Annotated in this window: 57 protein-coding genes and 7 tRNA genes (2 of these 64 only partly in view); 14 read left to right on the top strand and 50 right to left on the bottom strand. The window is 55.7% G+C overall.

Going from position 1 to position 57,671, the window contains the following annotated elements; genetic code table 11:
- The 11 genes from metK to pyrR form a co-directional block, all read right to left on the bottom strand.
- Positions 1–140: the start of a methionine adenosyltransferase gene (metK, locus tag KBX14_RS01660; protein WP_070477058.1), read on the bottom strand. Its footprint begins 1,087 nt before the window's first position; the window shows 140 of its 1,227 coding nt (coding positions 1–140); its start codon is at positions 138–140; its stop codon lies off the left edge, out of view.
- A 122-nt stretch (positions 141–262) separates the two neighbouring features.
- The gene (gene coaBC, locus KBX14_RS01655; RefSeq protein ID WP_256041725.1) at positions 263–1,480 is read right to left on the bottom strand and encodes a bifunctional phosphopantothenoylcysteine decarboxylase/phosphopantothenate--cysteine ligase CoaBC; all 1,218 of its coding nucleotides are present in this window, start codon (positions 1,478–1,480) and stop codon (positions 263–265) included.
- 85 nt (positions 1,481–1,565) lie between these two features.
- Entirely contained in the window at positions 1,566–1,868 is a 303-nt protein-coding gene (gene rpoZ / locus KBX14_RS01650; protein WP_240492815.1) for a DNA-directed RNA polymerase subunit omega, read from the bottom strand.
- 36 nt (positions 1,869–1,904) lie between these two features.
- Complete coding sequence (gmk, locus tag KBX14_RS01645) at positions 1,905–2,498, bottom strand: guanylate kinase (RefSeq protein ID WP_070362405.1); 594 nt, start codon at positions 2,496–2,498, stop codon at positions 1,905–1,907.
- Between the two features lie 4 nt (positions 2,499–2,502).
- Positions 2,503–2,826, bottom strand: a complete 324-nt coding sequence (mihF, locus tag KBX14_RS01640) for an integration host factor, actinobacterial type (protein ID WP_070363511.1) — start codon at positions 2,824–2,826, stop codon at positions 2,503–2,505.
- 217 nt (positions 2,827–3,043) lie between these two features.
- Positions 3,044–3,844 carry an orotidine-5'-phosphate decarboxylase gene (pyrF, locus tag KBX14_RS01635; RefSeq protein ID WP_256041724.1) on the bottom strand — a complete coding sequence of 267 codons (801 nt, stop codon included), beginning with the start codon at positions 3,842–3,844 and terminating at the stop codon, positions 3,044–3,046.
- A gap of 2 nt (positions 3,845–3,846) precedes the next feature.
- Positions 3,847–7,197, bottom strand: a complete 3,351-nt coding sequence (gene carB / locus KBX14_RS01630) for a carbamoyl-phosphate synthase large subunit (RefSeq protein WP_256041723.1) — start codon at positions 7,195–7,197, stop codon at positions 3,847–3,849.
- A gap of 24 nt (positions 7,198–7,221) precedes the next feature.
- Positions 7,222–8,367 (bottom strand): glutamine-hydrolyzing carbamoyl-phosphate synthase small subunit, encoded by a 1,146-nt coding sequence (gene carA, locus KBX14_RS01625; RefSeq protein WP_070477051.1) that lies wholly within the window; start codon positions 8,365–8,367, stop codon positions 7,222–7,224.
- 14 nt (positions 8,368–8,381) lie between these two features.
- On the bottom strand, positions 8,382–9,662 hold the full coding sequence (locus KBX14_RS01620) for a dihydroorotase (protein ID WP_256041722.1): 1,281 nt from the start codon (positions 9,660–9,662) through the stop codon (positions 8,382–8,384).
- A gap of 2 nt (positions 9,663–9,664) precedes the next feature.
- Complete coding sequence (locus tag KBX14_RS01615; RefSeq protein ID WP_070362400.1) at positions 9,665–10,585, bottom strand: aspartate carbamoyltransferase catalytic subunit; 921 nt, start codon at positions 10,583–10,585, stop codon at positions 9,665–9,667.
- Positions 10,582–11,151: a bifunctional pyr operon transcriptional regulator/uracil phosphoribosyltransferase PyrR gene (pyrR, locus tag KBX14_RS01610; protein ID WP_070362399.1), complete on the bottom strand. Its 570-nt coding sequence runs from the start codon at positions 11,149–11,151 to the stop codon at positions 10,582–10,584. The genes KBX14_RS01615 and pyrR overlap by 4 nt, the downstream gene beginning before the upstream one ends.
- 229 nt (positions 11,152–11,380) lie before the next feature.
- On the opposite strand from pyrR, the gene KBX14_RS01605 reads away from it, so the two are divergent.
- Positions 11,381–11,851, top strand: coding sequence for a hypothetical protein (locus KBX14_RS01605; RefSeq protein WP_070362398.1), 471 nt, complete (start codon positions 11,381–11,383; stop codon positions 11,849–11,851).
- Positions 11,841–12,290: a YbjN domain-containing protein gene (locus KBX14_RS01600; RefSeq protein WP_070362397.1), complete on the top strand. Its 450-nt coding sequence runs from the start codon at positions 11,841–11,843 to the stop codon at positions 12,288–12,290. The genes KBX14_RS01605 and KBX14_RS01600 overlap by 11 nt, the downstream gene beginning before the upstream one ends.
- A 58-nt stretch (positions 12,291–12,348) precedes the next feature.
- Here the strand turns inward: KBX14_RS01600 and nusB are convergent, their stop codons facing one another.
- From nusB to aspS, 14 genes are all read right to left on the bottom strand, one after another.
- Complete coding sequence (gene nusB, locus KBX14_RS01595) at positions 12,349–12,852, bottom strand: transcription antitermination factor NusB (protein WP_070362396.1); 504 nt, start codon at positions 12,850–12,852, stop codon at positions 12,349–12,351.
- The gene (gene efp / locus KBX14_RS01590) at positions 12,852–13,415 is read right to left on the bottom strand and encodes an elongation factor P (RefSeq protein WP_070362395.1); all 564 of its coding nucleotides are present in this window, start codon (positions 13,413–13,415) and stop codon (positions 12,852–12,854) included. The genes nusB and efp overlap by 1 nt, the downstream gene beginning before the upstream one ends.
- A gap of 53 nt (positions 13,416–13,468) precedes the next feature.
- Positions 13,469–14,560: an aminopeptidase P family protein gene (locus tag KBX14_RS01585; protein ID WP_256000217.1), complete on the bottom strand. Its 1,092-nt coding sequence runs from the start codon at positions 14,558–14,560 to the stop codon at positions 13,469–13,471.
- Positions 14,551–15,003: a type II 3-dehydroquinate dehydratase gene (gene aroQ / locus KBX14_RS01580; RefSeq protein ID WP_070976837.1), complete on the bottom strand. Its 453-nt coding sequence runs from the start codon at positions 15,001–15,003 to the stop codon at positions 14,551–14,553. The genes KBX14_RS01585 and aroQ overlap by 10 nt, the downstream gene beginning before the upstream one ends.
- A 4-nt stretch (positions 15,004–15,007) precedes the next feature.
- Positions 15,008–16,063, bottom strand: coding sequence for a 3-dehydroquinate synthase (gene aroB, locus KBX14_RS01575; protein ID WP_070976834.1), 1,056 nt, complete (start codon positions 16,061–16,063; stop codon positions 15,008–15,010).
- A gap of 30 nt (positions 16,064–16,093) precedes the next feature.
- On the bottom strand, positions 16,094–16,630 hold the full coding sequence (locus tag KBX14_RS01570; protein WP_070977196.1) for a shikimate kinase: 537 nt from the start codon (positions 16,628–16,630) through the stop codon (positions 16,094–16,096).
- Between the two features lie 50 nt (positions 16,631–16,680).
- The gene (aroC, locus tag KBX14_RS01565) at positions 16,681–17,892 is read right to left on the bottom strand and encodes a chorismate synthase (protein WP_256008146.1); all 1,212 of its coding nucleotides are present in this window, start codon (positions 17,890–17,892) and stop codon (positions 16,681–16,683) included.
- Between the two features lie 22 nt (positions 17,893–17,914).
- Positions 17,915–18,337, bottom strand: coding sequence for an A24 family peptidase (locus KBX14_RS01560; protein ID WP_083329543.1), 423 nt, complete (start codon positions 18,335–18,337; stop codon positions 17,915–17,917).
- Positions 18,338–18,340: 3 nt separating this feature from the next.
- On the bottom strand, positions 18,341–19,162 hold the full coding sequence (locus KBX14_RS01555) for a shikimate dehydrogenase (RefSeq protein ID WP_070976829.1): 822 nt from the start codon (positions 19,160–19,162) through the stop codon (positions 18,341–18,343).
- Positions 19,162–20,328: an endolytic transglycosylase MltG gene (mltG, locus tag KBX14_RS01550; RefSeq protein ID WP_070477037.1), complete on the bottom strand. Its 1,167-nt coding sequence runs from the start codon at positions 20,326–20,328 to the stop codon at positions 19,162–19,164. Before mltG ends, KBX14_RS01555 begins: the two co-directional genes overlap by 1 nt.
- The gene (gene ruvX / locus KBX14_RS01545; protein ID WP_070362388.1) at positions 20,325–20,819 is read right to left on the bottom strand and encodes a Holliday junction resolvase RuvX; all 495 of its coding nucleotides are present in this window, start codon (positions 20,817–20,819) and stop codon (positions 20,325–20,327) included. The genes mltG and ruvX overlap by 4 nt, the downstream gene beginning before the upstream one ends.
- A gap of 110 nt (positions 20,820–20,929) precedes the next feature.
- Complete coding sequence (alaS, locus tag KBX14_RS01540; RefSeq protein WP_070477035.1) at positions 20,930–23,596, bottom strand: alanine--tRNA ligase; 2,667 nt, start codon at positions 23,594–23,596, stop codon at positions 20,930–20,932.
- 48 nt (positions 23,597–23,644) lie between these two features.
- The gene (locus KBX14_RS01535) at positions 23,645–25,015 is read right to left on the bottom strand and encodes a replication-associated recombination protein A (protein WP_256041721.1); all 1,371 of its coding nucleotides are present in this window, start codon (positions 25,013–25,015) and stop codon (positions 23,645–23,647) included.
- 145 nt (positions 25,016–25,160) lie between these two features.
- The gene (aspS, locus tag KBX14_RS01530) at positions 25,161–26,936 is read right to left on the bottom strand and encodes an aspartate--tRNA ligase (RefSeq protein ID WP_070977190.1); all 1,776 of its coding nucleotides are present in this window, start codon (positions 26,934–26,936) and stop codon (positions 25,161–25,163) included.
- 114 nt (positions 26,937–27,050) lie between these two features.
- On the opposite strand from aspS, the gene KBX14_RS01525 reads away from it, so the two are divergent.
- Together KBX14_RS01525 and KBX14_RS01520 are read left to right on the top strand one after the other, a co-directional pair.
- On the top strand, positions 27,051–27,953 hold the full coding sequence (locus KBX14_RS01525) for a neutral zinc metallopeptidase (protein ID WP_256041766.1): 903 nt from the start codon (positions 27,051–27,053) through the stop codon (positions 27,951–27,953).
- Positions 27,954–27,981: 28 nt separating this feature from the next.
- Positions 27,982–29,376 carry an L-serine ammonia-lyase gene (locus KBX14_RS01520; RefSeq protein ID WP_070976820.1) on the top strand — a complete coding sequence of 465 codons (1,395 nt, stop codon included), beginning with the start codon at positions 27,982–27,984 and terminating at the stop codon, positions 29,374–29,376.
- A 6-nt stretch (positions 29,377–29,382) separates the two neighbouring features.
- On the opposite strand, the gene hisS is transcribed toward KBX14_RS01520, so the two are convergent.
- From hisS to tpx, 3 genes are read right to left on the bottom strand one after another with little or no spacing between them, the layout of a single operon-like run.
- The gene (gene hisS, locus KBX14_RS01515) at positions 29,383–30,672 is read right to left on the bottom strand and encodes a histidine--tRNA ligase (protein ID WP_256041720.1); all 1,290 of its coding nucleotides are present in this window, start codon (positions 30,670–30,672) and stop codon (positions 29,383–29,385) included.
- A gap of 43 nt (positions 30,673–30,715) precedes the next feature.
- On the bottom strand, positions 30,716–31,354 hold the full coding sequence (locus KBX14_RS01510; RefSeq protein ID WP_256041719.1) for an MBL fold metallo-hydrolase: 639 nt from the start codon (positions 31,352–31,354) through the stop codon (positions 30,716–30,718).
- A 33-nt stretch (positions 31,355–31,387) separates the two neighbouring features.
- Positions 31,388–31,885 (bottom strand): thiol peroxidase, encoded by a 498-nt coding sequence (tpx, locus tag KBX14_RS01505; protein ID WP_256041718.1) that lies wholly within the window; start codon positions 31,883–31,885, stop codon positions 31,388–31,390.
- 120 nt (positions 31,886–32,005) lie between these two features.
- Between tpx and KBX14_RS01500 the strand changes: the two genes are divergently transcribed.
- Together KBX14_RS01500 and KBX14_RS01495 are read left to right on the top strand one after the other, a co-directional pair.
- Positions 32,006–32,938 carry a peptidylprolyl isomerase gene (locus KBX14_RS01500; RefSeq protein WP_256041717.1) on the top strand — a complete coding sequence of 311 codons (933 nt, stop codon included), beginning with the start codon at positions 32,006–32,008 and terminating at the stop codon, positions 32,936–32,938.
- A 124-nt stretch (positions 32,939–33,062) separates the two neighbouring features.
- Positions 33,063–33,395, top strand: a complete 333-nt coding sequence (locus tag KBX14_RS01495; protein WP_070976807.1) for a hypothetical protein — start codon at positions 33,063–33,065, stop codon at positions 33,393–33,395.
- 81 nt (positions 33,396–33,476) lie between these two features.
- Here the strand turns inward: KBX14_RS01495 and KBX14_RS01490 are convergent, their stop codons facing one another.
- From KBX14_RS01490 to KBX14_RS01395, 20 genes are all read right to left on the bottom strand, one after another.
- Complete coding sequence (locus tag KBX14_RS01490; protein ID WP_256041716.1) at positions 33,477–35,756, bottom strand: bifunctional (p)ppGpp synthetase/guanosine-3',5'-bis(diphosphate) 3'-pyrophosphohydrolase; 2,280 nt, start codon at positions 35,754–35,756, stop codon at positions 33,477–33,479.
- A 19-nt stretch (positions 35,757–35,775) separates the two neighbouring features.
- Positions 35,776–36,324 (bottom strand): adenine phosphoribosyltransferase, encoded by a 549-nt coding sequence (locus tag KBX14_RS01485; protein ID WP_070363506.1) that lies wholly within the window; start codon positions 36,322–36,324, stop codon positions 35,776–35,778.
- Between the two features lie 28 nt (positions 36,325–36,352).
- Positions 36,353–37,942: an ABC transporter substrate-binding protein gene (locus KBX14_RS01480; RefSeq protein WP_256041715.1), complete on the bottom strand. Its 1,590-nt coding sequence runs from the start codon at positions 37,940–37,942 to the stop codon at positions 36,353–36,355.
- Between the two features lie 11 nt (positions 37,943–37,953).
- Positions 37,954–39,126, bottom strand: a complete 1,173-nt coding sequence (secF, locus tag KBX14_RS01475; protein ID WP_256041714.1) for a protein translocase subunit SecF — start codon at positions 39,124–39,126, stop codon at positions 37,954–37,956.
- 2 nt (positions 39,127–39,128) lie between these two features.
- On the bottom strand, positions 39,129–40,955 hold the full coding sequence (secD, locus tag KBX14_RS01470; protein ID WP_083290770.1) for a protein translocase subunit SecD: 1,827 nt from the start codon (positions 40,953–40,955) through the stop codon (positions 39,129–39,131).
- A gap of 160 nt (positions 40,956–41,115) precedes the next feature.
- Positions 41,116–41,424, bottom strand: a complete 309-nt coding sequence (yajC, locus tag KBX14_RS01465; protein WP_256020379.1) for a preprotein translocase subunit YajC — start codon at positions 41,422–41,424, stop codon at positions 41,116–41,118.
- A gap of 24 nt (positions 41,425–41,448) precedes the next feature.
- A complete protein-coding gene (gene ruvB, locus KBX14_RS01460; protein ID WP_256020377.1) occupies positions 41,449–42,528 on the bottom strand; it encodes a Holliday junction branch migration DNA helicase RuvB in 1,080 nt (359 codons plus the stop codon).
- A 9-nt stretch (positions 42,529–42,537) separates the two neighbouring features.
- Complete coding sequence (gene ruvA, locus KBX14_RS01455; RefSeq protein ID WP_256000234.1) at positions 42,538–43,149, bottom strand: Holliday junction branch migration protein RuvA; 612 nt, start codon at positions 43,147–43,149, stop codon at positions 42,538–42,540.
- A gap of 3 nt (positions 43,150–43,152) precedes the next feature.
- Entirely contained in the window at positions 43,153–43,683 is a 531-nt protein-coding gene (ruvC, locus tag KBX14_RS01450; protein ID WP_070362374.1) for a crossover junction endodeoxyribonuclease RuvC, read from the bottom strand.
- A gap of 106 nt (positions 43,684–43,789) precedes the next feature.
- Positions 43,790–44,542 (bottom strand): YebC/PmpR family DNA-binding transcriptional regulator, encoded by a 753-nt coding sequence (locus KBX14_RS01445; RefSeq protein ID WP_070362373.1) that lies wholly within the window; start codon positions 44,540–44,542, stop codon positions 43,790–43,792.
- A gap of 103 nt (positions 44,543–44,645) precedes the next feature.
- Positions 44,646–45,098, bottom strand: a complete 453-nt coding sequence (locus KBX14_RS01440) for a hypothetical protein (RefSeq protein WP_070976797.1) — start codon at positions 45,096–45,098, stop codon at positions 44,646–44,648.
- Positions 45,095–46,192: a glycosyltransferase family 4 protein gene (locus KBX14_RS01435; RefSeq protein WP_256041713.1), complete on the bottom strand. Its 1,098-nt coding sequence runs from the start codon at positions 46,190–46,192 to the stop codon at positions 45,095–45,097. Before KBX14_RS01435 ends, KBX14_RS01440 begins: the two co-directional genes overlap by 4 nt.
- Positions 46,189–47,091, bottom strand: a complete 903-nt coding sequence (locus tag KBX14_RS01430; protein WP_256020376.1) for a phosphatidylinositol mannoside acyltransferase — start codon at positions 47,089–47,091, stop codon at positions 46,189–46,191. Before KBX14_RS01430 ends, KBX14_RS01435 begins: the two co-directional genes overlap by 4 nt.
- A gap of 13 nt (positions 47,092–47,104) precedes the next feature.
- Entirely contained in the window at positions 47,105–47,758 is a 654-nt protein-coding gene (pgsA, locus tag KBX14_RS01425; protein WP_070362369.1) for a phosphatidylinositol phosphate synthase, read from the bottom strand.
- 4 nt (positions 47,759–47,762) lie between these two features.
- Entirely contained in the window at positions 47,763–48,314 is a 552-nt protein-coding gene (locus tag KBX14_RS01420; protein ID WP_070362368.1) for an HIT domain-containing protein, read from the bottom strand.
- Positions 48,315–48,334: 20 nt separating this feature from the next.
- Complete coding sequence (gene thrS / locus KBX14_RS01415; RefSeq protein ID WP_252930850.1) at positions 48,335–50,404, bottom strand: threonine--tRNA ligase; 2,070 nt, start codon at positions 50,402–50,404, stop codon at positions 48,335–48,337.
- Positions 50,405–50,532: 128 nt separating this feature from the next.
- Complete coding sequence (locus KBX14_RS01410; protein WP_070477010.1) at positions 50,533–51,747, bottom strand: Dyp-type peroxidase; 1,215 nt, start codon at positions 51,745–51,747, stop codon at positions 50,533–50,535.
- A 15-nt stretch (positions 51,748–51,762) separates the two neighbouring features.
- Positions 51,763–52,392 (bottom strand): copper chaperone PCu(A)C, encoded by a 630-nt coding sequence (locus KBX14_RS01405; protein ID WP_070477008.1) that lies wholly within the window; start codon positions 52,390–52,392, stop codon positions 51,763–51,765.
- A 42-nt stretch (positions 52,393–52,434) separates the two neighbouring features.
- Positions 52,435–53,007 carry a copper resistance CopC family protein gene (locus KBX14_RS01400; RefSeq protein WP_070477006.1) on the bottom strand — a complete coding sequence of 191 codons (573 nt, stop codon included), beginning with the start codon at positions 53,005–53,007 and terminating at the stop codon, positions 52,435–52,437.
- Positions 53,008–53,139: 132 nt separating this feature from the next.
- A tRNA-Val gene (locus KBX14_RS01395) sits at positions 53,140–53,211 on the bottom strand.
- Between the two features lie 211 nt (positions 53,212–53,422).
- Between KBX14_RS01395 and KBX14_RS01390 the strand changes: the two genes are divergently transcribed.
- The 6 genes from KBX14_RS01390 to KBX14_RS01365 all read left to right on the top strand — a co-directional run bounded on the left by KBX14_RS01390 (position 53,423) and on the right by KBX14_RS01365 (position 53,984).
- Positions 53,423–53,498 (top strand) — tRNA-Gly (locus KBX14_RS01390).
- Positions 53,499–53,516: 18 nt separating this feature from the next.
- Positions 53,517–53,588 (top strand) — tRNA-Val (locus KBX14_RS01385).
- A gap of 32 nt (positions 53,589–53,620) precedes the next feature.
- Positions 53,621–53,696, top strand: a tRNA-Gly gene (locus KBX14_RS01380).
- A gap of 29 nt (positions 53,697–53,725) precedes the next feature.
- Positions 53,726–53,799, top strand: a tRNA-Cys gene (locus KBX14_RS01375).
- Between the two features lie 5 nt (positions 53,800–53,804).
- Positions 53,805–53,876: transfer RNA gene (locus KBX14_RS01370), tRNA-Val, on the top strand.
- 32 nt (positions 53,877–53,908) lie between these two features.
- Positions 53,909–53,984, top strand: a tRNA-Gly gene (locus KBX14_RS01365).
- 108 nt (positions 53,985–54,092) lie between these two features.
- Here the strand turns inward: KBX14_RS01365 and KBX14_RS01360 are convergent.
- Together KBX14_RS01360 and KBX14_RS01355 are read right to left on the bottom strand one after the other, a co-directional pair.
- The gene (locus KBX14_RS01360; protein ID WP_070976789.1) at positions 54,093–55,067 is read right to left on the bottom strand and encodes an asparagine synthase C-terminal domain-containing protein; all 975 of its coding nucleotides are present in this window, start codon (positions 55,065–55,067) and stop codon (positions 54,093–54,095) included.
- Positions 55,057–56,352: a hypothetical protein gene (locus KBX14_RS01355; RefSeq protein WP_070478961.1), complete on the bottom strand. Its 1,296-nt coding sequence runs from the start codon at positions 56,350–56,352 to the stop codon at positions 55,057–55,059. Before KBX14_RS01355 ends, KBX14_RS01360 begins: the two co-directional genes overlap by 11 nt.
- Positions 56,353–56,402: 50 nt before the next feature.
- Here KBX14_RS01355 and KBX14_RS01350 point away from each other — a divergent pair, with 50 nt between their 5' ends.
- Together KBX14_RS01350 and KBX14_RS01345 are read left to right on the top strand one after the other, a co-directional pair.
- Positions 56,403–57,158: a pyrimidine reductase family protein gene (locus KBX14_RS01350; RefSeq protein WP_070479004.1), complete on the top strand. Its 756-nt coding sequence runs from the start codon at positions 56,403–56,405 to the stop codon at positions 57,156–57,158.
- A 23-nt stretch (positions 57,159–57,181) separates the two neighbouring features.
- Positions 57,182–57,671, top strand: partial view of a glycosyltransferase family 87 protein gene (locus KBX14_RS01345; protein WP_256041712.1) — the 5' end (the start) only. Its footprint extends 827 nt past the window's final position; 490 of the gene's 1,317 nt are visible here — the first part of the coding sequence; its start codon is at positions 57,182–57,184; its stop codon lies beyond the right edge, outside the window.

Genomic DNA, 57,671 nt, shown 5'->3' with positions numbered 1-57,671 from the left:
ACACGCGAGGACGGATCCTGCTTGAGCATGTCGTCCAAAATCGCGTCCGAAATTGCATCGCAGATTTTGTCGGGGTGACCTTCAGTCACCGATTCACTGGTGAATAAACGGTAGTACGTACCAGTATCACGTGTAGACAAAGCGGTCTTCCTTTTGCTCTTTCGTTCCTACAGAGAATGGCCAGCGAAGACGTACCATCGCCAACCGTTGATGCAATGCACCTTAGAGTAGACCACTCGGTCTAATAATTCAAACGTCGTTTCTACATGTGGAGTGACTCAACCTTATCCAGCAGGTGCACTGCAACTTCCAGCTTTGTACCATGCGGAATCGCCTGTTCCCGACCCGAACTATCAAGGAACCACCCCTGATTGTGTGCCTGCCCGAAGACAGCTCCTTGCGCCACCGAATTCACCATCAGACCGTCCACTCCCTTGCGCTGCAGCTTGCGCCGGGCGTTCTCAAGTTCGTTATCGGTCTCCGCAGCGAACCCAACAATCGTCGCAGAGGTAAGCCCCTCTTTCCTCATCTCACCAAGTCCCTGCAAAATATCGGGGTTTGCAACCAGGTCCACCTGAGAAAGCTCTTGACTGTTATCATCTTTCTTCAGTTTCTTCTGCGCCGCATGCCGTGGCCTCATATCAGCTACAGCAGCAGCCATAACGATGATGTCGGCTTGTGGAGCAAGGCTGCGCATCGCCTCATTCATCTGGAGAGCAGTAGTGACACGATGTATCTCAGCACCAGCGGGGATGCTCAAGTGGTCAATGGCACCCGCGACGATATCAACATGGGCACCTCTTTGTGCTGCAATCTCTGCCAGAGCAAAACCTTGCTTGCCGGAGGAATGATTCCCCAAGAATCGGACAGGATCGAGTGGCTCCCGAGTGCCTCCGGCACTGATCAACACTCTTTTACCCTTGAGCGTTTGCTCAATTGGCCTGGTAGCAGCCACGGTCTCTGTCAGCTTGACAATCTGCGAGGGGTCGAGAAGCCGACCTGCCCCACTGTCCTTGCCCGTCAGCCGCCCATGCGCTGGCTCCAGTACGGTGTACCCCCGAGAGCGAAGGACCGACACGTTGTGTTGCGTAGCGCGATTGTTCCACATCTCAGTATGCATTGCCGGAGCAAGCACGACGGGACACGTTGCCATGAGCAGTGTGGAAGTTAAGAGATCATCAGCGCGCCCACCAGCCACGCGCGCCAGAAAGTCTGCAGTAGCAGGAGCCACCACAATGACGTCCGCGTCCTGCCCGATTCGTACGTGCTGCACCTCATCAACGCGCGAAAAAACATCAGTGTCTACCGGAGCGCCAGACAGCGCCTCAAAAGTGGCCGCACCTACAAACTTCAAGGCGTTTTCTGTCGGAATAACCCGTACGTCAACCCCTTGCTCGCGAAATCCGCGAACAATCTGACAGGCTTTGTACGCTGCGATACCGCCCGAAACGCCAACGACTACCTTGCTCACTTCGTTCATAGCAAAAGAGTGTACGCAAAACCCCGCAGCCGCTTCCATTAGGGAGCCACTGCGGGGCAAGTGTGTGATATGAGGGTGCGGGGAGTTACATGCCCTCTTCGTGCTCGAGCAAACTCGAGTTGATCTCGCGAAGCGCGATCGAAAGCGGCTTCTCACCCGGCTCTGGCGTCACCAATGGCCCGATGAACTCAAAAACGCCCTCGTCTGAGTTCTGGTAGTAGCTGTTGATTTGGCGGGCGCGCTTGGCCGCAAAGATTACCAAGGCGTACTTCGACGAAACCTTCGTCAGTAGCTCATCAATCGGGGGTGCGGTAATACCATCAGGGGTGTCGTATGCTTTTTCTTCCGCGTCGCCCGCAGAGCCATCTTGCAACAGATCGCTGTTGATCGTGCTCAATTCAACCTACTTCTCGTTGTACTTCAATTAATTGTCAGTGTCTCGGCCGTCAGACCCCACAAGAAGGTCCACTATAGCAGCGACAGCGTCATCGATGTTGTCATTGACCACGACGTTGTCGAATTCGTCCTGTGCCGCAATCTCGTTGCGGGCAGTTTCCAGACGACGCTCGATCACCTCTTGCGTCTCCGTGCCCCTGCCAGTGAGTCGCTCTACAAGAATCTCCCACGACGGCGGGGCCAAGAACACGGTGGCCGCCTCTGGCATCAAGCCTTTGATGTTTCGAGCTCCAACCAAGTCGACTTCGACGAGGACTGGCCGACCAGCCTCCAACGCCTCGCGCACTGGAGAAGCTGGAGTACCGGAGCGCTGGAGCCCTCCATGGATATCTGCCCACTCAAGCATCTCGCCCGAATCAATCTTCTGTTGGAACTCATCGGGCGTAACAAAGAAGTAATCCTTGCCGTCCTGTTCGCCCGGCCGAGGTGCGCGCGTTGTCATTGAGACAGAGAAGTACAGTTCAGGAACTTCTGTGCGCAAGCGCTGCACAACGGTTGACTTCCCTACCGCTGACGGGCCGGCCAGAACTACGAGATTACCGCGTGAAGTGGGAGTCGACACTGGATTAGTCCTCGGAGAAACCAAAGCGCTCAAGCAGGGCACGGCGCTGACGGTCACCCAGACCGCGCAGACGACGCGTCTGTGCAATCTCAAGCTCTTCCATGATCTCGCGAGCCTTCACCTTGCCAACCTTTGGCAGAGCCTCCAGGAGCGCAGAGACCTTGGTCTTACCGATGATTTCATCGGTAGCTGCCTTCTCCAAAACCTCAGCGAGGTTCGTGTCGCCGCGCTTCAGCGAAGCCTTCAGCTCTGCACGCTGCTTACGCGCTTCTGCTGCCTTCTCAAGTGCTGCCTTGCGCTGCTCATCGGTCAACTGTGGAAGTGCCACGGTTTCCTCCATGTAGATAGTAGTTCTATTGCTCCAGTGCTTTGGCACCGGACCGCGATTTACCAGCCCCGATAGTACCGGACTAAGCAAGCGGCTCCGAGCCAGTGTAGCACTAGGAAGTTTTCTTCATGATGTATTGCATGGCGTTTAGCCACGTCAACGCATCGACGCAACTAAACTACCAGCAATTATGCAATCTGGTAAATACGAGCTATCTCTATTGCCAATTCGCCTGGTCAACAGCACGTTTTCGCAGTTCATCTGGGTCCGGACCAGCAGTAAGAATCCCACGTGACATATTGGGATAAAACTGCCTAATTCTCTTCCCCGCGATCTCACGAACGTCGTTAAAGCTAGCCCCTTGTGCGCCAACGCCTGGCATAAGGACTGGCCCAGTAAACCTCGAAAGATCAAGCGCGTATGAGAGCGTCGCCCCCACCACAATCCCCACATCTGAACAGTGCGTGCTATTCAGCGCCTCACAGGCATCAACCATCTGCTGCGCAATTGTTACACCGTCTATCTGTTGAGATTGGAACTCCTGCGCCTCCGGGTTCGAGTTAGCAGCCATAACAAATACTCCTTTCCCATACTCGAAGGCAGTGTTGATTGCAGGGGCAAGGGAACCAACGCCAAGAAACGGAGTCAGCGTGAGGGCATCCACTTCTAGGGGCGATCCCGGTCGAAGCCAAGCGTCGGCATACCCTTGCATTGTCGAACCGATATCCCCTCGCTTCGCATCTGCTATCACAAGCGTTCGTGACTCCCGGAAGCGTTGAATGAGTCGCTCTAGGACGCCGAAGCCTGCGGATCCAAATCGTTCATAAAACGCGACCTGTGGCTTGACCACAGCTGCATGGCCAGCAAACGCCTCAACGCAGGCATCGGAAAACGCGGCAAGGCCATCTACGGTATCTGGGAGACCCCACTGTTCAAGGATCTGTGCATGCGGGTCGATGCCCACACACAGCTGCCCGTGTTCACGGGCAGCACTGTGTAAGTCGAGCGCAAAGGACACGGCTACTTATCTCCGTTCTCAGTCCGAGTTTCGGACTCAAGTTCCTGAAGGCTCATGACAGCGATTTCATTGTCACGAAGCGCTTCGATGCCTTGGACCGCGGCGGTAACGCCCTGAACTGTCGTCATGAGTGGTACACCGTGTGCAACGGCTGCGGCGCGGATATCGTATCCGTCGTGGCGTGCACCTGAAGATCCTGCGGGCGTGTTCAGAATCAGGTCAATCTCACCATCGTTAATGCAGTCGACGATCGATTTGCCCTCCGCCCCGTTTCGGACGTCTGAGGCCTTCAATACGATCTCGCAAGGGATCCCATTCCTTCGCAGCATTTGGGCTGTGCCGCCTGTAGCCAGAATCTTGAATCCCATTGTGGAAAGGCGCTGAATTGGGAAAATCAGGGTTCTCTTGTCACGGTTAGCGACAGAAACGAATACTGTGCCTTCCGTCGGAAGTGCGCCAAAGGCTGCTGCCTCGGCCTTCGCGTAGGCAACTCCGAACGACGGCGCTAAGCCCATCACTTCGCCAGTCGACTTCATCTCTGGGCCAAGGATGGTGTCGAGCATCGCACCGTCCGGCCGACGGAAGCGGTTGAACGGCAACACGGCCTCTTTCACTGCGATTGGGTGATCAAGTGGCAGCGAGCCTCCGTCGTAGTCACTCGGGATCATCTCTTCGGCCTTCAGCTCTGCGATGGTCGCACCCATCATCACACGAGCAGCCGCCTTGGCTAGGTGTACGCCGGTCGCCTTCGACACGAAAGGAACGGTTCGCGACGCACGCGGGTTGGCTTCAATGACGTAGAGGATGTCGTCTTTCAACGCGAACTGTACGTTCATCAGACCGGTGACACCAATACCGTGCGCCAACGCCTCTGCAGAACGACGCACCTTTTCAATATCCTCTGGCCCAATGGTCATCGGAGGCAGCGCACAGGCCGAATCGCCGGAGTGGATGCCGGCTTCCTCGATGTGTTCCATGACGCCACCGAGGTAGACGTCCTTACCATCCGACAGCACGTCGACGTCGATCTCAATTGCGGAATCCAGGAAGCGGTCAACAAGCACAGGGTGATCCGGCGAGAGTTCGGTTGCGCGATTGATGTAGTCTTCAAGGCTTTGCTCGTCGTAGACAATCTCCATGCCTCGGCCGCCCAGCACGTAGGAAGGACGAACAAGGACGGGGTATCCAATCTCATTTGCTACTCGACGTGCCTCTTCGAAAGAAACGGCGGTACCGTACGCTGGCGCAGGCAGTTTGGCAGCGTCGAGCACCTTGCCAAACTCGCCGCGGTCTTCCGCGGAATCGATGGCCTCGGGGGTAGTTCCGACTACCGGTACCCCGGCGTCAGCGAGTCGCTGCGCGAGCCCGAGTGGCGTCTGACCACCCAACTGCACGATAACCCCTGCAACCGTGCCAGACAGAGACTCAGCGCGATAGATCTCCATGACATCTTCGAATGTCAGAGGCTCGAAGTAGAGCCTGTCAGCCGTGTCGTAGTCAGTGGAAACGGTCTCCGGGTTGCAGTTGATCATCACTGTCTCGTAGCCAACCCGCGAGAGCTCCAGCGCGGCGTGGACGCACGAGTAGTCAAACTCTATGCCTTGACCGATGCGGTTCGGGCCTGAGCCCAGGATCAGCACCTTCTCCTTATCGGAGGAGGCGACCTCAGACTCTGCCTCCGGATCCCATTCGTACGCGGAGTAATGATACGGCGTCTGCGCTTCGAACTCACCCGCGCAAGTATCAACGGTCTTGTATACAGGGTGGACACCAAGAGACCACCGGAGTGATCGTACGCCATCTTCGCCGGCTAGCTCAGGGCGAAGCGCGGCAATCTGTGCATCAGAGAGCCCGAAAACTTTCGCTTCGCGGAGCATCTCAGCGTCGAGAACGGGGGCGTCGATAAGCGCCTGGCGGAACTCAACGAGCGCTGCCAACTCAGCGAGGAACCACGGGTCAATCCCACTGGCTTCGTAGACCTGCTCGATGCTCGCGCCCAAGCGCAGCGCGAGTTCAACATCGTACATGCGCTTATCGGTCGGGACGCGCAGATCCTGGAGGACAGCATCCACATCATTCTCACGGCCTTCAGCAAAGTAGCTATCCGGCTTCGTCCAGAAACCGTTCGGCTTCTCTTCCATTGACCGCATGACCTTATTCAAGCCTTGGATGTAGTTGCGCCCAATGCCCATTGCTTCGCCAACAGCCTTCATCGAGGTGCCCAACGTCTCGTCTGATCCAGGGAACTTCTCGAACGTAAAGCGAGGCATCTTGACGATGACGTAGTCGAGCGTCGGCTCAAACGCGGCTGGGGTCACCCCGGTGATGTCGTTTTGAATCTCATCCAGCGTGTAGCCAATAGCCAGCTTGGAGGCGATCTTTGCAATCGGGAAGCCCGTCGCCTTCGACGCAAGAGCCGAAGAGCGAGAGACACGTGGGTTCATCTCAATTGTGATGATGCGCCCGTCAGTTGGGTTCACCGCGAACTGAATATTGCAGCCACCCGTATCGACGCCCACTTCGCGGATAATGGCGATACCCTGATCACGCATGGTCTGAAACTCCCTATCCGTCAGCGTCATAGCCGGCGCGACGGTGACAGAGTCACCTGTGTGGACACCAAGCGCATCAACGTTCTCGATTGAGGCGACCACTATGACGTTGTCATTGCGGTCGCGGACAAGCTCAAGCTCGAACTCTTTCCAGCCGAGAATAGACTCCTCGATCAGCACATTTGCTTCCGGGGAGGCGTCAAGTCCTCCACCTGCGATGCGGTCAAGGTCCTCCATGGTGAACGCGAGACCAGAGCCAAGACCGCCCATGGTGAAGGAAGGACGGACAACGACCGGAAGCCCAAGCTCCTGGACAGTCTCGTGGACTTCACCCATCGAGTAGCACACGCGTGAGCGGGCAGATTCACCGCCGATCTTCTCGACGATGTCCTTGAACTTCTGCCGATCCTCACCGCGCTCAATTGCATCGATGTTTGCGCCAATAAGCTCCACGTTATGCTTTGCCAGGATACCCTGGCGCTCAAGTTGGATCGCTGCGTTCAAGGCAGTTTGACCGCCGAGCGTTGGCAGAATCGCATCGACTGGATGCCCCTGCTCTGTTTCACGGGCCAAGATCATGTCGATGTAGCTTGGGTCAATCGGCTCAACATAGGTGTGATCCGCAAACTCCGGGTCCGTCATGATCGTTGCCGGGTTCGAGTTAATGAGCGTGACTCGTAGCCCTTCTTCCTTCAGGACGCGACAAGCCTGCGTCCCCGAGTAGTCAAACTCGCACGCCTGGCCAATAACGATTGGCCCGGAGCCAATAACCATCACATGGTTGATATCTTCGCGCTTCATTGTGTGAATCTCCTCTAATGCTGGTTACTGGTTGTTCGGGCTCTTCGAGTCCATCAACGAGATGAACTGGTCAAACAGCGGGTTCGCATCGTGCGGTCCGGCGGCTGATTCGGGGTGATACTGCACGGAGTACGCCATGTTGTTGTCCAATGCCACGCCTTCGACGGTGCCATCGTTCAGGCAGACATGTGTGATGGACGCCGGGCCGAAATCTGTCTCGAATGTGTCGCCTTCCTTGCCGCGGAGGGCAAAACCGTGATTTTGGCTCGTGATATCAATCTTTCCCGTGCGCAGGTTCTTCACCGGAACGTTGACTCCCCGGTGGCCGTAGCGCAGCTTGTATGTCTCGAGGCCAAGCGCACGACCTAAGATTTGGTTACCGAAGCAGATCCCGAAGAACGGAATCTCAGCAGCGATAATATCGCGAACAATCGCCACCATTTCGTCTGCGGTGGATGGGTCTCCTGGACCGTTCGAGACGAACACACCATCCGGTCGGTACTGTTCAATATCCTTTAGCTGAGTATTTGCCGGCACCACGACGGTCTCAATGCCCCGTTGTGCAAACTGCATAGGCGTAGCAGTCTTAATACCCATATCGTAGGCGACGACGGTGTAACGCTTCTCGCCTTCAGCGGGGATAGTGTACGGCTGCTTCGTCGAGACCTCTTCGCTGAGGTCTGCCCCAGCCATCGCAGGCTGCTCGTTCACCAGCTTCACTAGCTCATCGACTGGACGCTCGGTGTCTTCACTGACGAAAATTCCTGCCGCAATAGAGCCGTGATTGCGGAGATGACGCACCAGAGTACGAGTGTCCACCCCGTAGATGCCCGGGATACCTTCGTTTTCCATCTGTTCTGCAAGGCTGCGCTTTGCGCGCCAGCTCGAGTGCACGGTGGAAAGATCGCGGATCACAAGGCCAGCAGCCCAGATCTTGTTGTCGTGGGACTCATTGTCTTCGTCGTTCCAACCGGTGTTGCCGATCTGTGGGGCTGTAAGGGTCACGATCTGCTTGTGGTAGGACGGGTCAGTCATCGTTTCCTGGTAGCCCGTCATCGCGGTGCTAAACACTGCCTCTCCGAAGACCTGCTTCTTCGCCCCAAATGAGAAGCCTCGAAAAACCTTTCCGTCGCCAAGCACGAGAAGCGCTGGGATACGTTCATTAACCATATTGTTTAGTTCCTTTACTCGTTATCAGCTTGGTACGTAATAGCTCCACGCAGCATCGTCATTTTGACCTGCGCATTGAACTGCATTCCCTCGTATGGTGTGTTCGAGGCTTTCGACGCCAACTCTTCCGGCTCTACCGTCCACGGCGAATTCGGGTCGACCAAGGTGAGGTTTGCTGGTTCGCCAGCAGTAATCGGTCTCCCCTGGTCCTCCAGCCTCAAAATCTCAGCTGGTCTCTCACTCATTACCTTTGCGACGAACCGCCAGTCCGCCAACCCCGCTTCAACGAAGACACGCGCGATGATTGCCAGCGATGTCTCGAGCCCCAGCATGCCTGGCTTCGCGTGTTCAAACTCCACACACTTTTCTTCCGAACCGTGCGGGGCATGGTCCGTCGCAACTACGTCAATAATCCCGTTCAGCAAAGCGTCACGAAGCGCAATTGTGTCTCTGTGCTCACGCAGCGGCGGGTTTACCCGGAAGTTTCCGTTAAACGTTTCCAGCTTCTCATCTGTCAACAGCAGATGGTGCGGTGTAACCTCCGCCGTAATCTTTGAGGAATGCTGCTTCGCCAGGCGCAAGAGCTGAACAGTTCCTTCCGTCGAAGCGTGGCAGACGTGGAGACGTCCGCCGTAATCGCGCGACATGATCATGTCCCTGGCGACAATCGATTCTTCAGCTACGCGCGGCCATCCACGAAGGCCCAGCTTCGCAGCCATTGGCCCTTCGTGAGCGCTGGCGTCTTCAGTCAGACGGTGATCCTCGGCGTGTTGTGCGAGCAGCACATCATATGCTTTCGCATATTCAATTGCGCGCCGCATGATTTGTGGATCGTTCACGCATTTTCCGTCGTCCGAGAACATACGAACATGGGACTTCGACATCAATCCCATCTCGGTGAGCTGCTTGCCCTCAAGCCCTTGCGTGATAGATCCAACCGGGTACACGTCGCACTTACCGTAGCTTTGTCCCTTGTTCCACACTGCTTCAGCAAGGAATGGTTGGTCAATCACCGGCCGCGTATTAGCCATCGTAAACACGGCTGTAAAACCGCCCTTCGCAGCTGCGTAGGAACCTGTAGCGATGGTTTCCGTATCTTCCCTGCCCGGCTCACGGAGGTGGACGTGCATGTCCACCAGGCCAGGCAGCAGCACCCAACCCTGACCATCTAGTACTTCGTCAGCCTTCGAGGTATCGACGTCTTCCCCTACCGAAGCAATCTGCCCATCTTTGATCAGGACGTTTACGGTGGATTCGCCGTATGGCCGAACGTTTGTCAATGCAATTACTGACATTTCTAGCTATCCTCTCCAGCCAACAAAGCGAACAGCACAGCCATTCGCGTATAAACACCATTTGAGACCTGCTGCAGTACAGCAGTATTTTCGCGGTCTGCAACATCAAAGTTGATTTCCATACCGCGCAGCATTGGGCCCGGGTGCATGATGATGGCGCCAGGTTTCATTTGCTGTGCTCGCTGTTTGCTGAGTCCGAACAGCGTGGCGTACTCGCGGTGCGATGGGAAAAACCCGCCATGCATACGCTCTGCCTGAACGCGCAGCATCATTACAACGTCCGCGTCTGGAATCTCGGCATCAAAGTCGTAGCTGATACGGCATGGCCAGTACTCCGCCCCAACTGGCAACAGGGTTGGTGGTGCAACGAGTACGACATCCGCGCCAAGCTTCGACAGCAGTTGCACGTTGGAGCGTGCGACCCTTGAATGCAAAATATCGCCGACAATGATGATTTTCTTGCCGGCGATTTCACCAATCTTCTGACGCATCGTTACCGCATCAAGGAGCGCCTGCGTCGGGTGCTGGTTCTGGCCATCGCCCGCATTGACAACAGATACATTAGGAACCCAGTCAGCAATGAGTTTCGCTGCACCAGACGATGGGTGGCGAACGACAATGGCGTCAGCGCCGACTGCAGCGATCGTCGAGGCCGTATCCTTCAGCGACTCGCCCTTCTTCACGGAAGAAGAGGACGCAGAAATATTGATGACGTCAGCGCTCATCCACTTACCTGCAGTCTCGAATGAGGAGCGCGTGCGCGTTGAATTCTCGTAAAACAGCGTGAAGATCGTACGTCCACGCAGCGTTGGTAGCTTTTTAATCTCGCGACCCTCGAGGGTTTCTCGGAACCGATCTGCCTCATCCATGATGAGGTGAATGTCGTTAACGCTGAGATCGTCGATCGAAATCAGGTGCTTCATTCGGTGGTGACCTCCTTGGTCAGCGTCACCGCATCGATGTCATCAATTGGGGTCAGAGACACCGTGACATCTTCAGCAATGGCGGTTGGAATGTTCTTGCCAACGTAGTCGGCGCGAATTGGTAGTTGGCGGTGTCCACGATCAACTAGGACTGCAAGCTGAATAGTGCGTGGTCGCCCAAGATCCCGCAACGAATCGAGTGCCGCGCGGATGGTCCGACCGGAAAACAAAACATCATCTACGAGGATTATCGTTGCGTTATTGATCTCAACCGGAATGTTCGTCGGCATTAGCGCCCTATGAGGCTTGTCTCGGAGATCGTCTCGGTACAGCGTAATATCCAGGCTGCCTACGGGGACGGTGATCCCGGTAAACGACTGAATCGCATCCGCGATCCGCTCTGCTAGTGGCACTCCCCCCGAAGGAATACCCAATAGGACTGGAGTGTCTGAAGACTCCGAATCAAGCGCATTCTTTTCAATGATCTGGTGCGCGATGCGTGCAATTGTTCGCTCAACGTCACGCTCATTTAATAGCGCAGACGTCACGCGTTGCTTGTCACTCATCGAACCTCCTTCCCCGCCTCGCTGTGCGGAATTTAAAGGATGTCGAAATTGGTATTTGTCTATGCTGAGACTGGTCAGAATCTTAGCACCTTCACAAAGGCGTCTCGCTATATCGGTCAATAATTCTCTTCACTAGATTGCTCGCTTCCCCTATACAGGTGTACCCGCCAAGTTTTCTCAGGATTCCGCATAGGTAGTTGGCCGACGAATGATTGGTAGGGTTGGAACAATGACGACGCAACAAATCCCTGACCAGCCCAGTCCGGTTTCGCTTGCAGATGTTGCAGCCATTTTTGAAAATGAGGACCTTGAGTACCGCATTGAAGAAAATATTTTGCGAAGCGGATTCGTCAACTGCGCGACTGTGTGCGCTTTGGATGATAGTTATCTGATTTTCGAATCCATTTGGCGCGGTGCTGTGCCACAAGAAATGGCTTCACACTTGCTCTTGGCAATGAACGAACATAACCAAACCCATTTTGCGCCAACCTTGCGTTTCTTCGAAAACGAAACAGGAAGCGATGCACCATCGCTGGCGGTGAGCGCAATCCGTACGACAGACGTCACAAACGGGTTAACACCAGATCAATTGGGCGCATTTATCGTCACATCGATCGAATCAACACTGCAGGCTTTTGATTTTCTGGAAACGTCATTTCCCACGTTAGTGAACTGGAAGGACCCCCACGTTGAGCACTAGTACTTCTACACCCCAGGTAACGATCGAACGCATCATTGAACAAATGCGGGGTCACGGCATCGAACTGTCCGATGATCCGACAGGGCGCGTCGCGCATGCAAACCTGAATGATTTCCATGTCTTGTTTGTACTCCTGGACACCGTGTTGATCGTCCGCGCCGATGCCGAAACAGACGTTCCTTCCGACTCCACAGATCCCTCACTCTATCTCGCCGCGAACCAGACGAACTCTTCGCTGCTCGGTTGCCGCGCGGTTGTGGCAAACAGAGGGGAGACACTAGTTGTCCGTTCTGAAAGCGAGATACACGTTGCCGCGGGCATGACCGATGAACAACTTTCGAGTGCTCTCCGCCGTAGTGTCGACCAGGTGCTCTATGCACAAAATATGATGAAAGTGCTATCAGAAACGATCGCTGAAGCCGCCCAACGCGGAAACTAAAAAGTGGGAGGCAACGCGTTGATTCGTTGCCTCCCACTTTTTTACAGCGGAAAACTCGTTAAGCTTCCTCGCCCTCCTGACCGTCAGCAGGTTCTTCTGCGTGAGTCTGAGACATTGGAGCATTTTCAGATTGCGATTGAATTACTCCGTCGAGCACCGCGTGGATATACGGTGCCGCTTTCGCACCTGAGTATTGCGTAGCTAATTCAGCCGCATTCGAGATCGTGATTGGGGCATCAACCTCTGCGTTGAACAGGATCTCCCAGATACCTACGCGCAAGATCTGCCGATCCACTGCGGGGATTCGATCCAACTCCCAATCGCTGCTGAGAAACTTCTCGATTGCGTCGTCAATATCATCGAGCTGAAGGGCCACGCCCTCCACGATGGTCCGGGTATACGGAGCCACCGGGGCAATTTGATTCAGCGGGTTCTGAGACAGCGTCTCTCGGTCTTCGACAATAGCAACCGGGTCGATGTCTCTAGCTTCGGCTTCAAAGAGGATATCGACGGCTCTACGACGCGCACGGTATCGTGCGCCATGGCGTTTGAAATTCTCCATTAGTTGTTCACACGCGAAAGGTATTCACCAGTACGCGTATCAACCTTCACTACATTACCGGTCTCAAGAAACAGTGGGACCTGAATTTCGGCGCCGGTCTCCAGGGTTGCAGGCTTGGTGCCACCGGTGGAGCGATCGCCCTGCAGACCCGGCTCGGTGTGCTCGACCTTGAGATCGACCGAGATCGGTAGTTCTGCAAACAGTGCGTCGCCCTCGTAGAACGAGACCTGGACATGCATGTTTTCCAGCAGGAACTTTGCGGCATCACCGAACTTCTCTTCTGGAAGCTCGAACTGCTCAAAGGTCTTGTCGTCCATGACCACGTAGTTGGTTCCGTCGTTGTACAGGTAGGTCATGTCACGGCGGTCAACCGTTGCCGTGTCAACCTTAACGCCAGCGTTCCAGGTCTTGTCCACGGTTTTGCCGGAGACAACATCCTTCAACTTAGTACGAACGAAAGCTGGGCCTTTACCGGGCTTCACATGCTGGAACTCAACAATCTGCTGGAGTTTCCCATCTACCAACAGAACCAAACCGTTTTTAAAATCAGCAGTAGTTGCCACTTGAAGCCTTCCTTCTTTCTAACAATAGATGTGCTCTCGCAATCACAATTATGCTACAGCACGATGAGTTCCTTGGGGAACTGGGTGATAATACGTGGTGCACCGCTGGTGATAATCAGGGTGTCCTCAATTCGGACACCTCCCTTCCCAGGAACGTAAATACCCGGTTCGATGGTCAAGGTCATCGATGGTTCTAGCTCTCCAGTGCCAGTCAGCGCCGCGTATGGTCCCTCGTGCACATCCAACCCGATACCGTGACCCGTCGAGTGCACGAAGTATTCGCCGTAGCCCGCGTCTTCAATGATGCTTCTACATGCTTTGTCTACGTCGACTAACTTCGCACCTGCAACAGCCGCCTCGACACCTGCTTGCTGGGATTCACGAGTAACCTCGTAGATTTCGCGGAGAAACGCAGAAGGTTCCCCCACCGCAAATGTTCTTGTCATGTCGGAGTTGAACCCTGCACGGTACATTCCGAAATCAATCGTGACAAAGTCACCGTCTTCGATCACGCGGTCAGAGGCACCATGGTGCGGCTTAGCCGAATTCAAACCCGACGCGACAATCGTGTCAAAGCTCGGGCGATCAGCGCCAAGCAATCGCATCCGGTATTCCAAGTTGGCAGCGACTTGGCGCTCTGACTGTCCTGCTGCGAGCTCACCGGCGTCAACTAGTTCGCGAAGCGCTGTCGATGCCAGCTCCGCGGCCTCAGCCAAGCGTTGAAGCTCCAGTTCATCTTTCACTAACCGAATTCCCTCGATTTGTTGCGCGACAGGCACCAACGTCACCCCTTCAGGACAAGCCTGCTTCAGAGCCTCAAGCTGCGATGCACTGACATAGTCTGCTTCGTACCCAACGCGGTGGCCCTCCACAACTACGCTCAGCAGTTCGGTGGCGACTTTTCGGGTGATAGTTGCCTCGATATCAGGAACTTCTTCTGCGACCTGCGTCGCGTATCGCCCGTCTGTTGTGATACGAGCTGAGCGGTCTTTGGAGATCAATAGCGCACCATTGGAACCAGAGAATCCAGACAAGTAACGGACATGCGTCAAATGGGTTACTAACATGTCGTCGATCCGGTGACCAGCTAAAAGAGACGCCAGCTTACGGCGCCGGTTTTCAAATCGAGTATCTGCTAAACCCATTGGGACTCCTTCAAGTCGTTGATAAATACTTGCATTGCAAGCTCGTAACCTTCCAGACCAAGACCGGCAATTACGCCACGCGCTAACGGCGACAAATACGAATGATGTCGGAAGGCCTCACGCGAGAAAATATTCGAAATGTGCACCTCCACAAACCCCGGACCGTCTCCCAACTCAACAACAGCATCGCGCAGCGCCACTGATGTATGCGTAAAACCGCCCGGATTAATGATGACAGGCCATTTACTGTCAGCCGCCTCGTGCACCCAATCGATCAAGTCGCCCTCGTGGTTGGACTGACGAACCTCAACATCCACGCCTGCCGCTGTAGCCTTGCTCTGCAGCCGCTGTGTGAGTGTCTCCAAGGTTTCGGCGCCATAGATTTCGGGCTGCCGCTTGCCGAGTCTATCCAAGTTTGGTCCGTTGAGAACAAGGATCATCATCGCGCTAGTCCCCCATCATGGCTTCGTAAGCAGCACGCATCTCTTCTTTGGTGGCGTCTTCGATTCGTGTACAAGAACCGATACCATCGAGTACCACGAACCGAATGTGCCCGTTCTTATTCTTCTTATCGCGGGTCATTCCCTCATAGAGCTCATCGAACACGCCATGCTCGTAGCGCGTTGGCAACCCAGCCGCTTCAAGGATCGTACGGTGTAGCGAAACAACCGATTCGTCGATAAGTCCTCGCTGCAGCGCAAGGTACGCAACGAACATCATTCCCACAGCAACAGCATTTCCGTGCCGCCAACGGTACTGCTCACGACGCTCGATTGCATGACCAAGCGTGTGCCCATAGTTCAAGATTTCACGGAGTCCCGACTCTTTGAGGTCCTCGGAGACAACGCCTGCTTTGACAGCGACAGAGCGCTCGATAAGCTCAGGCCAGTGACGAGAGGCACCCTCCTGGAATAGATCCAAAATCTTTTGGTCAGCGATAAAACCCGTCTTGATCAACTCTGCGGAGCCAGACACGATCTCTTCTTCTGGAAGGGTGTACAGGCGTTCCAAGTCGATGAAGACGCCCTTCGGCTCATGAAATGCACCGACCAGGTTCTTACCTTCCGCTGTGTTCATCCCAGTCTTCCCGCCTACTGCGGCGTCCACCATTGCTAGCAATGTAGTTGGGACATGCACGACGTCAATGCCACGCATCCAAGTAGCAGCGATAAATCCACCCATATCAGTTGCTGCACCGCCGCCCACAGTGACCACGGCGTCCTGCCTCGAGAAACCGGCACGCCCAAGAACATCCCAAAGTTCACTTGCAACCGCAATGCTCTTGCCGTCCTCCGCATCAGGGACGGCCGCCAGGTGGGGTTCAATGTTGTTGTTTTCTAAGTCTTGCGCGATACTTCGTGCAACGGCAGCTAGCGGAGGTTGATGCACGATCAGGGCCTTCCTCGCCCCAAGCTCCTGCACGCGAATACCGACCTTCATAGTTGTGTCGTGGTCGATGAAGACCTGATACGGCTGGGGCCCACAAACATCCACTACGGCCATGACTCGCCTTTCTTCTCTCTAGGAATCGTTCTATTCGCTATCGATGACGCCTAACACTTCAGCAACGATGCGCTGTGGCGGACGATCGTCAGTGCGAACGCGGTAGTCAGCAACCTCGCGGTAGAAGGGCTCACGTTCAGTAAGCAACGCCTGGTAACGCGCTTCAGGGTCTTCTGCTGCCAACACTGGACGAGTCCCGTCTCCTGCAGTCCGTCGAGTGCCCTCTTTCACCCCGACGTCAACCCACACGACAAGGTGGTTTTCTAACAGAGCTCTCGTCTCAGGCCGAACCACAGCGCCACCGCCTAGGCTCACAACGCCCTTGCTCCCTAATACCTGCTTCACAACCTCGTGCTCAAGATCACGAAACGCATCCTCCCCCAACGATGCATAGACTTCACCGCACGGTTTACCTTCAGCTTGTTCGATTATCGAATCAGAATCCACGAACTGAAGGTTCAATGCCCTCCCTAATCGACGCCCAATCGTCGTCTTCCCAGCGCCTGGAGGGCCAACAAGCACGACTTTTGGAATACCGGACTCGCACGACCCTAGAACCTCGTCTATGGCTGGTCGGGAACCTGTATCTGCGTTCACAGTCATCCTTTCTTTGCGGACTACTCCCCGTCAAAACGGAAGCGCTGCGCAACGTATTGCTGATACGACGCAATATTACGCCTCAACTCGTCGAGACTGTCCCCACCGAACTTTTTCAATGTCGCTTCCGCAAGCACAAGTGCCACCATCGCCTCTGCAACCACGCCTCCCGCTGGGACAGCACAGATATCGGATCGCTGGTGAATACCTGTGGCCTCCGCTCCGGTAGCCATATCGATAGATTGCAGCGCGCGAGGCACCGTAGAAATCGGCTTGAAGGCAGCTCGCACACGAAGCTGCTCACCGTTGGTCATACCACCCTCAAGGCCACCGGCTCGGTTAGACAGCCGCTGAACCCGGCCATCTTTCAACGTAATCTCGTCGTGCGCTTGCGACCCTCTGCGCGTAGCAGTCTCAAAACCATCTCCGATTTCGACGCCCTTCACGGATTGAATGCTCATCAAGGCGCCCGCAAGCTGAGCGTCGAGGCGTGCTTCCCCAGAGATGTGGGAGCCCAGGCCGATAGGGAGGCCGTCGACAATTACCTCGACGACTCCACCCAAGGTGTCCCCTGCTTTCTTTGCGGATTCGATACACGCAACCATCGAGGCTTCTGCTTCCTTGCTCGCGGCACGTACCGGAGAGGCGTCGATAGCATCAATGTCAGCAAACGAAGGCAACACGTCACGATCAGGCACTGAGTCCCCAATTGAAACCACGTGCGAAAACACCTCAACGCCCAGGGCCTCACGCAAAAGCGCACGCGCAACCGCTCCTGCGGCGACTCGCGCAGCCGTTTCACGTGCTGACGAACGCTCAAGCACAGGTCGTGCCGAATCGAATCCGTATTTGATCATGCCTGGAAGATCCGCATGCCCTGGTCGCGGCCGAGTCAACTTTGCACCACGCCCAGACGACATGGCCTTCTGCACATCTTCATTCGAAGTATCCAACGGATGCGGAGACATAATCGTCGTCCACTTTGGCCACTCGGTATTGCCGATCTGAATCGCGATCGGACTACCAATCGTGGTGCCGTGCACAACTCCAGCGAGCAGCTCCAGCTTGTCTTGCTCAAACTTCATCCGCGCGCCGCGTCCATACCCGAGACGGCGACGAGCGAGCTGATGTGCGATCTCCTGCTCAGTAATTGGCACGCCAGCAGGCATATCCTCAACAAGTGCTATCAGGGCTTGGCCGTGGGATTCTCCGGCAGTGGTCCAGCGAAACATGATGGCTATTCTGTCACACTTCTCATGAGAAGATGCAGTTTCCGGCATAGATTCCAATTACTGCCCAACTCGCCAACACCATCGACGGGCCATGTGGAACACGGCGAGACCTCACGAGTAACGCGAAACATACCGTGCAGAAGCTGCTTATAAACAACGCCGCAATAACACCGATGAATCCCCCAGCCGCTGCTGAAGCAACGCCCAGTGGAAGCGCGAGTTTGATGTCACCGCCACCAATGCCCTGTCCAAACAGCAAATAGGTAGCAGGCCAAAGCATACCCACAGATAAGAAGGGCTCGAACGCGACGGCAATGACAGCCACAACGCACAGTGGCAGCGTGAGCCAATTAGGCAACCGCGCGTATTTCAGGTCGTACCAGCATGTCACTATCGACCAGGCCAACCCCAGAGCGACCGCGCCCCAAACAACTCCCCCCGCCATCTTCTAGTGACTTTGCTGCTCTAGCGCGTTCCAATGCTCCACGAGCGCCGTTTCCATTTCTTCACGCGGCGCATTGCGTCCCGTGAACTGTTCGAACTGTGAGAACGCCTGCCCCGCTAGCATCGTCAGCCCCCCGACTGCTTTGTAACCGTTCGCAGCAGATTGGGATACCAGCGGAGTCGGCCACGGATCATATATGACGTCGAGCAACGGGGCGTGAGCCAGCTGCTGAACATAGGGCCGCAGCGTATCTGCGGGGACAGTCGAAACAACCACGTCAGCAGCAGCCGTAACTTTGAAAAGATCACTGTCAAAAGATACGAAGTTGCACCTAATGCCTTCCGTCAGTCCTCGAAGCTCGCCGCTCCTATCTGAACGATTGATAACAGTAATTTCCTCAACCCCTCGTTCCCGAAGGGCCCAAATCACAGCCCGAGAAGTACCGCCGGCGCCGATCACGACCGCTCGTTGGATATCTGCTCCGCCAAGCAAACGGCGAAGCGCGTACAGCACTCCTTCGCAGTCAGTGTTATCCGCCCGCCACCCCTGGTGTGTGCGGACCAGGGTGTTCGCGGACCCGATCGCAATTGCCCGATCGGTTGCCCGATCCGCGACCTTTAACGCAGCAAACTTGCCGGGCATCGTAACTGAAAACCCTTGGAAACTCTCGTCCGCCTCAAGCACGACCCTGGGAAGGTCTGCTTCGACGCACTCAATCCTTGTGTAACGCCAATCATCGAGCCCCAGAGCCTTATACCCAGCGTGGTGCAAGACCGGTGAGAGTGAATGCTTAATCGGGGAACCGAGGACGGCTGCTTGGTACATTACTGCTCCCGATTTCCTTCGCGCTGAGAATCGAGAATGCCAGAGTCATACGCGCGCTGCGTATCCTCCAAATGCTTATCAAAAGTGCGGTTAAAGACTGTCGTGCCATCCTTATCGATGGTCACAAAGAACAGCCAATCACCTTCTGCAGGCCGCTCCATCGCCTCAATTGCTTCCATCGATGGTGATGCAATCGGCGTTTGCGGTAGTCCATCCATCGCGTACGTGTTCCAAGGAGTGACCCGCTCACGGTCCTCACGTGACGTCGCAACCTCAACAGAGGGCAACCCATAGTTGACGGTCGAGTCAAACTCGAGACGCATAGGCTCTTTGAGACGGTTCAGGATAACTCGAGCCACCTTATCGAACTCTCCGGCAGGAGCCTCACGCTCAACCAGAGATGCAGCTACGACGAGTTCGTACGGAGTCAATCCAACTGACTTTGCCCTCGTGACTATGTCTGTCGCTTCATACTGCTTTGCAGATCGCGTAATCAAATCAGTGAGCACGGCCTCGGCAGACGCCCCTGGATCCACGATGTACTCACCCGGAGCAATAAGTCCTTCAAGACGTTTCGCGTCTCCCGCTCGAGCGTTCACTACCTCGAGTGCCCACTCTGGAACGCCGAGGCTCGCCGGATCCGCATCGGCCGCAACGTGGTGCAGCTCTTCAACAGTAACGCAACCAGGTTTGACTTCTTCACCACAAGAAACTTGCTGAATCATGGACAAGATACCAAGACGCCGTTGCCCACCAACGACGTTGACATCCATGAGCGTTGCACCCCCATAAACCTGTAGTGGCGTTACGCGCTTAGATGGGTCGAGCAGCGCAGCCACGGCACTGTCCGCACTCATCTCACCTTCCAAGCGGTAAAATCCAGGCTGAATGTTGTCCGAGTCCGCATTATTCGCAGCTGCAGTCTGGAACGCTCCGTTCGAAGCAACAATGCCACGTTCTTCAAGCTCAGGACCCAGCGACGAAATGTTCGAGCCCTCGGGGATCTCGACGACTTGTTCCTCACCATTACCGGTACCGTTAAAATCGGCGTTCGTGCCGTTACGCATCACCGCGATCCAGGCAATCAATCCAATGATCAGCAAGATCGACGTTACGAGCACCGCCGTGCCCCGTGTACGTCGTTTCGAGGTTGTTGGGGTCGTCACGATTGATTCTCCTTGAAGTAATTCGTTCGGCCGTCCAGCCAGGATTGCAAAATCTCAACCGCCGCAGCTTGATCAATCACACTACGACCAGCGCGCTCGTTCACGCCGCTCGCACGCAAGGCGTGAGCTGCAGCAACAGTTGTTAGACGTTCATCAGCCATTCTTACGGGAAGCCCAGATCGTCGCCTAATCCGGAACGCGATCTCTTTCGCGTGTTTGACGCTACGTGAGCCGTGACCTTTTAAATCGCGTGGCAGACCAACAACAACTTCAACGATCTTGTACTCGTCGATGATGTCGATGATTCTATCGATATCTGCTCCGTCGCGATCTTTAAATCCTGTAACACGGGCAACAGTCTCAAGTGGAGTCGCTAGCTTTGCATCACGGTCTGACGATGCGACACCGATACGAACTGTACCGACGTCAATTCCGAGGCGACGTCCCGGCCCGGGATCTTGAACCCCGGGGCGATCGGGCTGCACCGTCATACCATCACTCCAACCGTTTACTCTGTGCCTTCCCTTAAAACCTACTGGTTTTTTGGGACAACGGATATCCAAATACGGCGTGTCGCACTATTGATCCGTGCTTACGGGGCTTAGGCACCAAGTACGTCGCGGATTGCCTTGAAGCCGGCATCGATACCATCAGCGGAAGAGCCGGAGCCCTGAGCAAGGTTCGGCTTGCCGCCACCGCGCCCGTTGACGTATTCACCGAAGGACTTCACAAGTTCGCCAGCCTTGATCCCGCTCTCTACCGCCGCACTGGTAGCCGCAAACACGAACGGCACCTTGCCGCCGTTATCAGAGGCCAGCGCAATGACCGCGGCCTCACCTTCCAGCTTTCCGCGAAGGTCGTTCGCCAAGGTGCGAACATCGCCAGCTTCGATACCGTCGGGCAGCTTCGCAGCAATCACCTTGTACGCACCAATGGTCTCTGCGCGGTCCAAGAACTCACCAGTCTTCGACAGCAACTGCTGACGGTGCAAATTCTCAATCTCTTTTTCAGCAGCTCGGAGCCGCTCTGTGAGCTGCGCAATGCGCTCCGGCAGCTGGCCTGTTGGAGTCTTGAGCTCGGCAGCGAGCCCCGAGGCCAGTGCAGCTTCTTTCGAAAAGTACTGGAAGGAGTCCATGCCGGAGTACGCCTCGATACGGCGTGCGCCAGAGCCAACAGAAGACTCGCCGAGCACAGCAACAGGTCCAATCTGTGACGAGTGCTCAACGTGTGTACCACCGCACAGCTCAATAGAGAACGGCCCGCCGATCTCTACCACCCGCACCTGGTCACCGTAGTTCTCGCCGAATAGCGCCATCGCGCCCATTTCCTTCGCCTTTGATAGCGAAGTTTCGATGGTGTTAACCGCGAAGTCTGCGTCCACCGCCTGGTTCGTAATGGTTGCAATCTCCTGGAGCTGAGCATCAGTCAGCTGTTCGGTGTAGTTGAAGTCGAAACGCAGGTAGCCAGGCTTGTTCATCGAACCAGCCTGGACAGCGGTTGGGCCGAGCACCTGACGTAGCGCAGCGTGAATGAGGTGGGTAGCGGTATGCGCCTGTCGCGCCCCATGACGCCACTTCTCATCAACTTCAGCTTGTACCTGATCGCCGAGGCCAATGCCGCCATGTTCCACGGTTGCCTTGTGCACCCACAGTTTCTTGCCGATCTTCTGCACGTCGTGAACTTGCAACATCGTATCGCCAACGCGAATCAGACCGCGGTCGGCCATCTGGCCACCGGCTTCGGCGTACATCGGAGTGACGTCGAGAATAACCTCGACCTCATCGCCTTCCGCAGCCTCGTTCACCTTGTCACCGTCGCGGACGAGACCGAGGACTCGGGCATCATGCTCAAGTTCTGAATAGCCCACAAACTCGGTCGGGTGGTTGTCCACCCACTCCCGATAGAGCGATTCATCAACGTTACGGTGCTTCTTCGCTTTATTGTCAGCCTTCGCCCGAGCTCGCTGCTCCTGCATGGCGGAGTTAAATGCGTCCATATCGACGTCAAGTCCGGCCTCATGCGCCATCTCCAACGTCAAGTCAATTGGGAAACCGTACGTGTCGTGGAGTTCGAATGCCTGCTGGCCAGGCAGAGTCTTCGCTCCGGATGCACGCAGTTGCTCGACTGTTTCGTCGAATCGGTGTGTACCGGATTCGAGGGTCTTCAAGAAGGCACGTTCTTCAGCCAAAGCAACCCGCAGGATACGTTCCCGGTTCTTCGCGATCTCCGGGAACGACGGCGTCATTGTATCCATAATGGTGTTCATGAAGACCTCAAGCACGTTCCCAGTTGCGCCTAGAAGACGTGCAGAGCGAACAATTCGGCGCAGCAAGCGGCGCAGAATGTAACCGCGCCCCTCGTTCGACGGCGTAACACCGTCGAGAATGATCATCATGCCTGTACGCGAGTGGTCCGCAATCACGCGGAACCTTACATCATCTTCGTGCACTCCTGCGTCGTACTTAGTGCCGGTAAGCTCAACTGCCGCGTCAATAACGGGGCGGAGCAGATCTGTTTCATACACATTGTCGACGCCCTGCAGCAGGCAGGCAACGCGTTCGATGCCTAGCCCGGTATCGATGTTCTTCTTTGGCAACTCTCCGACGAGCTCAAAGTTGCCCTTCTTGTCGCCCTCACCGCGAATCGACTCCATGAAGACCAAGTTCCAGATCTCCATGTAGCGGTTATCGTCAGCGATTGGCCCGCCCTCTTTACCGTATTCAGGGCCACGGTCATAGTAGATCTCCGAGCACGGACCACATGGCCCAGGAATACCCATGGACCAGAAGTTGTCCTCCATGCCCATTCGCTGGATATGCGACGGATCTACCCCGATCTTGTTTTCCCAAATCGAAGCAGCCTCGTCGTCATCCAGATACACCGTCACCCACAGCCGCTCTGGGTCGAGGCCGTAACCGCCATCCTCTACGCTGCCCGTCAGCAGCTCCCATGCGTGAGTAATCGCGCCTTCCTTGAAATACTGGCCGAAGGAGAAGTTGCCGGCCATCTGGAAAAACGTATTGTGGCGAGTCGTGATACCTACTTCTTCAATATCAAGCGTTCTCACGCACTTTTGAATCGAAGTCGCTTTCCCATGTTCAAAGGGAGGGTTCTGTTGGCCAAGAAAATACGGCTTGAACGGAACCATGCCCGCATTCACGAACAGCAGTGTCGGATCGTCCAAGATAAGCGATGCGCTCGGAACTGGTGTATGTCCTGCACGAACGAAGTGCTGCGTAAAGCGCTCACGAATCTCATGGGTTTGCACGGAGTAGTTTCCTTTCAAGTTCGAATCAATCTCGAACTACTCTACCCCTCAACCACGTACTAACCTACGCAGCCTACCCAAGAACCCGGAAATTCTTCGCTCGTCACCGTGGTCCGTTGGTGTGTAGTAGACCGCATCCTCTAAGCCGTCGGGAATGTACTGTTGTTGTACTACCCCCTTCGGGTCATCATGCGGGTAGACATAACCGACTGCATTGCCCATCGCTTTCGCGCCCTCATAATGCCCGTCCCGTAAATGCGCTGGAACCGGGCCGATCTTTCCCGCGCGCACGTCCTCCTGGGCGCGCGTAATCGCCTGAATCACTGCTGGCGATTTTGGCGCGGTAGCCAAATGAATCGTCGCTTGTGCAAGTGTCAGTCGACCCTCAGGCATCCCGATCAGCTGTACCGCCTGCGCTGCGGCAACTGCAGTTTGCAACGCTGATGGATCGGCCATACCAATGTCCTCCGAAGCATGAATGACCAGCCTGCGCGCTATAAAGCGAGGATCCTCACCAGCTTCAATCATCCGTGCCAAATAGTGCAACGCTGCGTCGACATCTGAGCCTCGAATCGACTTGATGAATGCGGAAACTACGTCGTAGTGCTGGTCGCCGTCCCGGTCGTAACGCACCACCGCACGGTTCACGCTTTCCCTCACGACATCAAGAGTGATTGTCTCCCCCGGTTCGACTGATGCTGCAGCTGCCTCCAAGTACGTCAAACTGCGGCGTGCATCTCCACCCGCCAAGGCTATGAGTTGTGCTCGCGCATCGTCGGCAAGCTTCACGGAACCCGCGAGCCCACGTTCGTCTTGTATCGCTCGATCAATCACCACGCCGAGGTCTTCAGCCGACAAGGATTCAAGTTTCAGAAGCAACGAGCGTGAAAGCAGCGGGGCTACCACGCTAAACGACGGATTCTCTGTCGTAGCCGCTACAAGCAACACCGTGCGATTCTCGACGGCAGCTAACAGCGCATCCTGTTGAGTCTTAGAAAACCGATGAACCTCGTCAATAAACAGGACCGTACTCTCACCCGAGATCAAATCTCTACGCGCTGCATCGATGACCGCGCGGATCTCCTTCACCCCTGAAGACAGTGCAGAAAGACCAACGAAGTTTTGCCCCATTGTTTTAGCGATCAACGAAGCGATGGTTGTTTTACCAGTACCAGGTGGACCGTAAAGTATCACTGAGGCTGCACCCGATCCTTCTACAAGTCGACGTAGAGGTTTGCCCTCGGAAAGAAGATGCTGCTGCCCAGCAACTTCATCCAAACTCTGAGGGCGCATTCGGGCAGCGAGTGGTGCACCGTGACCTGCTGCAAAAAAGTCTGAGCCACGTTGTGCGCCACCATCATTGGCAGTCTGCTGGCCACTAGTCGGTAAGGAGTTACCGAATAGATCACCCTGCGACATGTTTACTCTCCTCAAAAACTACCGCTCAGTCCCGGCAGGCCGACCACCTGTGAGAAAAGCCGGAGCCCCAACAACCTACACGGTTGCCGACGCTCCGGCACGCGTTTGTTTCATTGCGCCGGCTCATCCGTGCGCAATGTCGACGCTACTTCTTCGGCTTAAAATCAACGCCAGTCTCTTTACGCTGCTCGTCTGGAATAGGCGCAGGCGCATCCGTCAGTGGGTCTACGCCGCCGCCGGACTTCGGGAAGGCAATGACGTCACGAATGGAGTCAAACCCGCCAAGCAAGGACACAATGCGGTCCCAGCCGAATGCGATGCCGCCGTGCGGTGGCGCACCGTAAGCAAATGCCTCAAGCAGGAAGCCAAACTTCTCCTTGGCTTCTTCCTCGGTGATGCCCATGACTTCGAAGACACGCTGCTGGACGTCTCTCTCGTGAATACGAATGGATCCGCCACCGATTTCGTTGCCGTTGCAGACAATGTCGTATGCGTATGCCAGAGCTTCGCCTGGGTTCTTCTCGAAGTCTGCCTTGAATTCTGGCTTCGGCGAGGTAAACGCGTGGTGCACAGCGGTCCACTTCGAGTGGCCAAGCGCAACGTCTCCGGAGGCTGTCGCGTCAGCGGACGGCTCGAACATAGGAGCATCAACCACCCAAGTAAACGCCCAATCGCCTTCCTTAATCAGGCCAAGCTTGCGAGCGATTTCCCCTCGCGCTGCGCCGAGCAATGCACGTGCACTCTTCGCGTCACCTGCTGCGAAGAAGATGCAGTCGCCAGGCTTCGCACCAACGTGTGCTGCAATGCCGGCCTTCTCTTCCTCGGTGATGTTCTTCGCAACAGGACCACCGAGCTCGCCGTCCTCCTGCACCAAGATGTACGCCAGGCCCTTCGCGCCACGCTGCTTTGCCCAATCCTGCCAGGCATCAAGCTGACGGCGGGGCTGCGAAGCGCCACCATCCATGACAACGGCACCGACGTAGTCATTCTGGAAGACGCGGAAGGTCGTGTCCTTGAAAAACTCAGTGCAGTCCACCAGCTGAATATCGAAACGAAGGTCCGGCTTGTCCGAGCCGTACTTCTCCATCGCGTCTTTGTATGTCATGCGCGGGATCGGAGTAGAGACCTCGTAGCCGATCAGCTTCCACAACTCAACAACGATCTGCTCCGCGAGAGCGATGATGTCGTCCTGGTCGATAAAGCTCGCCTCGATATCGAGCTGTGTGAACTCCGGCTGACGGTCCGCACGGAAGTCTTCGTCGCGGTAGCAGCGCGCGATCTGGTAGTAGCGTTCCATGCCACTGACCATCAAAAGCTGTTTGAACAGCTGTGGCGACTGCGGCAATGCGTACCAGGTACCAGGGCGCAAACGGGCCGGCACCAGGAAATCACGCGCACCTTCAGGGGTAGAACGGGTCAACGTTGGCGTTTCAATTTCCGTGAAATCATTCGCGTCCAACACCTTACGTGCTGCGCGATTCGCCGCTGCGCGGAGGCGAAGTGCTGCGGCCTGTCGCTCACGACGAAGGTCAAGGTAGCGGTACTTCAAGCGAGTCTCTTCGCCTACCTCGTTCGAGGAGGCGTCCTCAATCTGGAACGGCAACGCAGCAGCCTTGTTGAGCACCTTCAGCTCAGAAACGTTGACCTCGATCTCACCCGACGCAAGGTTCGGGTTAGCCGAGCCCTCTGGGCGTGGTTCAACAACACCAGTTACCTGAATGCAGTACTCGCTACGCAAATCGTGCGCAGCTTCAGCGACTTCCGAATCCCTAAAAACCACCTGCGCGTAGCCAGAGCGGTCACGCAAGTCGATAAAAATAACGCCACCGTGGTCGCGCCTACGGCCTACCCAACCTGCCAGCGTGACGGTTTGTCCTTCAAGGTCTTTGCGGAGCTCGCCCGCGAGATGAGTGCGCAGCACAGTCTGTTCCACGTCCTTCCACGTGAGGTACAACATTAACTGTTGAAAGTGTACCCCCTTTGTCTCGCATGCGAAGGGACGGGTCCGAAGACCGTACCAATTCCCCATAAACGCCTGCGTCTATGGCATGCTTGTCCCATGACGTTTAACAGCAACTATCAGCGCGGAAGTGGCTACGCAAAGACTGGTTCAGGTGGGCGGCGTGGCGTCCCAATCGCCGCAGGCGGCGGTATTGGTGGACTTGTACTCATAGTTCTCTTTATTGCACTGGGCGGAAATCCGGCTGATCTCATCGAGCAATCTCCATCCGGCACAGAGCCGGATTCGAGCTACTCCTTGGAGCATTGCAACGAGGACAACGCTGCTAACAAATACGACGACTGCCGGGTCGAGGCAGCCGGCGTATCCGTCAACAGTGTTTGGAAAACTCTTTTGCCAGAGCAAGCTGGCCTTGACTACACCGAACCAGGCCTCACCTTGTTCCGGGACGCGACGCAGACTGGCTGCGGCTACGCTTCCTCAGCTACTGGTCCTTTCTATTGCCCCGCCGACCAAACAGCGTACTTTGACACCACGTTTTTTGAGCAGCTCAATGCACTCGGCGGGAACGACGCCCCGTTCACGCAAATGTATGTGACGGCTCACGAGTTTGGACACCACGTGCAGCAGATTGAGGGCACCCTCGGTCTCAGCAACTATAACGATCCTGGTGAGCATTCTGCTGCCGTAGCCATCGAAATGCAGGCCGACTGCTACGCGGGTATCTGGGCACATTACGCGGACAAGGGTGACAACGCGTTGCTTGAGCCGCTAACTGAAGACGACGTCCTCGCTGCAATTGAGACCGCACAGGCTATCGGGGACGACAACATCCAACGCCGCTCGGGCGGCGACGTCAACCCTGATACCTGGACACATGGTTCTTCTGAGCAGCGAAAGACTGCGTTTATGTCCGGGTACAGGACCGGCAAAATGTCCGCCTGCGACACTCTCAACCGTGGCGTCTACAACAGCTAAATCTTTCTGGTGATGTAACATCGCGCGCATGTCACACAATGCAGTCAGCGTCGTTGATTTGTTCAGCATCGGAATCGGCCCATCGTCTTCTCATACGGTGGGCCCTATGCGTGCCGCGCTTGCATTTATCGAGGATTTGAGTGAAGCGCCCGCCGCAGTCAAGGTTGAGCTGCGAGGCTCCTTGGCGGCAACGGGTGTGGGCCACGGAACCGACCGAGCTGTGCTACTGGGACTTGTCGGTTATACCCCACTTACTACTTCTGCGGACACCCGGCCGCTTCCTGGTGAGCTCATTCCAGAACGAGGGCACATCCAAGGTCCAGAGCGTGAACTCGACTATGAAGTCGCGATGAACCCGGTGCCCGTCGCTAAGCACCCAAACTGCCTGATTTTCGATGCGTGGAACACCGAGGGCGTGCGCATCGCTTCCCGTAAAGAGTACTACTCCGTTGGCGGTGGTTTTATCCTCGACCGCACGCAGATGGAAGCAAACCGCGACCAGGCGGGCGTCGCCACCGTACGCGATGCGGTTAACGTCCCCTACCCATTTTCCGATGGTGCGTCCCTAATGCGCCAGTGCGAAACTCATCAGCTATCTATCGCAGAACTCATGCGTGCGAACGAAGAAGCGATACACGGCAAGGACGTCCTGGATGCTCACCTCGACGCGGTCTGGGACACCATGCAAGAGTGCGTCGCCCACGGCCTAAAAACGGAAGGCGAGCTTCCAGGTGGACTATCAGTTCGTCGCCGCGCTCCTCGGCTACATCGCTTATTGACGGCCGAATACGAGGCCTCCGCATCTCGCGGCCTTGACGCGATGGAATGGGTCAACTTGTACGCTCTCGCTGTCAATGAGGAAAACGCCGCGCACGGGCGCATCGTGACCGCCCCGACGAATGGTGCGGCGGGGATTATCCCGGCTGTCATGCACTACTGCCGGGATTTTACCGACGACTTCGACAGGGATGCTGCGCATCAGTTCCTGCTGACCGCTGGAGCGATCGGCGCCATCATTAAGACGAACGCTTCCATTTCCGGTGCCGAAGTCGGGTGTCAGGGCGAGGTAGGGTCCGCATCGTCCATGGCCGCAGCCGGTATGTGCGCAATTCTGGGCGGCACTCCGCAGCAGATAGAGAACGCTGCTGAGATTGGCCTCGAGCACAACCTCGGACTCACATGTGATCCAGTGGCTGGCCTTGTGCAGATTCCTTGCATAGAACGAAATGCCATCGGAGCGGTGAAATCAATCAACGCGGCCCGCCTAGCCAAGCTTGGTGATGGAACCAATAAAGTCACGCTCGATGATGTAGTAGAAACGATGGCAGCGACAGGCCACGACATGATGAGCAAGTACAAAGAGACGTCAATGGGAGGCCTCGCTGTACAGCTTGGCCTCCCGGTCAACATCACAGAGTGCTAAATCAGGCTAGCTCACTGCCTGAATAATGGCCGTAGCCTGAAGCGGAACGGCAACTTGTTCGTGGCTCTCGAGATTCTTGACCGCCACTTCCCCGTTCGCCAGCTCCTGGTCCCCGAGCACGAGAGCAAAGCGCGCACCCGCCCGGTCAGCGCCTTTCATTGCGCCTTTCAAACCGCGACCACCGTACGCCATGTCCGCTGAAATTCCTGCGGCACGGAGCTCGTCGATAAGCGAGCTCATCTTGCGGCGAGCCTCCTCACCGATTGCTACGCCGAACACCTCAACGCGACGATCCATATTCGGGAGCGCCACCTCCTCAGCCTCCAGCGCGAGCACTGTCCTATCAACGCCAAGCCCGAATCCGATGCCTGACAGATCTTGGCCACCGATCTGCGCCATCAAGCCATCGTAACGTCCACCACCGCCGATACCCGACTGAGCCCCAAGACCATCGTGCACAAACTCGAAAGTAGTCTTTGTGTAGTAGTCAAGGCCTCGCACCATCCGCGGGTTAATCACAAACGGAACCCCCATATCCTTCAGCGTCCCGGTAACAGTCTCGAAGTGCTCGCGAGACGCATCTGAGAGGTGGTCCAGCATCAACGGTGCATCGGCTAGAAGCTCCTGCACTTCCGGACGCTTGTCGTCCAGAACACGAAGCGGATTGATTTCCACGCGGTGCTGCGTCTCCTCGTCTAACGGGAGCTTCTTGAGGAAAGCTTGGAGCTTTTCCCGGTATGCGGGCCTGCAGGTGTGATCGCCAAGGCTTGTCAGCTCGAGGCGAAAGCCTTTCAACCCAACGCTCCGGTAGCAACGATCTGCAAGTGCGATAATCTCCGCATCAAGCAAGGGGTCGTCGACGCCAATTGCCTCGACACCAACTTGCTGCAGCTGGCGGTACCTGCCAGCTTGCGGACGCTCGTATCTGAAAAACGGACCGGCGTAGTTCAGTTTCACCGGCAGATAACCCCTGTCAAGGTTGTGTTGGATCACTGCACGCATGACGCCTGCAGTCCCCTCTGGACGCAAGGTCACAGAACGCCCGCCACGGTCGGCAAACGTGTACATTTCCTTCGACACAACATCGGTAGATTCACCGACACCACGGGCGAAAAGAGTTGTGTCTTCGAAAACCGGAAGCTCGATGTGTTGGAAACCCGCAACATGCGCCTGTCGCACGAACTCATCGCGGACATAAAGGAACTTCGACGACGCCGGGGGCACGTACTCCTGCACTCCCTTTGGAGCGCTCAGTGCCTTGAAATTTTCTTTTTGGGGTTTCTTCGTATCACTCACGGGGACTGAGTCTAGCTGTTCTCAGTCGCTACCGCAGCCATGGCTACTGATTACGAGCCTCAAGGAGAAACGGGTTCGTGGTTCGTTCGTGCGCCATGGTTGTACCGGGTCCGTGTCCAGGCAACAACGTTGTCTCGTCAGGAATCGCCCAAACCGGTCCACACAAAGAGGTTTTCATTGCCTCTGGATCGGAGTGTGGCAGGTCAGTCCGGCCGACGGACCCCGCGAACAGCACGTCGCCTGAAAACATGACGTCGCCCATCTGATAGAGGACACTGCCGGGAGAATGGCCTGGAGTATGAGTTACATCAGCCCTAAAACTGGCGATTTCAAGTGGCCCATCTGCGTCAAACGTGCGGAGGTCCGATGCGGTCTCCATCGAAGCGGCGTCGAAAAGCTCGAGTGTTGAGGTAGGAAGGCCGCGTCCATGATCAAGCATGAACGCGTCCGCTGCGTGGATAAATACGGGAACCTGGTACCTCGCAACATCTCTCGTATGGTCAATATGGCCGTGGGTAAGAAAGATGGCCACAAGTTGCAGCCCCTCTTCCTTGAGAAACGCAGAAACGACCTGATGCGTTCCCATGCCGGCATCGACGAGGCAGGCTAGCTTCGCAGAATCATCGATGATGACGTAGCAGTTCGTCTGAAACGGTCCCGACGTAAAACCTAAGATTCGCAATGCCTACCTCGCTGTCTACCTAAACCTCTCCGACTAGGAAAGGGCAGCCTCGGCAGTCGAGTAGTTGGGCTCGTTGGTGATCTCCTCGACCAGCTCGACGTGCACCACGCGATGATCGGCGTCAGTCACGATGACCGCGCGTGCAAGCAATCCCTTGAGTGGCGTTCCGTCAAGCGTGAGGCCGAACGCCGTGCCGAAATCAGAGCGGAATGCAGAGAGGGCCTCTACATTCTCGATGCCCTCTGCCGCGCAGAAACGCTGCTGAGCAAACGGCAAGTCCTTCGAGATACAAAGCACTGCAGTGTTTTCTGCAGATCCCGCAAGCTCATTAAACGCCCGCACAGACTTTGCGCACACGTCAGTGTCTAGCGATGGGAAAACGTTCAGTACCAGGCGCTTCCCCTCGTAATCGGTCAACTTCTTTTCCGAAAGATCGCCTGCGACTAGCACGGCGTCAGGAAGGGTGTCGCCTACCTTCGGAAGAGATCCAGATGTTTGCGATTCATTACCTTGAAAAAATACCTTTGCCATGCCCACGACCCTACATGAACTATCGGTAGCAAGCAGTCGCACAAAACACAGCAAAATACGACGGGTACAGTTACACCTGCTAATATTTCCCAGTCAACTAGTCAGAATAGAGGTACTACGGTGAGCAATAAAGAGCGCGGTCAAGAAGCCCTTAAACATCTGGAGCGTGAATTGAATTCACGCGATCGAAAGCAGAACTCAAAGCCCTGGTCGATCGCGGCGCTTTCCGCAGTTGTAATCGTGGCGCTAGGCGGCGGCATCTACTTCCTGGCGAACCAGGACGGCGACAGCACCAGCGAAGCACAAAGCTCGGCTGAAGAAACCACCGCCCCAAGCGAATTCGACGCCAACAACTACGAGGCAATCGCGACGAAGCGTGCCGAAGCACTCCCCGCCTCAGTCTCGTGTGAATACACCCCCGATACAGCACAGGGTGACAAGAAAGCAGACCTGCCGAAGACCGACAACGTCTCTACGACAGGGACCGTCAACGTCGAGCTCGACACCAGTGCAGGGCCGATTGGTATGGAGCTCGACCGCTCTGTCTCGCCGTGCACGGTGAATGCGATCGAACACCTCGCCTCTGCTGGCTACTTCAACGATACCGTCTGTCACCGGCTCACCGATGGCGACGGCCTTAAAGTACTGCAGTGCGGTGACCCGACCGGCGTAGGCAGCGGTGGTCCTGGCTTCCAGTTCGCAAATGAGTTCCCGACTGACGAAGCGCTCAAGGCTCTCTCGGACACGCCCGCCCCGGAAGGCGTATCTCCAGAAGAAGCAGAGCAGATGAAACAAATGGAGCTCCAGCAGAACCCGCAAAAGTACGCACGCGGCACCATCGCCATGGCGAACGCTGGATTGGATACCAACGGATCCCAGTTCTTCCTGAACTACGGTCATTCAGTGCTGCCTCCGCTGTACACCTACTTCGGTCAAATCTCTGAAGAAGGTTTGAACACCCTTGACAAGATTGCTGAAAAGGGCGTCGAAGGCGGCGGCCAAGACGGCGCACCAGCCGAAGAGGTACGCATCAAATCGGCAACCGTAAAGTAACTACACAGTTGCCTCTCAGCTGCACAGGAGCAGTTTTCAGTCTATTCAAAGTCTTGCAAAACGTCTGATAGCCAACTAGAGTTTGCACTCGTACATTTGTCAATCCCGTCAGATTGGAAAATTCATGAACTTCCGTAAAAGTATTCTTGCAGCAGCCACTGCTGTAGCTGTCGCAACTTCTGGCGTTGCTGCTGCTGAGGCTGCAGAAAGCACCACCCCAACCACCACGGCCAAGCCAGCTTCGAACACCAAGACTGAGAAGGCCCCGACGGTGAAGAACACCACCTCCAAGAAGTCCACCACGAAGCAGGCTCCTAAGGATCAGTCGAGCGACGAGGGCTCCTCCGTCAAGGACATGTCCCCATCTGAAATCCGTGACTGGATCGCAGTGTTCACCGCCGTCATCGGTGCGCTCGGTACCCTGTTCGCATTCCTGGACAAGTACCTGCGCAAGTAGACCGCTGGCTAGGTGCCACACTGGCATCTCCCACTAGCGCACCCAAGTGGGGTAACCCGTGACCGGGTTACCCCACTTTTTCTATACACCGACGCGGTAGACGTCGAATACCCCTTCAACATTCCGGATCAGATTCATCACAGAAGCGAGCTGCTTCGTATCCGAAACCTGGAAGCTGAACCGAATCGTGGCAATACGGTCTTCCTTCGCTTGTGAGGAAAGCGATAGAATCGCCAATTTTTGTTCAGACATTACCCCCGTGAGTTCCGCGAGGAGACCGTGCCGGTCAAGAGCCTCCACCTGAACGGTCACGATAGAGGTACCCGCAGAGCCGCCAGCGCCGGACCACGAAACCTCGATCAACCGCTCTGGTTCTTGCCTGAGCTTGTTCGCGTTGGTGCAATCTGTGCGGTGCACCGAAACCCCTCCACCACGGGTAACGAACCCGAAGATATCGTCGCCAGGAACCGGCTGGCAGCAGTTGGCAAATTTGGCCATTACATCCGGGCTGCCCTGCACCAAGACTACAGGGCCATCGCCCGAGGGTTCTGGTCGGATGATCTTTGAATGGGGCGTCCGATCCGCCAGAAGATCTGCGGCGTCTTCAACGTCACCAAACTGGTCGACCAGCATTTTTGCAACATGCCGGGACGAAACATTCCCAGCGCCGATAGCCGTGTACAGGGCATCTACATCGGAGTAACGCAGCCTGCGTGCAATATCGCGCATTGACTCAGGCGTAAATAGCCGGTGAAGTGGAAGTCCGCTCCGCTGTACTTCCGCTGCCAGCGCATCGCGTCCGACTTCGAGGTGTTCCTCGCGCCGTTCTTTCGCGAACCACTGACGCACCTTTGTTTTCGCACGCGGTGAAACAATAAAGTCTTGCCAGTCACGAGAAGGCCCGGCATTTGGGTCCTTCGAGGTAAAAATCTCGACGCGGTCACCATTTTGCAGCTGTGACTCCAGAGCAACCAGTTTGCCATTAATTTTTGCCCCCACACATCGGTGGCCTACCTCAGTGTGCACAGCGTAGGCAAAGTCCACAGGAGTCGAACCGGCAGGAAGATTGATAACATCGCCGTGTGGCGTGAAGACGAAAATATGCTTGCTTGTCAGGTCGTAGCGCAGTGAATCAAGAAACTCATTTGGGTCTGAAGCTTCCTTTTGCCAGTCAAGCAGTTGGCGCATCCACGCCATCTGATCTACTTCAGCCTGATCTCCCTTATGCGATCCTTTCGTCTCTTTGTACCGCCAGTGAGCTGCAACACCGAACTCGGCGTTGTAGTGCATCTCGTGCGTACGTACCTGTACTTCGAGGGCTCGCCCACTGTTCGTCATCACCGTCGTGTGCAGCGACTGATACACACCGAATCGCGGATTCGAAATATAGTCCTTAAATCGGCCTGGCATTGCAGAATACATAGCATGAACGACGCCGACCGCTGCGTAACAGTCGTGGAGATTATCGACGAGCACGCGAACGCCAACGAGGTCGAAGATTTCGTCGAACTCGTGGCCTCGAACAACCATTTTTTGGTAGATGGACCAATAGTGCTTCGGCCTCCCCATCACCTCTGCGTCGATACCGTTTTTCTTCAGTTCGGTTTGCAACTCACGAATAATCTCTGCAAGAGCTCTGTCCCGCGAGGGCGCTCGGTCAGCAACTAACCTCACGATCTCTTCGTATTTCTTCGGGTAGAGGATCGCGAACGCGAGATCTTCAAGCTCCCATTTCACTGTCGCCATCCCGAGGCGGTGTGCAAGCGGTGCAATCACATCAAGGGTTTCGCGCGCCTTCTTCGCTTGCTTCTCAGGAGGAAGAAAGCGCATCGTGCGCATGTTGTGGAGCCTATCCGCAACCTTAATCACAAGTACCCGGGGATCCTCCGCCATGGCAACGATCATTTTCCGGATCGTTTCTGCCTCTGCCGACGCCCCAAGCGCAACCTTGTCTAACTTCGTTACGCCATCGACGATTCGTGCCACCTCAGGCCCGAAGTCGGCCGTAAGTTCATCCAGGGTGTAGTCAGTGTCCTCAACGGTGTCATGCAACAGTGCTGCCACCAACGTTGTGGTGTCCATACCAATTTCACCACAGATCGTGGCTACGGCAAGCGGGTGCGTAATATATGGGTCGCCTGATTTCCGGAACACGCCATCGTGAAGCTGCTCAGCCGTCTCATAGGCACGATTCAATAATGCGACGTCGCACTTCGGATGGTGCCGTCGATGAATCGATAACAGCGGGTCCAGGACCGGATTGCTACGGACCCGCGCACCGCCAGTGAGCGAACGAGCAAGTATTGCGGACACACTTCGCATCGAGGGTGTATTCCTCTTCGGTGCTTTCTCTTGAGTCACAGTCCGCCTCCAAACTCTCCTATTGGTCGAGCACTACCACGGGAACATCTCCTAAGCGGCTTCTACCGTCCAGTCCTTGTACCTCGAGCATTACTACGTATCCAACAACGCTACCACCTGCGCGTTGGATTAAATCGGTTGCTGCGGAAAGAGTTCCGCCTGTAGCAAGTACATCGTCAACGAGAACAACCTTCTTACCGTCGAGGTCAATTCCCGACGCCGGGATTTCCAAAGCTGCAGTGCTGTACTCGGTTTTGTATTCCTGTGTAATCACCGGCGGAGGGAGCTTCCCCTTCTTACGGATGGCGAGGATGCCTACGCCCATCTCGTATGCAACAGCTGAGCCCAGGAGAAAACCACGGGCATCCAGGCCGCCAACAAGGTCTGCTCCAAGATTCTCAGATACACGCGCCATTTCTTTGATAACAACCCGCAAGGCATGTGCATCTGCAAGCACCGGTGTGAGGTCTTCAAACAACACGCCCTTTTCGGGAAAATCTGGTACTTTACGGATCCTTTCTCGAAGCGCTTCCTTTGCGCTTTCAAACGTGTCCTTCGAATCGCCCATGGGTTTCTCCTTGGATAGCTTCATTTCTTTACTCATCAACGGACCATCGATCCATATTCCAGCCAATTCCCGACAAGCCTGTGTACATAACAACGTTTTCAACTCGCTGATCAATCGCGAACGAGCGAGGCTGTGCTGAAAGTGGCAGAATCGGAATCTCCCGCCAAAGCCAATTCTCTTGACTCCGCAATGCGTCGAGTTCCTGCACCCGATTGTTCGCAGCTGGGTACTCAACTTGAGAATCGATTGGCATCAAAAGCGCATCGACGGTGCCCTCTTTCTCTACGATCTGGCCTTGTTCGTCCATGGCATAGCCCGGCAACTCGGCCAACGTCGCCAGATTCTCCGACTGGTCGAGAACTTCAATACCCGCCGGTTCGCACTGTGCTCGGATCGTCTGAATCATTGCGGAGATCCGTGCCGACCGCATCGGCGTCGAGATCCGCAAAATACTGCCACTTGCAGCACGTGCCTTTTCGACGTCATACTCAGTTGCCGTCTCACCGACACTTTCAATTTTCGACGCCAGCGGGTCACTGTGCGCAACTACTTGTACTGGAGCAGCTGCAACCTCTAGGCCCGACATCTTCGAGGAAGTTTGTGCGACTTCAGACGGATTCACACAGTGAGCAAGCGCTCTGCGCCGTTCTGGTTCTGCCCAGGGGCCTGACTTGGCCATGACCAACGCGTCAGTGAGTTCCCCCACAACGCTCGTCACATCAACTGGTTCTCTCTCTGCGTTTACGTCGTACCAGTCTGGTGCGGGTTCTTCGAGGTTGCCGATTTTCAATCCGCCGGAGGCAACTAGTTCACCGGAATCTGCATTCCCTGGCCAGACCACGATCTTCTGCAGCGCTGGAGCATCACCGTAATAGGAATCATTAGCGACGAGGACTACTTCGCCTTCTTTGCCAACACTCTCAATCTTGTACGGTCCGAACGATACTTGAAGTTCAGGATCGTACTGCTTCAGATCAAAACCGTAACGCCAAATATCTGCGATGCTTCGAAGGCTCATTGGGTCACGTGCAGTAAGCGCATCGACGAGCTCTTCCGCCGACATTCCGACACGCGCTGCAACTGCGTGTGACGGCAAAACTGTTCCGGGTTCAAAAAGATCGCGCCAACGGGCGCCACGGTTCTCCTTCATTGTGAGAGTGAAAGTTTTTGATCCGGGTTGACATGCCAATGTATCAGCGTCGTCGAAAAGAGGCATCCAAGAATCGAAGAGCTCTGGTAGCTTCCCAGCTGTGAACGTCAACAGGTAGTCATTACACGTTACTGGGGTATTGTCGGAGAACACTGCCGCATCGGAGATGGTGTAAATCACCTGACGCCTGTCGCCGGGCAGCACTTGCGTCTCTACCAAGTCGGTATTGGGGATCATTTGTCCGTTGGGGCCCGGAACGTAAACTCCGGGGTACAAACGACCAGATAGTTCTTGCGCCAACGTCGAGTGCCCCTCAGCGCTACCCGCGTTCACTGTGACCAGTGGTGCTTGTACCTGATAGCCAAACTCTTCGCTATTAGAGTTCGACGCTGCACCACCGTCGGAACACGCCGTTGCTAAAAACACGACAGAACACGCAGCAACGGCGCGTGAAAATACGCTACTCATACTTGGTTTACCTAGCGTGTCGACGGCCGCCAAGTGCTCATTGCCGGCGATTCGTCTCCATCGCTGCCTTCCACAGCACTACGAACCGGTGTATCAACGGTGCGCTTTGGCTTTACAGTGGCTTCATCGTCGTGGTCGACGATCTCACCGGCGCGGTATTTCTCTACTTCAACGTTGTGTTCCTTGTAAGCGCGCTTGCGCTCCATAAGCGTTACCAGCAGCGGAGTCGCGAGGAATAGCGAGGAGAAGATACCTTCGATGACGCCGATCAGCTGGATCAAGGCGAGATCCCGGAGTGTACCCACACCGAGCATCCAAACAGCCACAATCATCAGCGCGACGATCGGGAGTGCAGAAATGACGGAAGTTGAAATCGAGCGCATGACCGTTTGATTCACTGCCAGGTTCGCTTCTTCAGCATAGGTCGAACGACGCGAGTCCAATACACCACTAGTGTTCTCCTTCACCTTGTCGAAGACGATCACGGTGTCATAAATGGAGAACGTCAAAACGGTAAGCAGACCGATAATCATGGCTGGGGTAATTTCCAGCCCGAAGAGTGCATAGAACCCTACGATCAATATGCCGTCAATGATCAAAGCACCCATCGCCGCGATGGCCATCTCTCGTTGCAGGCGGACAGCCACGTACACGGCTGCAGCGACGAGGAAGACCAGCATCGCCATCAACATCCGTTTCGTGATTGTGTCACCCCACGATTCGGAAACAGTCGAATCACCAATTGCGTCGGCAGACACTTCCCCTTCAGCATTCTTGGTGTGATGCTTCTCAAAGATCGCCTGCCGCGCTTGGTCGATTTGTTCCTGGCTCAGATGCTCAGCATTAATCTCAAGTGTCCGGGCATCACCGGCACCAATAATCTGAGTCAGTTCAGGAGTGACGCCAGTCGCGTCGACAAATGTCTCCTCGACTTCTTCGGCAACGAGATCGTCGGCCGGCATCGAGAGTTTGGTACCGCCTTCGAAGTCGATACCAAGGTTGAATCCACGGACCAGCATCGCAAGCAGCGAGATAACTACCAGTGCCATGGTGATCCCGTACCAGAGCTTACGGCGACCGACGAAATCGATCGCTGCATCGCCGGTGTACAGACGCTCCCAACGGCCAGGCTCCTTGACTGTTGGTACGACGGAAGCAACGGTTTCAATTTGCGATGACGACATTGCTACTTCACCTCAATACTTTCCGACGCGGCTTCTGCAGCCACGCCTTGATGAGCTTCCTCGCTCACGTCCTTGTCATGCTGCGCTGCAGCAAACACTTTGGTCATACCGTTGACAGCTGGCTTCGACCAGAAGCGGGACCGGGAAGCGAACACCATGAGCGGAGCAGTGACCAAGAACGTCACTAGCAGGTCAAATACGGTCGTAAGGCCCATCGTGAATGCGAAGCCCTTCACATCGCCAACCGCAAGGAAGTAAATAATGACCGCGCCGATCAGGGTCACCATGTTACCGGTAATAATTGTATCTTTCGCTCGATCCCAGCCGGAGGCAGATGCAGAGCGGAAAGTCTTGCCCTTACGAACTTCGTCCTTGATGCGTTCGTAGATGACGACGAAGGAGTCCGCAGTAGTACCAATACCAATGATCAAACCGGCGACGCCGGAGAGGTCCAGCGAGTAGCCGATCCAGCGCCCCAGCAGAACTAGCGAGCCGTAAACGAGAAGACCCGCAAAGAAAAGCGTAGCCAGGGAAATAAGACCATAGAGCCGGTAGTAGAAGAACACGAAAATTGCGACCAAAATCAGACCGACAATGCCTGCATAGAAGCCAGCCTGCAAGGATGCCAGACCTAGTGACGGCGGCACTGTCATCGCTGTACCACCAGGTTCGCCATTCTCACCCGCGAAAGAAAGCGGCAGCGCACCGTAACGCAGGTTGTTTGCGAGGCTCTCAGCTTCCTCCTGAGTGAAGTTGCCTGTAATAGAGGTTGCGGAACCGACTGGGGTTGCGCCCTGAATGACAGGTGCGGAGATAATTTGTGAGTCCAGTGTGATCGCGATCTGCTGCCCGATCATCTCACTCGTCAGCTGCGCCCAGGTAGACGAGCCATTAAACTCGCCGGCCTGGCTGAAAGCGAAGTTGATCTCCATCTGGCTCGACTGCGGGTTGAATCCACCAGTGATCGAGCGACCAGTGTCGATCTGTTCACCGGTGAGACGCGGGCCGTCCGTATCAGTAACGCCTGCGAGCAATGGCACCTCGCCGAGGAGCAGTACCTGGCCAGATGAAGGGTCACAGGCTACAAGTGGTGCTGCTTCGTCATCGGTCCCGGCCAATGGATCAGTAGGTTGCACGGCACACAACGCGCTCAGCATCGACATAGCAACGAATTGCTGGGTAGGGTCTTCAGACTGACGAGTAGCCTTGAGCATCTCAGCTTGGTCAGCCCTGCGCTCCGAGGACTCCACAGGGCCATTCGGCTCAGGCAACGGTTTCGCATCAATAGCAGGAATCTCAACGGTTTGTCCCTGTTCGGCAACCTGCTTCTTCACCTGATCGCCAATCGCCTTGGCTTGATCCGCGGTCAAAACCCCATACCGGATCCAATCGTTCGCGGTTTTTGCGAAGACCTCACCAATCGAATCTGCGGAAGGTGCAGGCGGTTGCATAACCGGACGGAACAGCAGCTGCGAGGTCTGCCCAATATTACGTACTTCCGATGTGTCGTCGCCCGCGGCAGTGATCACTAGGGTATTGCCGTCAACGACGACAGTCGCGCCGGAAACACCCATGCCGTTCACACGCTTCTCAAGAATGTTTCGCGCTTCGTCGAGCTGTTCGCGAGTTGGCTCGTCCCCCTGCGGAACGAGGGTCACGCGAGTACCGCCCTGCAGGTCGATACCAAGCTTCGGGGTTGCGGACTTATCGCCCGTGAAAAATACTAATGAGTACACGCCAATGACGATGAGCGCAAAAAGCGCCAGCGCGCGCGCAGGCCACTTCCGCTTTGATCTCAACTCGCCGGAACGCTGAGTGTTCTTGGACACCGAGCTAACTCCTCTATTTCTACGTTATTTCACTGCCACACCCCGCTTTGCCCGAAACTTTGGGTAAAGCGGGGTGTGGTGCACATCGATTTATCGTACGTCATCAACTGTCATATCGGTAAAGACAGCTAGACAGCATTTGCCGTAACTCTGAGATGGACTATTCCGGACGTTGTTCCGAATCGTCTGCTGCAGGTTCCTGAACCGCGGTCTCGACTGCCTCTCGTTTCATAATTCCGGCGGTCTCCATCTTGACGACAACACCAGGGGCAATTTCAATTCGAAGCGTTGCGTTATCTGCGTCCACAACGTCTCCATGAAGGCCAGAAACCGTCACAACATGGTCACCGGGCTGAATAGAGGACTGCATCTCCTGCACCTGTTGCTGACGCTTCTTCTGGCTTCGCATCATCAAGATTGACGGAAGCATGAACACCAATAGGACGAGCAAAATAAGGATGATTTCCATAGCTCTATATTGACATACTCCCAATTATGTTGAAACGAGTGCCTGTCCTGGAGCATCCGGTGGCGGATCAATGCCAAGGTGCTGCCAGGCAGCCACCGTAGCAACGCGGCCACGACCAGTACGTGCCATCAATCCTGCTCTCACCAGGTAAGGCTCGCATACTTCTTCGACTGTAGACGGTTCCTCCCCTACAGCAATTGCCAGTGTATTGACGCCAACAGGTCCCCCACCGTGGCCACGAATGAGCGAATTCAGGACCGCTCTGTCGAGCCGATCAAGCCCGAGGTCGTCAACGTCAAACACCTCCAGCGCAGCACGCGCCGCCTGAATATCGATTCGTCCGCTGCCATGCACATCTGCCCAATCACGAACACGTCGCAGCAATCTATTCGCAATACGCGGAGTTCCCCGTGCACGTGAAGCGATTTCGACTGCTGCGTCCTTGTCGATCTCAACTTGCAAGATCTTCGCAGCACGTTCGACCACGTGCCTCAAGTCAGTAACCTCGTAAAACTCCATCTGTGCCGTAAAACCGAAACGATCCCGCAACGGACCAGTGAGCATACCAGCGCGAGTCGTTGCACCGACCAGGGTGAACGGTGGAATCTCAAGTGGAATTGACGTCGCCCCGGGCCCCTTTCCAACAATGACGTCAATACGGAAGTCCTCCATTGCCATATACAGCATTTCCTCCGCAGGCCGTGCAATACGGTGAATCTCATCGATAAAGAGGACATCGCCTTCCATAAGATTCGAAAGCATCGCAGCGAGGTCACCAGCACGTTCAAGCGCAGGCCCAGAGGTCATCCGCAAGGAAGTTCCGAGTTCCTGCGCGATGATCATCGCCATCGTTGTCTTTCCTAGCCCTGGCGGACCGGAAAGCAAGATGTGGTCCGGTGTGACGCTGCGTTGACTAGCACCCGCGAGTACAAGACTGAGCTGCTCACGCACTTTCGGCTGTCCAATGAACTCATCAAGCGACTTCGGACGGAGAGACCTCTCAATATCGTGTTCATCACTATGCGCATTGACACTGACGGGAGCCCCATCGGGACGTGAAAGATCATCCGGCAACTGGAATACGGTTTTTTCAACGTCTGACATGAACCCCACCTACTTTTTCGATAGCGTCTTCAGCGCTTCGCGCAACAGATTCGATGGATCAGTATCCGGTTGTTCCGCAACGAGAGGTTCGACGACAGTCCGTGCACTACGCTCGGTAAATCCAAGCCCAACCAGTGCTTCTACAATCTGCTCACTGATGCCTGAGTCTGAAGCAGCCGGAGCCGTTGCACCGTGGCTCGCTTCGCTGCCCGTTTCAAACAAGCCGACAACCTTATCTTTCAGCTCCAACACGATTCGTTCTGCCATCTTCTTACCGACGCCAGGAATCGTTTGAATCTTCTTCGCGTCACCACTCGAAATCAATTCGGCCAGTTCCCCAGGCCCAAAGACTGCCAGTGCTGCCATCGCGAGCTTTGGCCCTAGCCCACTCACGGTTTGAAGCTTGTGAAACATAGTCCGCGAGTCCTCATCCGCGAACCCAAACAAGGTCATACCGTCATCGCGGACCACCAGACTGGTGACTACATCCGCATGCTCACCACGAGTTAGGCGACTGAGCGTTGGTGGCGTCGCCAAGAAGCGATAGCCAACGCCCCCGCAGCCGATAACAGCATGATCGAGGCCAATCGAAAGGACGTCACCGTGGAGGGAATCAATCATGAACTAGTTCTTTCTCAGTTTTTCAATAGCGGAAGCTCGGGCAAGCAACGGGGCTCGCCAGCAATGGCAAACAGCGATGGCCAACGCGTCTGCAGCATCTGCTGGCTTTGGTGGCTCGCTCAGACCAAGAATACGTGTAATCATCGTAGTCATCTGTTTCTTATCAGCGCGCCCATTACCAGAAACTGACTTTTTTACCTCTGAGGGCGTATACATGTGCACTGGTATATCGCGCTCTGCAGCGGCGAGGACCATTACCCCGACGGCGTGGGCAGTATGCATCACGGTAGATACGTTACTGCGTTCGAAAATTCGCTCCATCGCAACCACGTCGGGCTTATACTCATCCATCCAGTCGCTTACCGACTTCGAGATCCGCAATAAACGCTCCGATAGTTCCACATCGGAAGGAGTGCGCGCTACACCGACGGCAATCGGTATGACCTGACGTCCTCTCCCCGCTTGAACTACCGAAAGGCCGCATCGGGTCAAACCAGGATCTATGCCCATTACCCTCAGACCTTGGAGGTTCACCGCGCTTCCTTCCGCCGAATATTGCACTGGCACATATGTTCTACCATAGTCTGAAAAAGAACCACCACTCGCTGCAACGAATGGTGGTTGAAAAACAGACTACGCCTTACAAGTCGAGCTCGGCTGCGATCTCGTCAGGAATAGACATGTTCGAGTACACATTCTGTACATCATCAGAGTCTTCGAGGGCATCAATCAGCTTCAGATTCTTTTCAGCTGCAGATGCATCCAGTTCAACTTCCACGTCAGCACGGAAGTCCTGCTCAGAGCCCTCAACCTCGATACCGGCCTCCACTAACGCCTCGCGGACTGCGGCAAGGTCGGTCGGCTGACAGGTAACTTCAAACTCTTCGCCAAGATCGTTAACTTCTTCTGCACCAGCGTCAAGTACCGCCATCAACACATCGTCCTCGGTGAGCTCCCCTTTCGCCACCGTGACGACACCGACGCGATTGAACATGTAGCCCACAGAACCGGTTTCACCAAGATTGCCACCGTTCCTGGTCATTGCCGTACGAACTTCAGTCGCTGCTCGATTACGGTTATCCGTCAGGCACTCGATCAACAGAGCGACACCGTTCGGGCCGTACCCCTCGTACATCACCGACTCCCAGTCAGAGCCGCCGGCTTCCTCGCCCGATCCACGCTTACGCGCACGTTCGATGTTGTCGTTCGGGACCGACGCCTTCTTAGCCTTCTTGATCATGTCATCAAGCGTCGGGTTTCCTGCTGGATCGCCGCCACCAGTGCGAGCTGCAACCTCGATATCTTTGATCAGTTTCGCCCAGAGCTTGGAACGCTTTGCGTCGTTCGCGGCCTTCTTATGTTTAGTAGTAGCCCACTTTGAGTGGCCAGACATCCGGTATCCCTTCGCTTAAAACGGTTGACTATTGGTAATTGAACGTCAACCTACTATACGCCCGAACAGGTTGAGCTGCAGAACCGCGAGCAAGGTTCAGCCGCTAAAGGGAAAGCGAAGCGAAGGCTGGCAGGGCTGCGGTCCCACCCAATCGAAGAAGCCTTACGGCGGGCCGTAGCCGTAGCGAACGAACATCCCTGACAGCGTCGTTATAAAACCGCAGTGCAATTGCCACACGAGTATCTGCAGCGTCAATATCAGCGGGAAGCATCGTCCCTTGTCTCTCGATGTGTTTCCGCATTTCTTGTTCGGACTGAAGTCGTTCCTCTACGTCAACTGGAGTCAAACGCAATGATTCGATGATCCGGCACTCCTCGCGCATTTCCGGATACAGTGCGGCAATGACAGCACAGCGTTGGTCGAGCGCAGCTTGAAGTGCGTCGCGTGAACGGTCGAGACGGATATGGAGGCGGTGTAGCCGTTGCGCAGTGAAATATGCCCAGGCAAACAGCAACGTGATTACCGCTGCGAACACCACTAGGGCAATAGTTGTCATGCGAGTGTCACCTTCTCACCAACACTTACTGCTTCGTATACAGCCATAATCTGAGCAGTCACTGTCGACCAGTCATACTGCGCGGCTCGCAGTTGCCCTCTTCTGCCCATCTCCAGGCGCAAAGCAGCGTCGTCAATCAAAGCCTGTAACGCCTTTGTCAACTCGGCAACATCACCTACAGGAAAAAGAATCCCGGCAGGGTCAGATGATTCTGCATCACATACCAGCGAAAAGGCCTCTAGATCACTGGCCACAACGGCGCAGCCCGCAGCCATCGCTTCCACGAGAATGATGCCAAACGATTCGCCCCCAGTGTTCGGAGCGACAAACATATCCGACGCCCCCAGCAATCTCGCCTTTTCCTCCTCGCTTACGCGACCGACGAAGTTCACTCCTGGAATCTGCCGAGGCTCCCCGCTTCCGATCACCGTGAGTTCGACTCGTCCTTCAAGGTGATCGAACGCTTCGAGAAGCAGCGTTAGCCCCTTTCTTGGCTCGTCGATACGCCCCAAGAATGCGATTCGAACAGGCCCGACGGAGCTCAACGGCGCTAGCTTCCGGGCGGCTACGAACTTCCGAGTGTCCACTCCATTAGGGATAACGATCGGATCGGCTCCGATCTGTTCAACCTGCCACCTCCGAGCAAGCTCGCTTACTGCGATACCCCCGCGGATCTTTTCCAAATATTTCCGCAAAAACGGCAGTGCAAGCTGCAAAATGCGAGACCCAGTTGTAGACGTGTGGTATGTAGCGACGATCGGTCCCGAAGCCAACATAAGCGCTGCGAGCGAATAGCTAGGAGAATTGGGCTCATGGATGTGCAATACATCAAATTCGCCATCACACAGGAATTCGCGAGTAGTCGTAAAAACTTTAGGGCCGAACGCCAGGCGCGCGACAGAGCCGTTATACGGAATAGGTAACGAACGCCCGCCTTTCTTTACAAACTCGGGAAGAGGCGTGTCATCACGCGCAGGCCCGAGCACTTTCACTTCATGCCCTTGGCGCAAAAGTGATTCAGCTAAGTCAAGGATGTGCGCTTGAACCCCACCTGGTTCGTCGAAAGAATACGGGCACACGATACCAATTTTCATCCCTTCGCTACCTTTTTCTTCCGGTCTGCGATCCAAAACGGCTGAAGCACATGCCAGTCTTGTGGGTGCTTTTTGATTCCGCGCTCAAACCAGCCCGCAAGCTTTTCCACTTTACCTTCTACGGAATCTGCAACAATCGGCGGCGATACGCTAGTCACCCACCCATCCATGCTGCCTGAACTCTCAAATGCATTGTGTACTGCGAGCAGTGTCGCACCAGTCTTCTCCGCTAATACTGCCGGACCGGCGGGCATTGTCGTCTGCTCTCCAAAAAATGCTACCGGCACCCCGTGCCCACCGAGATCACGATCTGCCAACAAACAGACAATCCCTTGTTTGTACAGAGCTTCCTCGAGGAGTTGCATTGGAGGTCTCGACGCACCACGCGAAGGAATCACCTGGATTCCTAACCCACGTCGAAATTCCAAAAACGCATCGTAGAGCTCTTCGGGCTCTACCCGCTCCGCGACCGTCGAAAAGCTCCCGTATCGGTGAGCAAGCCATGCACCCGCAAGATCCCAGTTCCCCGAGTGCGGTAATGCGAGCACTACACCCTTGCCTTGTTGAATCGCATACTCCAGATGCTCAATTCCTTGTATCGATGCAGAGAATTGCTTGTGAAACCGTTCGTTCGAGATTACTTTCTGCAGGCAAAAGACCTCGAGCCAATACCGCATGTATGACCGCATCGAGTTCTTCACAAGCGAACGCGTGACGTTCTCAGGTCCAACCACACGCGAGAGATTCTTACGAAGTTGCTCCGGTAACCTCCCATTGCGAGAGTAAATGTCGGCAACGAACATCATCAGACAGTAGGCGATACTGTAAGGCAGCATTGATAGCAGCTTCCACCCCATCCAGTAGCTGCGATATACGCACTCATCCTTGAACGTTTGCATGCGCGCTTCGGTCCTAGCGCGACCCAAACGTTTTAGCTCCTGCTGGCGCGGCAATCTGCCGCTTTGATGCAGGATCCTTCGCTGCAATAACGAGTCGCTGCGCAACCGTATATATCGAGCCGAAAAACAGCAGCCAAAGCCCGCATTCAATGGCGTACGGCACACCGAAGCCTTCCAACCCCAGCGCGACAAGCGCGATGAGAAGACGCTCAGGCCGCTCAACCAGCCCGCCGACAATCTTGATACCCCCGGCCTCCGCGCGCGCCTTAACGTAACTAATCACCTGGGAGAGTACTAGTACCGCAAGGCAAACTGCGACATGCGCCGGAGAAGCTTGATCTACGTACACCAGCCAGAACACGATGGCACCGAAGAGCGCTCCGTCAGTAATCCTGTCACAACTTGCGTCAAGCGTAGCTCCGAAAGCAGTCCCTCCCCCGCGGAGACGGGCCATCGTGCCATCCACCATGTCAAAAGCCGCGAAAAGACCACTCAGAATAGCTGCCAAAACAAGATGGTCAGTTGGAATGAGCACGACGGCTACCAACACAGTGAGCGCTGTTCCACCAAGCGTTGTCCAATTCGGTGTAAGACCAGCTTTAAGCAATGCAGTGGCGACCGGTTCTACGACAACAGCAGCAGGCTTTCGTCCATGAACACTGAGCATCTGCCTACTCCCCTCCAGTCTGTTGAGCCGCCACTTCTTTCCAGCTCTCTGCTAATAGTTGGCGCGTTTCACGCAGCAGCTGCGGAAGCACCTTGGTGCCAGTGATGACTGTCATAAAATTTGAGTCCCCTGCCCACCTCGGAACCACATGCACGTGTAGGTGATCTCCGATAGAGCCTCCGGAGGCCCTGCCTAAATTCATGCCAACGTTTATCGCTTCGGGGTCTGATACCGCCTTGAGAGTTTTCACTGCGAGCGTTACGAACCTCATAAGCTCGGCTGATTCCCCCGCAGTCAGGGCTTCAATCTCCGCCACCTTACGGTACGGCACGACCAAAATATGCCCAGCGTTATACGGATAAAGGTTCAGCACCGCGTAGACGGTCTCCCCTCGAGCCACGATGAGCCCCTCTTCATCGCTCATCGAAGGAATCTGCACGAAAGGATCACTTGACCCCTTCTCATCGCGTGGCGTTGACGCGATGTACTTCGAACGGTACGGCGCCCAAAGACGCTGAAGTCTGTCTGGAGTACCAACTCCAATGTCCTCATACATTTCTGAGCGCCTCTCTACTTCTACTGGTCAGCCTGGCGCTGTTCAACCAGCTCTTTCGTTGGTTGTTCGTTGAACTTTTCGTCCACCCAGTTGGTGATAAGTTCGACAGCCTCGTCGACGCCGACTCCATTAATTTGGGTGCCGTCGAGGAAGCGGAAGCTTACAGCGTTTGCCTCTACATCACGCGCGCCAGCGAGCAGCATGAACGGAACCTTGTGAGTGGTGTGCGTCCGAATCTTCTTCTGCATCCTGTCATCGGAATGGTCGACCTCAGCTCGGATGCCGCGCGCCCGCAGCTGCTGGATGATGCCGTCAAGGTGTCCAGCGAAATCGTCAGCAACGGGGATACCTACAACCTGGTGCGGTGCCAGCCAAGCCGGGAATGCACCGGCGTAGTGCTCAAGCAGCACGCCGAAGAATCGCTCAATTGATCCAAAGAGTGCACGGTGAATCATGACTGGTCGCTTCTTGCTTCCGTCTGAGGATGTGTACTCAAGATCGAAACGCTCAGGCAGGTTGAAGTCGAGCTGAACCGTGGACATCTGCCAGGTACGACCGATGGCGTCGCGAGCCTGTACGGAAATCTTTGGACCGTAGAACGCTGCACCTGCTGGGTCCGGAACAAGCTCGAGCCCAGACTTGGTAGCAACTGATTCTAGGATACTCGTTGAACGCTCCCAGATATCATCATCACCGATGTACTTCTCGGGATCCTTGGTGGACAACTCCAGGTAGAAATCATCAAGCCCATAGTCTCTGAGCAGAGAAATAATGAACTCCAACACACTCGTCAGCTCATCTTCAAGCTGTTCCTCAGTGCAGTAGATATGGGCATCGTCCTGAGTAAAACCGCGTGCACGAGTCAGGCCATGCACCACGCCGGACTTTTCGTAGCGGTACACGGTACCAAACTCGAATAGTCGCAGTGGCAATTCACGGTACGAGCGTCCACGTGAATCGAAGATGAGGTTGTGCATAGGGCAGTTCATAGGCTTGACGTAGTAATCGACTGCCTGTTTGGTCACATTGCCTTCGTCGTCGGTCTCGCCGTCGAGCTGCATCGGTGGGTACATGCCGTCGGCGTACCAGTCCAGGTGGCCAGATCTTTCGAAGAGCTCACCCTTCGTCAAGTGTGGGGTGTTGACGAATGAATAGCCTGCCTCGAGGTGACGCTGGCGGGAGTGTTCCTCCATCACCATCCGGATAATTCCTCCATCCGGGTGGAATACTGGCAAACCAGACCCAACTTCCTCCGGGAAGGAGAAAAGATCGAGCTCATTGCCAAGACGACGGTGGTCACGCTTCTCTGCTTCTGCAAGCATCAACATGTGCTCATCGAGCTTTTCTTTCGACTCCCAGGCGGTGCCGTAAATACGCTGCAACCCGGCGTTATTCTGGTTGCCACGCCAGTACGCAGCTGACGAACGTGTCAGTGCGAACGCCGGAATGTACTTAGTAGTTGGCACGTGAGGCCCGCGGCACAGATCGCGCCACTCGACTTCATTCGTCCGTGGATTCACATTGTCGTAGTGGGTGAGCTCTCCGTGGCCGACTTCAGTTGCTTCGTCCGAGTCAGGGTCCACGTTTCCTTTGTCCTGCACGAGCTCAAGCTTGTACGGCTCATCAGCTAGGTCCTCTGCTGCAGCCTCAGCCGACGGGTAGACTCCACGAACAAACTTCTGGCCTTGCTTGATGATCTTCTTCATGCGGCGCTCGAGCAGCTTCAAGTCTTCTGGTGTGAACGGTTCAGCCGCGTCGAAGTCGTAGTAGAAGCCACCCTCAATGGCTGGCCCAATTCCTAACTTCGTCCCCGGAAACTCAATCTGCACTGCTTGCGCCAACACGTGAGCACACGAGTGGCGAATCACGGACCGACCCAGCTCAGTGTTCGCGGTGACTGGAGTTACTGTGGTGTCTACATCCGGCGTAAATGACAGGTCCTTCAACGACCCGTCTTCAGACTGCACGCAGACAACCGCCTCCGGGCCCTTATTCGGCAGCGACAATTCGCGCATCGCAACCCCGGCAGGAGTGTTCGCCGGGACCGTGAAGGCCTGGGCTGCATGGTGGGTTTGGTCGTTATTCGTCATGTTCGTGCGCTCCTTTGCGCTTCAATGAGGTACGTCATACCTGGACGCACCCAGCTGGATTCGTACAAGCTCGCCGGAACCTTTAAATATTGAGGTCGGCAAACATGGCAAAAATCATACCGCGTTCACTACGCGAGTAGTGACTCGGCCCAGAAACTCGGAGCACCATCTTGCGCCTGCGTGCCCGGTGGTATCCAGTACACCGCCGAACCAATGTGCGTGATCCATTCATTCAGTCGGTCAGCCTCATCGAGCCTTTTGAGGACCGGAGTGAATTGCGTATCTGGGTTTTCCTGAAATGCAATGAACACTAAGCCAGCGTTGGACAGCTGTTCCTGCCCAGGCTCAGGCGGCAAATTGTAGTTATAAGGGCGCCGTTTAAATTTCTGCTCTGGGTGCCCTTCAGGCGCCATTGACCTGGCAACGTGCGAGTTTCTATCGACCTTTGGCAGGCCATATTCGTCCCGCGCTTCCAGATCTACGGGAGTGAACTCTTCGCCGCCCGAAAGGGGTGCTCCGTTGTCTAGCCTGCGCCCGACGGCCTCTTCACGGGATGTCCGGTCGAGCATTTCCCAGGTGTCAAGGTTCATCGCTATTCGACGAACCACCATCGACGTTCCACCTTCAAACTCTGCAGCGCCTTTTGCCCACACCTGGGCGTCGTATTCCTCATCAGTGTGAGGGTTTACCGTGCCATCAATCTGTCCAAAGAGATTCCGTGGCGTGGTTCCTTCGCGGTGTACAGCAGGGTTATTCATGAACCCTTGCTGCACCCACGCGGTAGCTACATAATCGACGCCAGCTCGCACCATATGACGCATCGCCCATGCGCACATCAGTGGGTCATCTGAGCAAATCTGCAACACCACGTCAGTCTGGCCCCAGTTCCGTGAAAGCTCGTCTCGCGAGAGCGCCGGAATGTCGTGGAGCCACGACGGTTTGCTCTCAGGCGCGGCGATATCAAAAAACTTCTCTCCCAACCCCACGGTAATGGTGAGGTTTGCGGGGTGTTCCGTCATCTCTGGTTCCAGGCTTGCCAACGGGTTTTCGCCGGCTGTCAACGCACGGGCATCCTCAGTCCACAGTCGCATCAATCGAACAATCGCAGGCTTATCGACGCCATCTTTAAAATTGAAACCAATCAGATTTAGTGAGGACTGTTGAGGCGTCGAAATGCCTGCCTGGTGTATGCCGTCAAACGGAACCGTTGCTGTGGCAAGGTCTATCGCAGGCTCTTGCTGAGCATTCACCACAGCGTCGCGGCTTTCCGCGCAAGCTGTGGCTGCCCCGGCGGCAGCAACACTCAGAGTCCCGGCGAGAAAATGACGACGGTTGACAGGCATTCGACTTTCCTTCAATTAGTGGTTGTGGCCTTCACCCATGGACCCATGTTGGTGCCCCTGGAGCTCCCCGTGCTCACCATAGTCTTCGTCACCCGGAAGCATAGAGCGAACGGCTACGTCTGGAATCTGCTCCTCGGTTCCGTCGGCGAACTCAAGCGTTACATCGACCACGTCGCCTGCCGGAATTGCAGGGTCGAAGCCCATGATCATGAAGTGGTCACCGCCAGGCTTGAGCTCATATGTCCCACCGGCGGGGATCTCGATGCCACCTTCTTTCTCGCGCATGACTCCATCTACCACCTCGTGGATCTCGTAGGTGGCGTCGCCAAGTGACGTAGTGAAGCCAACGATGTGAATGTCCTTGTCAGAGGTGTTGTGCAGCGTACCGAAGAACCCGGTCATGGACTTTCCGCCTTCCGCACCGGCTTCTGCTTTCGCACGAATAGCCGCGGACTCAACGCGGATATCACCTTCGCCCTGAAGCTTGTCATTGTCTGGAGCAGCAGTCGTAGTGGACTCCACGGTTGTTGTCTCTGCAGCGGTTGGCTCAGATGTCGACGGGTTTTCCTGCGATGGCGAGCAAGCCGTCAGGGCAAAAGCGGCGACACCAAGTGCCGAAATAGCTGCAGTGCAAATGTTTTTCATATTTCTCCTTAATCGTTGCTAAAAACTTGTGTATGTACTGGCTCAATCTTTGCTCAAGGAGCCGCGACGCAGTAAAAGTGCCGTTACAGCACCGAAAAGAAGCAAGATTAGTCCGCCGACAAAAATCCAGCTAAAGGAACTGGATGAAGAACCGCTCACTTCTGCGGTTGGCACGGAATCTTCCATAGTTTCATCGACAACTTGTGAACCTTCCGGCGCATATGTAAACGTTGTCATCCCTTTAGTGGCGTGCCCATCTGAAGAGACAATCTGAAATCCGATCCGGTACTCTCCTGGCACTTTGTCACCAGATTCGCGAACTTTCTCTGGAAGTTCAAGGGACACAAATCGTCCGTCGAGCACTGGCTCTCCAGTAAAGAGGATCTCGTTGTCCGATACCCGCGACAGCGCGAACGTGTTGAAGCCTTCCTGGGGTTGACCCGAGAACTCCAACGACAGCTCTTTCGGAAACTCGGCTACCACGGACCCGTTTGATGGATCTCCCCCAATAACGGCATCATGTGCCTCCGCTGATCCGGCCGACGCAGAAGCTACACATACGGCACTCAATATAGCCCATGCCGTTCGCTGTACCCTTTGTCCTGCTTTGGGCATACGGACCCCTCCTACAAAATGAACTGACTTTAAACCAGTACAACATTAGTCGTAACGAATGGCGGATTAGTTCCCCAGCATGCCCAGTGCCGGACCATAGAAAGCGAAAATGCCCGCAAGGCGGGCATTCAGTGGTCCTAGCTGGGATCGAACCAGCGACCTTTCCGGTGTGAACGGAACGCTCTTCCACTGAGCCATAGGACCGAACGCGAACTACTTTACACCCCCTCCACTCCTTCAACGAATCCGCAGTACAGCAACACTTTCACCGAGTAACAGCAATTTCCCTGCCAACCCAGCGCCTCACCATCGTACGCACCCGCCAAGACCGGCCCTGTGCTGGCGATTTGGAAAACTTAGAGCCAACAGATAATGTTTGTTCACGCACAACGGAGGTTCCGCTTCCGGAGAGCATGCGGATGTAGCGCAGTTGGTAGCGCATCACCTTGCCAAGGTGAGGGTCGCGAGTTCGAGTCTCGTCATCCGCTCCAAGTGTCTTTAGACACTCTGCGCGATTAGCTCAGCGGTAGAGCACTACCTCGACACGGTAGGGGTCACTGGTTCGATCCCAGTATCGCGCACAGAGCCGCACAGCTCTTTTCAAAATGTGCATGCGGATGTAGCGCAGTTGGTAGCGCATCACCTTGCCAAGGTGAGGGTCGCGAGTTCGAGTCTCGTCATCCGCTCCAAGTACTTTCAGTACTTCGGAGGTACTCACGGTGGATTGGTCGAGTGGTTAGGCAACGGTCTGCAAAACCGTGTACACGGGTTCGATTCCCGTATCCACCTCCAACCTCGCGCGATTAGCTCAGCGGTAGAGCACTACCTCGACACGGTAGGGGTCACTGGTTCGATCCCAGTATCGCGCACAGAGCCGCACAGCTCTTTTCAAAATGTGCATGCGGATGTAGCGCAGTTGGTAGCGCATCACCTTGCCAAGGTGAGGGTCGCGAGTTCGAGTCTCGTCATCCGCTCCACATAGGCTCACGCCCTCGGGATTCCCGAGGGCGTGAGTTTTCTCATATCGGTTGGACGCCGCGGTTTCAGTGTGCCTTGGCCCACATATATCTAGGGACGGGGGCCTCCTACTCACCGCGCGCCTGGGTTTTCAGCTGTTCGAGGAACATGCGAGCCACCGTAAACTCCAACGGTTCCCTCATCGGGTCGGAGTACGTCTTCTCCCCCGCCCGGCGCGTCAGCTGTTCCCGTACGAGCGTGACAATGGCGTCTACGCCTCCTGATGAGACTTGCATCGGGTTTTTCGTGGTCTGCACGAGTTCCGGACTGATTCCCATGTCTGCAGCGATGCGACGGAAGAGCGCCTTGTCTTGTGCGATGTCGGCCCCACGGATGACTCGTGGGTGGATGCGCAGTGCGAGGTCGACTGCCTCGTGTGTCTGCCAAACCTGAATGTGGCGCTCGGGGTCTGCGATGAGGCGCTCGTAGAAGTCCGGGATGAAACGTTGCCTGGTGAAGTTTGCCTTGATCCCTCGGCGTACCTGGTCATCCCACAGTTGGAGGTAATTGTTGGCTGCTGTATCGATGGTTTTTCCGCCGAGAAACAGTGCGTCCGCACCTGCCCCTGTGATGAGTGCGCCGTCGGCATGATACTCCTGCCTGTACGTGTCGATGGCTACCAAAATGGCCCCAGAGAGCACTTCCCAAGGTTCCACGGTGTCGAGGCGCTCGATGGTTTCCTTGAGCAGCGTCTCCAGCGCTTCCCCGCGTGGGGCGACGACGTGATGCTCGAAGCCGAGTGCGCGGGCCACCTCACTCGCCACCTTGGTCTCCTCCGCTGCCTGTTGCGAGGAGTCTTGGCTGAACGTCACCGCGAGGACGTCGGTACGCAGTTGGGCGAGCACCGCGGCGATGAGGATCGAGTCGACGCCGCCGGAGAGCATGAGAGTGGGGCGCCCCGGCCAGCGCCCGAGCACCGCTGTGAGGCGTGCACGCAGGTAGTCGACGACAGCGTGTTTAGCTGGCGCATATTCGGTGATCTCGTATGTACCTGGCTCGATGCTGCGCTCGTCGGCGACGTATTCGCAGCCTTTATCCGTCACAGCCAATTTTCGTCCTTTCCTCAAGCGCTGCAATTCGCTGCTGCAGCTCTCGTATTTGTTTCCGTCGCGTTTTCATCACCACCGGTTCGGCGTGCGTATGGCGGTAGACCGCCACGTGCACCATCCAGGAGAATGCGCCCAGGATGACCCCGGCGGTAAGGATCAGGCCGAAGCGTTCAAAGGTGCCAATCTGTTCTAGCCCTGCGAGCGAGATGTTGAAAGACAGCACCCCAATGACAGCGAGGAAGACAGACAGAATCTCTATGCTCCGTAAGAGACTGTTGCGTGACTCTGCTTCAATCCTCTCCGACATCCGCTCTACTTCGGCGCCGACGTGCGCAAGCTCTGCATCTACACGTCCTTGAATGGAGTTTTGTACCTGCCGTTCGGTGGCAATCATCATCCGGTAGGAGACGAACTCCCCGTGCAGCGCTGTGGCATCCGCGGGTAGGTTCTTAATGGCCATCTGCACAGAGTGAAGTGCCTCGGCGTAAAAGTCGTCCCGGGAACGAACCGTGTGTCCCGAGAACACGTCGGAGCGTGGTGCTGCTTCGATGGCTGCCATGCGGCGGTATCCCTCGGCACGCCGGTAGTGCGCGATGTAGTCGTTTGGCGAGTGATAGCGCAAGATTGCCTCAGAGAAGGCGAGTATTTGCTCCCCATACTCGGTGTCTGGGTAGAGCCACAACCCGTGGAGCATGAGATGTTTGAGCTTCAGTGGCACTTGTTCCAGCTGAGAAACGGCATGCTCGTTCCCGTCGCTGGGTGGGGCTCCCACGGCGTCGAAGACGTGCTGCGGGTCAATCCTACGACCCGAGAGCAGCCTGGCGAAGGTGAGAAAAACCTGGTTGAGGTTGACGGTCACCGACAGGTTGTGGAAGCGCAGGGGCGCATCGTTCGCCATATCGAGTACGCGCCGGATGCCATCGTGGTCGAAGTTGAAGCGATGGAGTTGCAGCTCGATAAGGATGAGCGCGAACTCTGCAGTGCGAGACTGCCTTGCCCATTCCGGCAACAGCCGAAGCCATTCCTCGTTGTGCTCACCGAGGCAGCGCTCACGTGCCTTCCATGTTGCGTCGGTCACGGCGTTGAACATCGCTTCAAACGCATCGATTTCACGGTAGACGGTCTCACCGAACACCGCGTCTGCAAGTACGCAGACCTGCTGTTTCCAATCGGCATCTGCCACGTCTGGGTCAAAGAGCGCTGCGAAGAGCCGGTCAGGGTTCTCGCCACCTATCCATACCCGCTGCGCCTCTTCCACGAGCGGAAAACGATCGAGCACGTGCTGTCTCCTTTTAAAATCCTGGCAGTCAGATGTGTACGCTTGACGCCATGATAGACGCGAGCCGCACTTTCGAACCAGCTGAATTGCTGGGCACTGTGCTGCCCGCTTCAGTCCCGGAACTGCGTCTGCTTGCGGTCATGACACTTTCCGGCGCGGCCTCTCTCGATGGCACCTCCCGCTCCCTTGGCAACGCCATCGATGCCGCGCTGCTCAACCTGCTGCGTGTGTGGTCCGACGCTGTCTTAGTCGGTGGAGGCACCGCGCGGGCGGAAAACTACTTCGGAGTCAAGTGCACCGACGAGGACAAGGCCGAACGTCGGTCCCGCGGGCAGGCGGAGGTCCCACCGCTTGCGATCATCACCGAAAGCTTCGAGTTTGACGTGGACACACAGTTGTTTTACGACACGGAGGTGCCTCCGCTTTTCCTCGCTCCGGAGCACCACGTCGACGATCCGGAGCTCGCCGAGCGTCGAGAAGCACTCCTGCACGCGGGCGGCCGCATTCTGTCCACTGGCGATGGCACTGCACGCTCAATTATCGATGCCCTGCACGCCCAGGGCTTTAACCGCATCGTTTGCGAGGGCGGACCTGGACTCTACGACATGCTCCTGACTGCTGGGCTCGGTGACATTTTGCACCTGACCATCGACCCTACGTTGCAAGGCAAGGTAGAAAAGCCCCTCTTCGGCGGAGGTGGAGACTATGCCACCCCGCTCGAGCTCGAAGACGTGCGGGTGAGCGAGGACTCGACGATGTTCGTGCGCTACCGTCTGTGGGGCACTGCTGCTTCCCACGAGGGGTAACTGCATTCGGTACTGTTATGCAAGTGACGTACGCACAAGACACTCCCCCCGCCTGGGCGCAGCGCCTGAACAACATCTGGACCGCTCCTGCCCCACAGAATGGCTCGCACACCACAGCGGCAACGCGCACGCTACAAACCGCCGCTAACGCAGCCGCCTGGCCACTGGCACTTCTGCTCACCATCCACCGAGTTGCCGTTCTTGCAAGGCACGGCTCCCAGACCGACGACTTCACCACCGTGTGGGCTGCCACCCGTCGCTTTGTCGAGCGCGTCCCCGTCTACAACGAGGTGTATCACCACGTCGATCCGCACTATCTTTACAATCCTGGAGCTACGCTACTGCTCTCACCTTTGGGCCTGTTTGACGACGCCTCGCTGATCCGTCCACTCTTTGTTTTAGTAAACACCGCCGCCATTCTTGCGGCACTTGAAATCCTCACGAAGCTCAGTGGAAAACCGCTGAGCCACCCGCTGCTACCTATCAGCATCGTGCTCAGTTTCTGCACCGAGT

The organism is Corynebacterium sp. CCUG 61414 (assembly GCF_024453945.1).
Classification (GTDB): Bacteria; Actinomycetota; Actinomycetes; order Mycobacteriales; family Mycobacteriaceae; genus Corynebacterium; species Corynebacterium pseudogenitalium.
The sequence above is the reverse complement of the archived record's forward strand: the minus strand, read 5'-3'. Positions and strand labels throughout refer to the sequence as shown.

What these genes read in the sequence shown, in the direction of transcription:
- yajC (WP_256020379.1), bottom strand. Translation starts at nt 41,424, where the DNA reads ATGGAAATCATCCTTATTTTGCTCGTCCTATTGGTGTTCATGCTTCCG.
- KBX14_RS01520 (WP_070976820.1), top strand. Translation starts at nt 27,982, where the DNA reads ATGTCACACAATGCAGTCAGCGTCGTTGATTTGTTCAGCATCGGAATC.
- pyrR (WP_070362399.1), bottom strand. Translation starts at nt 11,151, where the DNA reads ATGAGTGACAAGCAACGCGTGACGTCTGCGCTATTAAATGAGCGTGAC.
- KBX14_RS01430 (WP_256020376.1), bottom strand. Translation starts at nt 47,091, where the DNA reads ATGCAAACGTTCAAGGATGAGTGCGTATATCGCAGCTACTGGATGGGG.
- ruvX (WP_070362388.1), bottom strand. Translation starts at nt 20,819, where the DNA reads ATGACGGTGCAGCCCGATCGCCCCGGGGTTCAAGATCCCGGGCCGGGA.
- nusB (WP_070362396.1), bottom strand. Translation starts at nt 12,852, where the DNA reads ATGGAGAATTTCAAACGCCATGGCGCACGATACCGTGCGCGTCGTAGA.
- coaBC (WP_256041725.1), bottom strand. Translation starts at nt 1,480, where the DNA reads ATGAACGAAGTGAGCAAGGTAGTCGTTGGCGTTTCGGGCGGTATCGCA.
- secF (WP_256041714.1), bottom strand. Translation starts at nt 39,126, where the DNA reads ATGTCGTCATCGCAAATTGAAACCGTTGCTTCCGTCGTACCAACAGTC.
- pgsA (WP_070362369.1), bottom strand. Translation starts at nt 47,758, where the DNA reads ATGCTCAGTGTTCATGGACGAAAGCCTGCTGCTGTTGTCGTAGAACCG.
- KBX14_RS01435 (WP_256041713.1), bottom strand. Translation starts at nt 46,192, where the DNA reads ATGAAAATTGGTATCGTGTGCCCGTATTCTTTCGACGAACCAGGTGGG.
- KBX14_RS01410 (WP_070477010.1), bottom strand. Translation starts at nt 51,747, where the DNA reads ATGCCTGTCAACCGTCGTCATTTTCTCGCCGGGACTCTGAGTGTTGCT.
- KBX14_RS01605 (WP_070362398.1), top strand. Translation starts at nt 11,381, where the DNA reads ATGACGACGCAACAAATCCCTGACCAGCCCAGTCCGGTTTCGCTTGCA.
- ruvA (WP_256000234.1), bottom strand. Translation starts at nt 43,149, where the DNA reads ATGATTGATTCCCTCCACGGTGACGTCCTTTCGATTGGCCTCGATCAT.
- KBX14_RS01400 (WP_070477006.1), bottom strand. Translation starts at nt 53,007, where the DNA reads ATGCCCAAAGCAGGACAAAGGGTACAGCGAACGGCATGGGCTATATTG.
- aroQ (WP_070976837.1), bottom strand. Translation starts at nt 15,003, where the DNA reads ATGATGATCCTTGTTCTCAACGGACCAAACTTGGATAGACTCGGCAAG.
- KBX14_RS01405 (WP_070477008.1), bottom strand. Translation starts at nt 52,392, where the DNA reads ATGAAAAACATTTGCACTGCAGCTATTTCGGCACTTGGTGTCGCCGCT.
- carB (WP_256041723.1), bottom strand. Translation starts at nt 7,197, where the DNA reads ATGAAGCGCGAAGATATCAACCATGTGATGGTTATTGGCTCCGGGCCA.
- thrS (WP_252930850.1), bottom strand. Translation starts at nt 50,404, where the DNA reads ATGACGAATAACGACCAAACCCACCATGCAGCCCAGGCCTTCACGGTC.
- KBX14_RS01485 (WP_070363506.1), bottom strand. Translation starts at nt 36,324, where the DNA reads ATGGGCGATTCGAAGGACACGTTTGAAAGCGCAAAGGAAGCGCTTCGA.
- KBX14_RS01480 (WP_256041715.1), bottom strand. Translation starts at nt 37,942, where the DNA reads ATGAGTAGCGTATTTTCACGCGCCGTTGCTGCGTGTTCTGTCGTGTTT.
- KBX14_RS01560 (WP_083329543.1), bottom strand. Translation starts at nt 18,337, where the DNA reads ATGGCGGGGGGAGTTGTTTGGGGCGCGGTCGCTCTGGGGTTGGCCTGG.
- KBX14_RS01615 (WP_070362400.1), bottom strand. Translation starts at nt 10,585, where the DNA reads ATGAAGCACCTGATTTCGATCGACGATCTCAGCGTTAACGACATTCAC.
- ruvB (WP_256020377.1), bottom strand. Translation starts at nt 42,528, where the DNA reads ATGTCAGACGTTGAAAAAACCGTATTCCAGTTGCCGGATGATCTTTCA.
- aroB (WP_070976834.1), bottom strand. Translation starts at nt 16,063, where the DNA reads ATGGCCGTAGTGGATGTTTGTGGGCCCCAGCCGTATCAGGTCTTCATC.
- KBX14_RS01445 (WP_070362373.1), bottom strand. Translation starts at nt 44,542, where the DNA reads ATGTCTGGCCACTCAAAGTGGGCTACTACTAAACATAAGAAGGCCGCG.
- KBX14_RS01585 (WP_256000217.1), bottom strand. Translation starts at nt 14,560, where the DNA reads ATGGGTTTAGCAGATACTCGATTTGAAAACCGGCGCCGTAAGCTGGCG.
- KBX14_RS01555 (WP_070976829.1), bottom strand. Translation starts at nt 19,162, where the DNA reads ATGTACCAAGCAGCCGTCCTCGGTTCCCCGATTAAGCATTCACTCTCA.
- KBX14_RS01535 (WP_256041721.1), bottom strand. Translation starts at nt 25,015, where the DNA reads ATGTCGCAGGGTGATCTATTCGGTAACTCCTTACCGACTAGTGGCCAG.
- KBX14_RS01440 (WP_070976797.1), bottom strand. Translation starts at nt 45,098, where the DNA reads ATGACAACTATTGCCCTAGTGGTGTTCGCAGCGGTAATCACGTTGCTG.
- carA (WP_070477051.1), bottom strand. Translation starts at nt 8,367, where the DNA reads ATGGTTAATGAACGTATCCCAGCGCTTCTCGTGCTTGGCGACGGAAAG.
- KBX14_RS01350 (WP_070479004.1), top strand. Translation starts at nt 56,403, where the DNA reads ATGATAGACGCGAGCCGCACTTTCGAACCAGCTGAATTGCTGGGCACT.
- tpx (WP_256041718.1), bottom strand. Translation starts at nt 31,885, where the DNA reads ATGGCAAAGGTATTTTTTCAAGGTAATGAATCGCAAACATCTGGATCT.
- aroC (WP_256008146.1), bottom strand. Translation starts at nt 17,892, where the DNA reads ATGTTTCGCTGGACCACTGCCGGAGAATCCCACGGCCAAGCCCTGATA.
- KBX14_RS01620 (WP_256041722.1), bottom strand. Translation starts at nt 9,662, where the DNA reads ATGTCAGTAATTGCATTGACAAACGTTCGGCCATACGGCGAATCCACC.
- KBX14_RS01420 (WP_070362368.1), bottom strand. Translation starts at nt 48,314, where the DNA reads ATGTATGAGGACATTGGAGTTGGTACTCCAGACAGACTTCAGCGTCTT.
- KBX14_RS01495 (WP_070976807.1), top strand. Translation starts at nt 33,063, where the DNA reads ATGAACTTCCGTAAAAGTATTCTTGCAGCAGCCACTGCTGTAGCTGTC.